Raw genomic sequence first — 56,920 nt, 5'->3', positions numbered from 1 at the left:
CCCAGCTCCAGTCGAGAGCATAAAGGGCATTCTGATACTTCGCAGGAAACTTCGCGCCATATCCAAACGTGACACCAGTGGGAGATCCCGGACCGATATCGAGAATACCGGGCAGATTGTCGGCATAAAATGGCATTCTTTTGCCGGCTCCATTTCGCCAGCCGAACTCGGCTCCACTGGTTACGTGACAAATTCGCGTGGGGCGATACCACGGTGTATTGAAGTCGTACTCCATGTCGGCATCGTAAGTAAACAGTTCCCCATCACGATTGATTGCCGCATCGAAAATGTTTCGAAAGCCGGATGCGTAAGCTTCAAAAATTTTTCCATCTGGTGAAACCCGATAGATAATTCCACCAGGGGCCAAAACTCCCCGGTTGTGACCTCGTCCATCCGGCATGCTTGGCAGCAGATGATCTTCTCCCCAGACCTGCGCGACAGGTGAGGTCTCAGCCAACTCGGGTGGAGTCGTATTGTTGCCAGTGATCAGATAGAGAGCTTGACCGTCAGGAGTCGGCATAAGTGCATGCACGCCATGATCACTTTTCGATTTCACTTCATGCAGGAGTTCGACTTTGTCAAGTTGATCGTCTCCATTGCTATCGGTAATCCGATACAAGCCAGAGGGAATTTTCTGTTCGTAGTCATTCACACCAACATACAGCGCTCCGAATGCCCAGACCATTCCGTTGACCGCTCGAATATCCGCGGGCACTTTTTCCACGGATTCCGGTTCGACGACCTCTCCAACGGGAGGAGGTGTAATCCGATACAGTCCTCCAAATTGATCACTAACGAGAAGACGTCCTTGATCGTCCGTACACAAATTCACCCAGGAACCTTGTTCAAGCCCGGGAACAGAATACAGTAATTCCACCTGAAATCCATCAGCGGCATGAATACGATCGACGGGCGTGGCTGTGTTTCCCCCAATAGCTGGACCGACAGTGGTTTGTCTGCGAGATTTTTTGGGAGGAGCTTTCTTTGTTTCAGTCTTTTGAGTGCCATCTGCTTCCTGAGCGAACATGTCTGAAGTTGAAAACACAAATAGAGTGAGAACCGAGATCGATAAAAACAGTGTTTTAATGGTCATAATTCAAAATTCATTTAGTAATTTGAACGGGATAACACATGGTTCATACCGCGACAGGTGCACTAAGGAACCATAAGCAAGGCTGCATATTTTAGCAGGAAATCCGGCCTCGGGAAATCCACTTATTGAGATTCAGCATCAAGTCAGTGATATTCGTATCATGGCTTTTTTGTTGAATCCGATTAAAGTGATTATTGCATTGAGTCCGGCCAAATCCGATCCGAGACGCTCATTCCAATCTCTTCAATACGAGCATGAGAAAGAACTAATCATGGATAAAATTTCACAGGCCACACGACGTCACTTCCTGGCGGCTTCTGCTGCCAGTTTCGGCAGTCTGCTTCTGTCAGGTAATCAAGCTGTTCAGGCAGATTCAAGTGAGATCGCATCGACAGATCATTTCTGGTACCGCCTCGCGCCAGAAGGGCCGTACATTGATTCGCAACGTGACAATAAAGCCTTTGGGTTCGGCTACGGAAAAGTCTACCTCTCTGAAGACAATGGAAAAACCTGGCCACATGATGCGAACTTTCGCAATGCAGATAACATTACTTTCAGCTGCATCATGAAAAATGGAAACATTCTCTTTGCAACGCGCACAAAACTTTATCTGAGTACCGATGATTTAAAGACTTACAATCAAGTCATCGTCAAGAATCCTGATGGCAGCGATTATCGACCTCATACTCCACTTGATCCGAACAATCCCGGTTGGTACTTCCATCCGCTCGATGGCGTTCATACCTGGGATGTTGATGGTGAGGAGATGCTGGTCTGGGGGAATTATTGCAACGTCATGGGCGGAGCGGTTCCTGTCAACATTTATTATTCGACCGATCAGGGCCAGACTGTAAAAATCGCATATTCATTTGGTCAAAATCCAGTCTTTCAACAGAAGGATGCCCAAGAAGGGGATATGCTCGGCAACCCGGAAAATCCTGTGGTCTGTCGCCATGTTCATTCCGTGGCTTACAACCCGTCGGAGAATGCATTTTATGCTTGCACTGGCGATCACGATCGAACGGCAGCCGATGGGACAAATAAGCAGGAATGTCACTGGCTGCGCGGAACTTATGATAAAACTCAGGATGTATGGGACTGGCAGGTTCTCGTTTCGGTGAATTCCAACTCACGTTTTAAATCCGGTGGGATCAACTTTGTGGATGGCCAACTTTATTGGGCAGCCGATGCCAATGGAAACAACGGCACCATGCCGCACGATCGTGGAATCTTTACCTGTGCACCGGGCGATCTCGTGGATATCAAAAAGCATACCCGACTCTTCAATCCGCTCTATGAATCCGCCAACATGATCATCGAGGACGAAGTAATACTCTCTGCACACTACGCCCCCGCCTCACCCTATTCAACAGGCTTTACGATCTCACCAGATATGGGCAAGACCTGGGCCGAGTACGATCTGAAAGAATTCGGAAAGCGATCCCCAGTTCGCTTTCACAAAAAAAATAGCGAAGGTTGGTTTCGAGTCGATCTGAGAAAAGGATGGATTGAACGAGGCGAAGTTTTATTCATTAAGCCAAAACCGGCATAACACTTAAACTATTCCTCAACCGGATGCCAGTTATGGATCTTCGATTTCAGCTGTTGCACGATTTCCGGATGGGAAGATGACAAATCGTTTTCTTCATGCGGATCGTCTTTGAGATTGTATAACCTGACTGGAGATTGATCCCAAATGTGGAGATTCCGATACTGTGTCGTATCCTTGCCCTCAAAGCGAACAAGAAGTTTCCAGTCTTCATGCACACACCAGAGGTATTGCAATGTTTCATCGGGATGACCCGGCGACATATTATGGACCGAATTACAGACACCGAATACAGTATTTCGATCTGATCGCCTTTTCTCATCCAGCAGATTGATACCAGGAAGACTGGGTGGTGGATTGAGCCCCGTTGCCGCTGCAATGGTGGGGAAAATATCGATCGCATGTGCCAAGTCCTGAACGTGTGCTGGCTTCACATGTCCCGGCCATGAAATCATGATGGGGGTGCGAACACCCAGATCGTATGGAGAGCCTTTTGATCGTTGCGCGTATTGCGACCACAACTTCTGGTTGGGATCGTTCGCATTCGTACTTGCTGCGGCCCAGCCATTATCACAGATATAAATCACAATCGTGTTTTGGGTTTGTCCCGTTTCCTCCAGATGGTTGAGTAATTCTCCGCAGGTTTCATCGAACCATTCGCACATGGCATAATATTTTGAAACATCAGGTTCGTGTCCCGCCTGCATGTACTTCTCTAAAATTCGCCGCGGAGGATTGTGCGGGGTGTGGGGCAGGAAAGGTGCATACCAAATAAGGAATAGTTTCTTTTGCGCAGTTGCCATGTCAATAAAATCTGTGACTGGTTCCATAGACGTGCGTCCGATTTTCAGTCCTTCGTCCCCGTGACGGCCGCCTCGTTTGGGATCGCCATGGGTCATGCCGTGCGTGAACCCGCCATCTTCCCAGGCTCCCTCCCACCATTTTCCAGACTGATGTGCCAGATATCCGTTTTCTGACAACAGTTTGACAAAGCTTGGGAACTGATGAAATGCCTGACGAACCGGTCTGTCCAATTCCGCACGCTTATTCTTTCCATCAACATCATTGCCTGTAATCCCATGCTGAAACGGATAGAGTCCTGTCAACATTGATGCCAGTGAGGGACGACACAGTGGTGCAGCAACGTAGCCTCGCTCGAATACGAGACTTTGTTCAGACAACCTGTCGAGATGAGGCGTTTTGACTTCTGCATTCCCCATGAAACCATAATCTGTCCACGCCTGATCATCACTCAGGATAAATACAATATTGGGGGGTTGCTCAGCGGCGAATGAGTTATCGATGTTTGCATGAAAGAAAAATGCGATTGTTAACAGCGAAGTGAATTTGAGGTAAGCTGAAATTGTCATGAAGATTTTCTTTGAAAATAAGAACATGGATATATTTTGCCGGTTAAAATGCTTCTCAAATCCTATTGAATGAGTTGTACGGTAACATACGAGGCGAAATCAAATCCTGCAAATCGTGTCACATCGATCCGATGGAATCATGATTAATCATTTAGAGGTATGGTATTTGTGGGGATTGGTCCAACAATGTTATACAGTTTGGTTTCCAGTTGCGATCACCACATTCCTCAAAATTTCCCACCTCAACTGCAGATATGAGTAAACGCTATGGAAGGGATTGAGCAATCTACCGAACTCTTCGTTCGACTGGGAATTTTTCTGGTTGTTCTTTTCATTATGGCACTCTGGGAGCTGTTTCTGCCGAGGCGACTGCTTGTGGCTCAGAAGTCGACACGATGGGCCAGCAATTTAATTTTGGTGGCTTTGAATATCTGCCTGGTCCGGCTTTTCATCCCGATGACAGCTGTTGGAGCGGCTATATTTGCCGATTCCCGAGACTGGGGGATTTTGCATTTGGTCGAATGGCCGCTCTGGTTAGTCATCCTGCTTTGCATACTCGCTTTCGATCTGGCGATTTATCTCCAGCACGTTATGTTTCATGCAGTTCCCTTATTTTGGCGACTACACATGGTGCATCATGCAGACCTGGATATTGATGTCACAACGGGTTTGCGTTTTCACACATTTGAAATCCTGCTTTCGGCTCTTATCAAGCTCGCCGTAGTTCTTCTGCTTGGTGCTCCAGCTCTGGCCGTATTGATTTTTGAAGTGTTGCTCAACGCAACCAGTATGTTTAATCATAGCAATGTCAAAATGGCTGGCTGGTTGGATCAACTGATGCGTTGGTTTATTGTCACTCCCGACATGCACCGGGTGCATCACTCAGTCATTCATCGCGAAACGAACAGTAACTTTGGGTTCAATCTACCTTGGTGGGACTACCTGATGGGAACTTATCGAGCTCAACCCGAGTATGGCCACGAAAAGATGCGGATTGGCTTAATGAAGTACTCCGACGAAAAGCAAGTCGATCGCCTTCCCGGAATTCTGTTATTACCATTTTTCTCTCCTGAAAGTTCGTCAATGTTGCAGGATGAGATGACCGAAAATTCAAGTCAGCAAATTTCTGAGACGAATGGTCTGGACTTTGAGTCACCACGTTGAAACATCAAAGTCAATATCGTTAATTACACATTTTCGGGATTTTGATTGTGTCGAATGTGTCCAGGAGAAAGACGTTTCTCATTGAGAGAGAATCAATTTGATTGACTCGCCTCATTGCTGATAACTCTTTCCACTTCCATCACCACTCGAAACCCGTGTGAGTTACCTCGACGATTGGGCAGAATGCTGTCTCGAAACGAAGAGCTGGCAGCTTTGAAGCCATGGCCGCCGCCGCGGAGGACTCGGGCGTCCTCGATCGGTTCTTCCGGTCCGGTTGGGTCCTCAACGGGAGAGTGCTGAAAATAATCGTCGACATGCCAGTCGGAGCACCATTCCAGGACGTTGCCGTGCATGTCGTACAGGCCGAATGGATTGGGGGGATAAGAACCGACAGGCCGGGGATGTCCAATATCTCCTAAATAATTAGCATATCGGGGGTCAGGTTCTTTTCCGAAACTAAATCGTGTCGTTGTGCCGGCCCGGCAGGCGTATTCCCACTCGGCTTCGGTGGGAAGTCGATAACTCCGGCCGGCAGCCTTTTCTGCGGGGAGTTCGGAGATTTTTTTGCAGAAGAGATTGGCTTCATACCAGTTGACGAATTCAACCGGGAATTGATCCGTCTGCAGATTTTTAACGGCATCGGCCTCGCGTCCTCCTTTTGAAAATTCGCTGGGATTATTACCCATCACTTCGGCATATTGAGCCTGGGTTACTTCAAACTGTCCGAGATGGAAGTCTTGAGTAATAACGACCCGGTGCTGCGGTTTTTCGTCCTCTTCGGCTTTCAGGTCCGTCTCAGGAGCCCCCATCAGAAATTCACCAGCCGGGATGGTGACAAATTTCATGCCAATGGTATTGGTTTGGACAGGCACATCCGGGACTGGAGACTGTAGTGCTTGTTCCTGTGTACAACCGCAAATCAGTGCAGAGAGCAGGAGGAGTCGACGCAAGCTTGTCACAGAACTGATTTCCTATGAATTTTGGAGAGACTGGCTGAGGATTCGCATTTTCGTGCGTGAACTTATATTCTATGTTCTCTATTATAGGCGTTTCATCGAATATGTAGCGGGTGATGGATTAAAACTGGGTTTAAGCTATCAAAAACCGCGACAAAAAACTGCAAATTGCAGTGATAATTGTGAACTGGCTGACATCGGACTGTTTGACAGTTCAATAAATATTGGCCAACAGAAAGGAGCCACGGCCATGCCGCCTCGCCCTCTTTACGACATCGAAAATTTAGACTTCGACAATCCACTCTACACGATTGATGACATTCGTAAAATCAATCCGCAGCGACACGAAATGGAGCAGCTGACGGCTGTTGTGTATGTCGATCGCGAAACCAATGGTCTGGTTGGCTATAAAGATGTCACCGATAAAGAATTCTGGTGCACTGGCCATATGCCCGGTTTTCCATTAATGCCTGGTGTCATTCTCTGCGAATGCGCGGCTCAACTGGCGGGGTTTTATGCCCGCAAGTTCGATTTGCTCGGTGGAGAATATCTCGGCTTTGGCGGGATGGAAGATGTCCGCTTTCGTAAATCCGTCTTCCCGAACTCCCGTCTGGTTCTGGCGGTTCAAACAACAAAAATTCGCACCGGTAAACGGGTGGAATTCGATTTTCAGGGCTTCGTCGATGGGGGCATGGTTTTCAATGGCAGCATGATTGGTGTGCCGATTAATCGCGGCACTCCGCTTTAAATAGTGAATTGAGTGGCAAATCCCTCTGAAATACAAGAGTGTCATGAGTTATTCAATGCATTCGGTATCTTCGCTGCGGCCCTGCTTGTCGCAGGCTCATTGGCTGTGGCGTCGAACACCACTTCCGATGACTTGTCAACGACGACTCCGATTCAACTTGTCCTCGTCAAACGCGTTTATCCGCATGCAGACCGAAATACGTTCTGGCTCGATATTCAGTGCGACCGTCCGGGCCTGAGAGACTATGCAACTTGTGATCTGCGAAAAGCAAATCAAGGGATCGGTAGATTTCCGTTGCGACAAATGGAGGGAGAGAGTAAGACTGATGTCGTTCGATTTTCTGTGGGATGCCAGTCAACTGACTTTGTTGACGACTCCGTTATTCACATACAGGTACGCGATGATGCGTCTGGGAAATGTGTCGGAGGGGCTCAGATCCGACTGAAAGATGCCAAGGTCGGCGAACCTGATAGAACAAAGCCGTGAACCGGAGCACTCATTTGCGCGGCAACTAAAAACAAACTCTTCCGTTCGTTCCCGGTTACGGCAGACGTTAGCCATCACAACCCAATCCACCACTATGAACAGTCGAATCCTTTCCTCATGCCTCTGCGTCCTCATCACGGCGCTCGGCCTTACACCCGATCTCTACGCTCAAAGCCGCGACAAAACCGTGCTGGTTCATTACATGCCGTGGTACGCTTCAAAGACGGCCAGCGGTTACTGGGGTTGGCATTGGACGATGAACCACTTCAATCCGGACACCGTCAAATCGAATGGCCAGCGCGAAGTTGCTTCACACGATTATCCGCTGATCGACCTCTACGACTCCAACGATCCTGACGCTTTGGAATGCCACGTGCTGCTGATGAAATTTGCGGGAATCGATGGCGTGATCATCGACTGGTACGGCATCGAAAAGTTCCGCGACTATGCTGAAATACACCGCAACTCCGAGCATTTGGTCAAACACCTCAACAAGGCCGGGCTGCAGTTTGCGGTCTGCTACGAAGATCAAACCATCAAACATATGATCGAAGAAAAGGCCTTGCCGAAGCAACGTGATGTGGCACACGGCCAAATGGTTCTGAAGTGGCTCGCCGAGAATTGGTTTGACGATGACGCGTATGTCAAAATCGATGGGCGCCCGATTTTGCTTGTCTTCGGTCCTCAATACTTCACGAAGGATCAATGGGTCCAACTCTTATCCGGTCTTCAACATCGCCCGCTGCTTTACGCTCTTCCACATCTCTCAAAAGAAATGGGATTGGATGGTGCGTTTGGCTGGCCGCCTGTTACCGGCGGTCACGAAATAACTCCAATGGTTTGGCGTCAATACCTGACTTCCCTGTACGCACGAGAATCGGTTATTTCGGTCGCGTTCCCGGCGTTCCGCGACATCTACAAACAAGCACAACTGCACGACAGCTACGGCTCGATCGATGCTCGCAACGGACAAACATTCGCCGAAACCTTCGCCCTCGCCCAAAAGAGCAACTCACAAATCATCCAAATCGCGACTTGGAATGACTACGGCGAAGGAACGGTCATCGAACCAACAAAGGCGTCTGGATATCGCTATCTGGAACATGTCCAAAGAAACGCCAAATCGCAGTTGCCGTATGGTCCGAAAGACTTGCGGCTCCCTGTAACGCTGTATCAACTCAAAAAACGCTATGCGCGAGATCCCAACCGCATGAAACAACTCCAAATGGCAACCGATTTGTTGTTTGCCGGCAAGTGCACGGAAGCTCAAGCCGCCATGGAGGCCGCCAGCAAAGGTGGCTAATCGAGTATGGGCCAACCTCGCGGATGACGCTTACCCTATCCGACTGACGTATTCTATTTCGATCCGCATCTTAATAAGGAACATTGATGATCGGACGTAAACATGTTGATTTTTCGCCATCACACATTGTCCACCATCAACTGTATAATTCGCATTCAGCAACTCAAACAATTTCGAGTGACTTCCCATTTGGAAGGTGATCAATGAACGTTTACTTCTATTTCGGCCAAACTCCAGAACTCGCCGCCCTACCATCTCAAGAGTATCGTGACAGCGTCCACACGAAGGCGTGGCGACAACTCCGCTCGGAGCGCCCGCGTTTGTGGACTCGCTCATTCTTGATTGTGATCGGCAGTGCCGCGATCGCATGCTTGATTGGATTCCTGTGCTTGGAATTCCTTCCGGAAGGGCCGTGGAAACAATGGCTGCTTGAGTCATCGCCGATTCCATTCATTGGAGGCATCGGTGCAGGGATTGGTGTCTTGATCCACATCCATCTATTAGCAACGGCCTTGCGTCCTTACTACGCTGAAATTATTGCAGAGCGTAGCGAGCGATAACAAAGTGGTGAACTGGAGCCGCCGATGACGCGGGTTGTGAAATCGAGTTTTTTGGTGGCGGCCTCGTTACCGCCAGAGTTATTTGTCTCAGGAGAGACGTGCAAACGAGAATTGAAACAGAGATATCCGACCAGCGTCAACGACTCGACTCCTGGCTGTCGGAGGCTTACTCGCGTGAGCCTGATGCTCCAAAGAACGGCGAACTTGAGGCAGGCTATCTTTACTGGGGTCAAATCGAAACTCTCGTCGGTCGTGTCATCGACGAACAAGTTGTCCGTCACCTCTGTGCGATCGCTGCTGTTCTTCGTATCTCGTAGTGACGAATGTGGCTACATCATTGCTTAGTTGCGTCCCGAAACAGACGTCAGACCGCCATCATTCCAAGGCGGTGGTGGTGACGCATTGACCAAATCAAGCGGCAACAACTTCATGTACGGATTGAAGACATTGTGACCTTTGCTGCGATGGTTGTTCGCAACAGCGCCCGCACCGCACAGACCCAGAGGAATAGTGGCAAGACCACCTGCGAGAAACATCATGCCAGTGCAAATTGCCATGTAGGAATAAAAAACGTACGTTTGCCATTGAGACATCAGCGGAGGCCGATTGAGTGGCATGTTGAAGCTCTTCGGGGCGAAAGTTGCATCGGTGTTCCGATGACTGGTTCGATCCGATAAGGTACAGAGCCACTGGTTCCTTTCAGTTCGAAGTATCCAGGCAATGTGCTCACTCGCCTGGACCTTTCGAAATTCACACGGTCACTCGCATAATCAAGAAGCAAACGACACTCTGGCCGATCTACAAAGAATTCTGATTTTCGAGGTTGACAAGAACAGACAGGTCTGTATACTTTAGGCATGAGCAAGACACGAACCCGAAAATCCGACGCCCGCCAGCGACTGATCGAGACAGCCGAACAGTTGTTATATGCCGAAGGCATTCAAGCGGTCGGCATCGACCGCATTATTGCCGAGGCGGGTGTGGCCAAGATGACGCTCTACAACCACTTCCCTTCGAAAGACGACCTGGTTCTCGCCGTACTTGAGTTTCGTGAGGCGAAGTTTGACGCCATGTTCGAAAAGTGGATGGAGCGACACCGCAAGGCGGGAATGGACGGACTGGAAGCCTTCTTCGCCGCCCTGAAAGACTGGTTCAAAAGCCCCGGCTTTCGGGGCTGCATGTTTATCAATTCGAATGTCGAGTTAGCGGATGCGGAACACGCCGCCTCAAAGTTCTCGGCCCAGCATAAGGAACGATTCTATGAAATGTTGAAACAGAATATCGCCGAATACGCAGGAACTACTAAGGCGGATATGGTGGCTCCAGCAATTGCGTTGATGGTCGAAGGAGCAATTGTCACCGCTGTTATGCAACAGTCCATTGAACCGGCTGATGTCGCTCGGGATGCTGCTCTGATGCTCGTCTCGAAAAGTTCGCGTAAACGCAAGTAAACCCTCTCTTTTTTTTACCACTTACAATACAGACCTGTCTGTATAAATAAGGAGAACTAGCATGTCTGACTCGACAACTGCAAACGCTGACCAACCCAGTGTCGTTTATGGTTCTGGTCGCAGAACTGATGCCGCAATACCTCGACCCGGTTTGGAACTACACAAAAGCAACGTCGCCGTGGTCGTCACTGACCCTCAGAACGATTTCCTGAGCCCGCAGGGCGTTACGTGGGGCGTCGTTGGCCAGAACGTCACAGAAAACAAAACGGTTGAGAACATCGGTCAGTTGTTGGCCGCCTCGAAAGAAAATGACGTTCCGCTGTTTATCAGTCCACATTACTACTACCCCCAAGATCACAAGTGGCATTTCGAGGGGGCGTTGGAGCGTCTGATGCACGACATCAAGATGTTCGACCGCCCCAGCGCTCTTGATCTCACGGATTTCACAGGATCAGGAGCGGATTGGCTGGAGCAGTACAAACCATTCATCAATGATGGCGAGACCGTTATTACCAGCCCGCACAAGATCTATGGTCCTGAGACCAATGACCTCGTTCTCCAACTTCGTAAACGAGGAATCGATCAAGTGATCCTCGCTGGGATGTCGGCCAATCTGTGCGTCGAGTCTCATCTTCGAGAGCTTCTGGAGCAGGGCTTCGAAGTCGCTGTTGTCGGCGATGCCACCGCTGCTGCCCAAGTTCCCGGTTACGACGGCTACGAAGCGGCGATGACGAACTTCCGTTTTCTCGCCAGCGACCTTTGGAGCGCCGAGGAAGCCGTCGAGCAACTCTCAGCACTCTGACTTGAAACCAATAATTCTATTACTGAAACCTTCTTGATTTGGAGACTGAACCATGACTATTTTCAAAACGAAACTTTCCGCACTGGCTCTCGCTGTCCTCTTTTCCATCGGCTCGTTTGCACATGCGGAGAACACTCAACACTCAAACCACCAGGTTCACTACCGCACGGTGAAAATCGACGGCCTCGACATTTTCTACCGGGAGGCGGGTCGCAAGGATGCTCCTACGGTCCTGCTGCTGCACGGATTTCCGACTTCATCGCACATGTTTCGCAATCTGATTCCGGCACTGGCTGACAAATACCACGTAGTTGCTCCCGACTACCCAGGCTTTGGATACAGTTCCATGCCTACCGTCGATGAGTTCGAGTACACGTTCGAGAATTTGGCGAATGTTGTGGATAAGTTCACGGAGAAGGTCGGGCTGACGAAGTATTCCATCTACCTGATGGACTACGGGGCACCAGTCGGTTTCCGGCTCGCTGTAAAGCATCCCGAAAGAGTTGAAACGCTGATCGTTCAAAATGGCAATGCGTATGCGGAAGGCATCGACAACGAATTCTGGAAACCGATCAAGTCGTACTGGAAGAAACGTACAAAAGAACAAGGCGACAAGCTGCGATCTCTGCTGACACTCGATGCGACAAAGTGGCAATACACCTACGGGGTTCGCAATGTTGAGACGATAAGCCCCGACACTTGGGGACATGTTCAACCGCTCTTGGATCGCCCCGGCAACCAGGAGATTCAGTTGGCTCTATTCCATAGCTACGGCAGCAATCCACCGCTGTATTCCAATTGGCAAGCATATCTTCGCAAACATCAACCACCGACACTGATCGTGTGGGGGAAGAATGACGCAATTTTCCCAGCGGCGGGAGCGTATCCCTACAAACGTGATCTCAAGAACCTGGAGTTTCATCTTCTTGATACGGGGCATTTTGCCCTCGAAGAAGATGGAACAAAAATCAGTGTGCTGATTCGCAATTTCCTTGGCAAGCAATTGACCAAGTAAATAGCCAACTCATTTCTTTTGACACAACAAGACAGACCTGTCTGTACTTCATCTTGATCGGGCGTGTTGCCTGGCTAACCAGAAACCTGTTTACAAGCTTAGGAGAAGATCAATTCAACGCCTCAATTCCGTGAACCCAGAATCCGCCCAAGGCCGCACCAAAGAACTGCTCGATACCGTAGAGCAAGCATTCGGTGTGATTCCGAATACTGCCAAGGTGATGGCAAACTCACCGGCTACGACCTGACTGCGAATCAAAGCGATTCAAGTTGTCGAATTGAGTGAACGCTTTCCTGGCCAATTCTCATCAGAAAGGAGAATGAAATGCCTCATCTACTTCATATTGATTCAAGTCCCCGTAACGACCGGTCTCACACACGTCGCCTGACAGCCCACTTTGTTCAAAGATGGCGGGACAGCCACCCAGACGGCACCGTGACCTATCGTGACATTGGACGAAACCCATTGCCGCATGTGACAGAAGAGTGGATTGCAGCAGCGTTTGCCCAACCTGATGAACGCAGTCAAGCAATGCAAGATACCTTGCAATTGAGTGACGTATTGGTAGACGAGATTCTCGAAGCTGATTCCATAGTCGCCGGGATTCCTTTCTACAATTTTGGGATGCCGAGCGGTTTCAAAGCCTATATCGATCAAATTGTGCGTGTAGGTCGGACATTTTTATTCAATCCCGACAACGGAGAATCGACATATACACCGCTCGTTCACGACAAACGAATGATTGCAGTCATCTCACGGGGAGATGGCGGTTACGGTCCCGGTGGTCGAAATGGATCTCTCAATCACCTTGATCCACATTTGCGGACAGTGCTCCGCTTCATCGGCGTGAACGATTTGGAGATCGTTGCTGCCGAGAATGACGAACATGGTGGTGCGGCGTTAGTAGATTCACTTGAGTCTGCTCGTAGACGGCTTATGAGGCTTGCGAATGACGATCCGTCGTAGACGACCATGTGTCCTCTGTTATATCGCCGTACTCATCCGTGACTTCCTTGGCAAGCAACTGGCCCGGTAGGGCTCCCTCAACGTACAGGCCGTTAGTCGAGAACGGCCCAGACAGCAAGATCAAAACCCCATTAGCAAAAGGAAATGAAATGCAATCGACAACTTCAATTCGACCGCCGTTCACGTTCGAAACTGCCGTCGCCAAAGTTCGTGCCGCCGAGGATGCCTGGAACAGCCGTGACCCACATCGTGTTTCGCTGGCTTACTCGGATGACTCCGAATGGAGAAACCGAAGTCAGTTCGTCCGTGGTCGTGAGCAGATTCGAGAGTTTCTTGCCGACAAGTGGGAAAAGGAACTCGAATATCGCCTCACCAAATCCCTCTGGAGTTTCACCGACAACAAGATCGCCGTCCGTTTCCAATACGAGTACCACAATGCTGATGGCCAGTGGTATCGAGCTTACGGAAACGAACTCTGGGAATTCGATGATGAAGGACTGATGCAGCGTCGAGATGCCAGCATCAATGATGTCGCCATCGAGGAAGTGCAACGCAAGTTCCATTGGTCAGCCCCAGGTCCACGACCGGAAGACGACGCTGGCATTCCCAATGTCGCCTGACCTTACATCCAAGTATTGAACCACGCAGGCATATAAGTCTGCTTTCTAACCTTTTTTTCAGGAGAACGACCATGTCACGTATCAACCCTCTACTCGCTGAAACTGCAACTGGCAAAACTCAGGTACTGTTTGAGCAGGTCAAAACCAAACTGGGGCGTGTCCCCAATCTCATGCAAACGCTTGGCCACTCGACGTCTGCCCTCGCTGGCTACCTCAGTCTCAATGAGTCTTTGAGCCAAGGTACACTTTCGGCCAAGGACCGAGAAAGGATCGCCCTGACTGTCGCTGAGCATAATGGCTGCGGATATTGCCTCGCTGCCCACTCAGCCATTGGAAAAATGGTCGGATTGAATCCAAGCCAAATCATCGAAAGCCGCAATGGTCATGCGAGCGACTCGAAGGCTGATGCACTTCTGCAATTCGTGCATCGAGTTCTCGAATCAAACGGTCAAATCGACGATTCGGATCTCGATCAGTTTCTTGCTGAAGGGTACTCCGAAGGAGAAGTTGCAGAAGTCATCGCTCACATCAGCCTCAGTGTGTTGACGAATTTCTTCAATAACGTCGCAAAAACTGAAATTGATTTCCCAAAGGTGGAAGCAGTCTCTGTTTGACGATTCATGTACTGCTAGGGCCGGTGAACAACAAATTCACCGGCCCTCTGCCATGAATGACAATCTATTTCTGTTCGCAACCGGGTTATTTCAGGTAAGGAGTGAATCCGATGACAAGCTATCCAAGCGATGTGGCGTTTACCTCGGCAGTGAAAGCGATCCAATCCGAAAAGGGATCACGTCAAAGTTATGCCAAAGTCGAACAACACGGCTGGAAAACGATTGTGACACCTGATCTGAAATCATTCCTTTCTGAACTCGATATGTTCTATCTGGGAACAGCGAACAGTGCAGGACAGCCTTACATTCAATACCGGGGTGGACCACCGGGATTTCTGAAAGCCATCGATGAAAAGACACTTGGATTCGCTGACTTCGGTGGCAATCAGCAGTACATCAGCGTGGGAAATCTCTCTGAGAATTCCAGGGCTTTCATCTTTCTAATGGACTACGTTCACAGTCGCCGCATTAAGTTGTGGGGCAATGCAAGAGTTGTCGAAGGGGATGATGTCCTTGAAGAGAAACTTCGAGACTCAGATTACCCCGGCAAGATTGAACGTGTCATCCTCTTTGAGATCGAGGCTTGGGACATCAACTGTCCACAGCATATCCACAAGCGTTTTCCGCAGAAGGCCGTCGCTCCGGTGATCGATCAGCTCCAGAAACAAGTGCAGGAGCTTGAGTCAACGATCGCAGACCTGGAGTCCAAATTGGAGACGCTGGGGCAGGAAGATTTACGCCTTCGACGCAAGGATCAAGCTTGAATCACAATATGCTACCAAGCTCTCTTCTACTCCGCAGGCCGGAAACACTCATTCAATTGTTGGCGATATCTTTCGAAATCGTTTTCAACTTGAGGGTTCTTCATCACATCGAAGCAGGCAAACGTTAGCGAAGGCTCCATTCCAATAAAAGCGAAATTCAAGTGCATTGGAAGAAATAGGTCACCCGGTGATTTACCACAAAAGAACTCTTGAGTCGGATCATTGAACGACACTTCCGGTGCATTGAGAGTCTATGAAATTAGGTGCTTTTTACCAGAAAGCGTTCCCCCGGTGCCTTATTGCCTGGTTGGCTTGTTTCGACTACGCCCATCTCCTTTGCAAAGCCTTCCATCCATCCCGAAAGAGTAAACGTGAGGGTGGACGATATCGTCCATTCAACAGCTGCAAATGAAATACTAATTCAGGTTCTCACTTTTTCTTATTTTGTGCGTTCTGCTCATCCATTCTGTCGCACACCTAATCGACTTGAATTCTTACCCTGTCTGCAAGCGTGCGTTTATCCTCTACCGTACGTTGCTCCCATGGGCACACTGGTGACGATCTGCCGACTGGCCTGGTCGGCCCAATTCTCCAATCAGTGCAATTCATTTTTTGCTTCCCGGATGTGTGCAATACCAAAAATCGGTTTGCTTCCAGTGCCACGACGATCCATGAGATTGGCGACGCTTTTCTTGTTACGTTTCATGTGTCTTCCCGTTTAATCACAGAAACTCCTGGCATTTGATTGACCGGCTGATGCCTGTCTCGGATACTCCATATCAGAGATTCCCGGCGTCATTGATCAATTCACACTCTAAGGAGCCAATATGCTTTGGAAACTGACTCTGCCCCGGAATGCTCAATACGAGAATTATCGATATTTACTACACAGAATAACTGCACTCATACTGGCTGCATGGACATTGCATCCAACAATTGGTTCAGCAAATACAGCACTTTCTGCAGAAAAAATAAGTGTACCCAATATTATCCTGATGATGTCTGACGACCTTGGGTATGGCGATCTGACATGCTTCAATGAAGACTCCCCCATTAAGACGCCCCATCTTTCGGAGATGGCGGCTGCCGGATTGAAGTTCACACGCTTTTACGCAGCGGCTCCGGTTTGTAGCCCGACGCGGGGCTCCTGTCTGACAGGGCGGCATCCCTATCGTTATGGGATTTACACCGCGAATGTCGGTCATTTGAAGCAGGAAGAAATCGCATTGCCGGAATTGCTGCACGAAGTCGGTTATGCCACCGGACATTTCGGGAAGTGGCATCTGGGAACGTTGACGACGGAAATCAAAGATGCCAATCGTGGTGGACCCAAAAATAAGCAGCACATCTCGCCACCTCAGCAGCATGGATATGATGTCTGCTTTGTGACCGAATCCAAAGTACCGACTTTCGATCCGCTGATTGCTCCAGTCAAAAATAACGGCAAAGCCTGGGATCCTCTTGTTCCGCGAGCAGACTCGAAGATTTACGGCACTCATTACTGGAACGAACGGGGAGAAATTGTTGCGGATGATTTATCCGGCGACGACTCCCAGCTGATCATGGATCGTGCGATTCCCTTCATCGAAAATGCGACAAAAAATCATCAGCCCTTCTTTGCGGTGATCTGGTTTCATGCACCGCATTTGCCCGTTGTCGCAGATCGCAAGTATCAGCAGATTTATCCTGAAGCGAGTACGTACGAGCGGAATTACTACGGCTGTGTTTCTGCACTTGATGATCAAGTTGGACGTTTGCGCAAATCGTTGCGAGATCTGCAGGTCGATCAGAATACAATGCTCTGGTTCTGTTCAGATAATGGTCCCGAAGGTCAGGCAAACTCAGCTCCGGGGTCGGCTGGAATATTGTCGGGGCGTAAACGTTCTCTTCTGGAAGGCGGCATTCGTGTGCCGGGGTTATTTGAATGGCCTGCAGTTGTTACACCTGGAACTGAGACGGACTTTGCAGTGGTAACAAGCGATTATCTGCCGACAATTCTGGATGCTTTGCAGCTGGAATATCCCGACAATAGGCCACTGGATGGAATTTCACTGCTGCCGTTATTACAAGAAAAGTCCTTAGAACGGAAACAACCGATTGGATTCCAATCGGGCCCACAAGTAGCCTGGATGAGTGGCAATCACAAGATCTACACAAAAGATCGCGGGAAAAAATGGCAGTTATACGATCTGAAAGCCGATCCTGAAGAAAGTCTTGATTTAGCGGCCCAAGAGCCAGAATTACTGAAATCAATGATATTAGCTGCCCGGCAATGGCAAGAGTCCTGTCGTAAAAGTGATGAAGAGCAAGATTACAAGTAGAAAAAATACTTGGATCGGTCCGCTCTCTGACATAAAATGAAATAAGTTGTGTCGAATCAACGATGCACTTCACATAGGAATATATCAGCAGGTAAATGTTATGATTCAAGTTTCACCTAGTACGAACTGCCCTTATAAAAATATTGTTGTCGAAGATCACTACGACATCGTTGTTCTCGGTGGTGGCCCTGCAGGAGCAACATGTGCAGCGTTACTGGCTGAAGCTGGTAAAAAAGTTGTTTTGCTGGAACGCGGTTTGACACCTCGTTTCCATGTCGGTGAATCACTCTTGCCGAAGTGCTATCCAACCTTACAGCGGTTGAACCTACTCGATCGGATGAAAAATTCAGCCTTCCCGAAAAAGTACAGCGTTCAGTTCGTTACAGAGATGGGCAAAGTCACTCGTCCTTTTTACTTTGACGAATACATTCCCCACGAATCCTCCCAGACCTGGCAGGTCGAACGGGGGAACTTCGATTCAATTCTCTTGGAAAAAGCTGTCGAGAATGGGACTGTTGTTCGGACAAACGCTCATGTGATGGACGTGCTGTTCGATGACAAACGCGCTATTGGCGTGAAAGTGAAACTGAAAAACGACGCAGGTGAAGATCAGGTCCTGGAAATCGCTTCCGAAATAGTCATTGATGCATCAGGGCAATCGGCAATGATCGCCAACAGGCTGGGCGTGAAAAAATCAGATCCCTTGCTCAAAAAGGGGACCCTCTGGGGCTACTTCGAGAATGCCATACGGGATGAAGGTCGCGATGAAGGAGCGACTCTCATCATGCAGACAGAAGGCAAGAAGTCCTGGTTCTGGTACATTCCACTCTCAAACAACATTGTCAGTGTCGGCTGCACGGGCAGCATGAACTACATGTTTGGCGATTCCAGTTTGAAACCAGCCGACATCTTTGCCCGGGAACTTTCCAAGTGCCCGGAGATGCAACGTCGACTTGAACCCTCCACTCAATTTGGCGATTTCAAAACGACAAAAGATTTTTCCTATCGAGCCACTCAAACAGTTGGCGAAGGCTGGGTGATGATTGGCGACGCCTTCGGATTTGTCGATCCGGTTTATTCTTCGGGTGTCTTACTGGCAATGGTATCTGGAGAGATGGCCGCCGATGCGATTATCGATGGTTACAAAATGAACGATCTTTCGCCAAAACAACTCGGTCGTTGGAACCAAGAGTATATTAGTGGATTAGAAAACTTCAAGAAGCTGGTTTATGCCTTCTATGCTCCAGACTTCAGCTTTGCAAAGTTCTTCATGGAGTTCCCCGAGTGTCGCAATCACATGACCGATATTCTGATGGGAGATGTCTTCAAACCGGGGCTGGAAGAAATATTCGATAAGATGGGCGTAGTGCTGCCCCCCTCGGACATCGAAGAAATGCAGATGACCTCGTCGTAATACACTGCAATACACTGTGAAAAATCAATGACAATGCTCGGAGGCCCCACACTCCCCTTCGAGCATTTCATAACCTTCGTGTAGCAGAAAGCCTGAGATCACAATAGCAGTAACAGAATCGATCCACCAGATTTCCCAAAGAGCATACGCTCCAAGGCCCAGCAGCATCGCAGCCGAGAGCATAACGCAAGCGAGCGTTTCCTTGGAGTCTGCAATTAGACTTCGGCTCTCGATTTGCTTTCCAAGTTGATATTTCAAGTGAAACAGAATCGGCATCACGATTAAAGAAGCAATTGCCAGAATGATACCCGTCAGGCTGACTTGAGGTGTTTTCTTCCAATAAAGAGCCAGGCTCGCATCTATTAAAATATACGATCCTAACAGAAAAAATGTGTAAGCGATTAAATGAGTCGCCCTCTGTTCAAATTTTTCAAAGACTGCAAGATCATTCACCGAATGATCCTTCCAGAATCGCCAGATCATAATACAACCGCTGCTGGACTCCAGAAGGCTGTCGAGTCCAAATCCAAAGAGCGTCAATGAGTGACTCCAATTTGCACCAGCAATTGCAATCCCGGCTTCGACCAAATTATACACAACTGTAAATAATGAGAGTGCCAATGCGTAACGACGAACTCGATTCCACTTGATCGCTCGATCTTCCATTGTGTTTACCCAAGGCTCGTTTCCAGCGACACCTCACGCGAATAGCCGTAGCGATCAAAATCGTCATTCATCCAGTTTTGGACGGCTGCGATGGCACGTTCGGTCAGATAATTTTCTGCAGAGAGACGTTGTCCGACCGTAGGGTTCAACTGCGGCAGTTCTCGATTGTGAGATTGCACAAAAGGAAGGGCTTCGAAATCAGCTTCGAGGTGTTCCATACGTAAAATCTGATCAAAATTGATCTCCCCGTGTCTGGCCGATTGAGTCATCAGGAGTTGACGCTGGGAATCGCCCATCGATTGCAATTCTGGCTGTACAGCAGCGGCCCATTCGGCGAATTCTTCAAAGGAGTCGGGGTTGCTGCAGAGCTGACGAAACTGATAGCGATCCTTACCACGCATACAAGTGCTCCACCAGATCGAAACGGCCCTTACATACGGGTTTCGGCACGTCGAAAAGATCAGCCAGTTTTTCGGGATTTCATGGACATCATTGCAATGAAAATCGCCGTATCGAACTCCTTCGTAATGTGTGGTGAGCACATCGTACAAGGAATTCGTTCCCCCTTTAACAGTGCTTACAAAGGCATATTGATATTTCGGAGAGATAACCATCCCTGCGTCTCCTTGAGTTTATCGAATCCATAATCTGCAGAATCAGAACGGATTGTAACTCAATAGAGACAATCAAAAAATAGAAATTTTCGAGCTTGAATCAGGCCGTAAAAATCACATTAACGGAAAACTGTGAATTTATGGGTACCTCACTTTGGATCCACGCGGTACATCCAGATGCTTTCCTGGATTTTGCGTTGAGGCAGCAGTTCATTCACTGCGCGAATCACCCCCGGCCAGTCTCTGGAAAAATCGTGACCGCATAGCAGCCCGCCTGGTTTCACCTTTGGTAGCCAGAGTTGGATGTCCTGGTTGACGCTTTCGTAATCGTGAGCGGCATCGATGAAAACGACATCGAACCAGTGATCTCGAAATGTCTGCACGGCTCGATGAGAAGCAGCCCGCAGAGCATGGAGAGCTAAGCTCTCACCTCGAGTGGAAGCGAGTTCTTTGAAGACATCGTGAACACTCACGCTTGCACGACGCTCGCTTCCCCAATTCACATCGACAGAGACAAGTTCCGTATTTTCTGATGCGGCTAGTCCGACACCCATTAAACTGCGACCGCAGAGAGTTCCAATTTCTGCCCAACGGGAACCCGTCGGCAAATCTGCAGCCAGGGATGAGAGAAGAACAAGTTCCGCATGGGACATATGCCCGGGAATTAATTGTGCACGGGCAACTGCTTTTGAAACGTTCATGTCGCTTGACTCTCAAGGCTAAAGTAATTGACATCTTCGAGAATGAAGATGGCTTTTCTGTTATCAATAAGAGTGGATTTGGTGCGCGGAGCCCGGAAAGAAATGAGAAGTCATTGCCGTGCAAAGTTTGAACACTCAGCAACAATGACTAATCAATGAATATTGTCATTGGTATCTGAAATTCCAAGCTGAGTGGCACCACTCAGGCCTATGAGAGTTAATCAGGACGATTCACACTCCGGTATCTCAAGGGCGGCAACCCAGTGATTTTCTTGAATTGTTTGCTGAAGGAGGCCTGGTCGGAGAAGCCGCAGTCGAGGGCGATGTCGACCACTTTTTTGTCAGTATTCCGCAATAACAGAGCTGCCGCTTCGACGCGTTGTCGGGTGAGGTATTGTCGTGGCGTGATTTGAATCATCGAGTGCATGAGGCGTTCGAATTGGCTCATCGAGAGCCCGATTTCATCGGCCAGTTCCTGAATGCGGAGCGGTTCGTTGTAACAGGTTTGAATTTTCCTTAAGGCGACGGCGAGTTTGGCGTAACGGGGATCTTTCGTGGAAACCGCATGCAGATCTCGCGACATGCCGATGATGGCATGGACCTGCTTTTTCTGGTCGATGAGCAGATATTTGTTGGTGAGATACCAGCCGAGTGTACCATCGGGATTCGTGATCATTTCGAGTTGATCGCTCAGGTTTTCTCCCCTGGAGAGCAGCTGCTGGTCCTGATGCTGATAGCCGATTGCGAGGCTTTCGCTGTAAATCTGAAAAGCGGTTTTTCCGAGAACCTCTTCGCGACGAAATCGAGGCACACTGCGAAGGAACGCATGATTGACGTAGAGATAATGCCCATCAACATCTTTGATGCAGAGATTGATATCGTCGAGAGTCGAAAACATCTCCACTATGATTTTAAGAGCTGGAAAGTGTTCATAGAGAATCTGAAGTCGATTCTCGTGGTGATTTTTGTATTTTTTAACCATAGTTATCAAAGAATCAATTATTGAGAGTCTTCTCAAATGCGGTACAATTAAATATTGTCAACTCTGAGAGATTCTGCTCGTTTTCGTCTTCACAATTCAAATATGATGACAGGCACAATCATTGAATGTAACTCTCTGGGATGGCTTGCGGAAAATCAAACCACTTTCTTTTTTAATTCATGTTTTGCCTGCAAGCAAAATAAGGAGTCACCATGGCTGCAGAGTCTCAGGTTTTTCAAGGCTGTATTCCTGCTCTCATGACCCCGTGCAATACCAGCGGAGAACCTGACTACGAGGCCCTCGTCCGCAAAGGGCAGGAGTTGATCGAAGCAGGAATGCGAGCTGTGGTTTATTGCGGTTCGATGGGCGACTGGCCTTTGCTGACGAATCATCAGCGGATCAAGGGGGTTCGTCTGTTGACCGAAGCGGGAGTGCCCGTAGTTGTTGGCACAGGAGCCCAGAATACGAAACTGGCGGCCACTCATGCCAGTCATGCCCGTGATGTCGGGGCGGCTGGTTTGATGGTGATTCCTCGAGTGCTTTCCCGTGGGTCTTCCCCTGCTGCTCAACGGGCCCATTTCGCGGAAGTTCTGGAAGCGGGTGGGGATTTACCAGCGGTAATCTACAACAGCCCGTACTATGGTTTTGAAACCAAGGCGGATCTGTTTTTCGATTTGCGTCGCGATCACAAGAATCTCGTCGGCTTCAAGGAATTTGGGGGTGCCGATTCGCTGACCTATGCCGCTGAACACATTACGAGTGGCGATGTCGATTTGACGCTGATGGTTGGTGTTGACACGCAGGTCTTTCACGGGTTTGTCAATTGCGGAGCTGCAGGTGCGATTACGGGTGTTGGGAATGCCCTGCCGAAAGAAGTTCTTAAACTGGTTGAGTTGTGCGAACTGGCAGCCGCGGGTGATGCCGAGGCGAGAAAGCTGGCCCTCGAACTCGAAGGAGCCTTAAAGGTTCTTTCGAAATTCGACGAAGGGCCTGATCTGGTTCTTTACTACAAATATCTGATGGTGCTGGAAGGAAATCCGGAATACGAATATCATTTCAATACTGATGACGCTCTTTCGAGCAGTCAAAAAGAGTTTATCTCGACACAATGGAATCTCTTCCGAAAATGGTGGTCCGCCTGGTCTGGAAAAACCTGGCAACCTGAAGGGGAACTCTATGCGAATTGTTGATTCCCATACCGCAGGCGAGCCAACGCGTGTCGTCATTGCCGACGGTCCCGATTTGGGGAGTGGTTCCTTAATTGAACGGCGATTGATCTTTCGTGATCGATTCGATCACTATCGTCGACTGGCAATCCATGAGCCGCGAGGATCGGATGCAATTGTTGGGGCACTCCTGTGTCAACCCGATGAGCCTTCGTGTGATGCGGCAGTGATTTTCTTCAATAACTGCGGCGTCCTTAATATGTGTGGTCACGGCATCATGGGTGTTGCGGCTACGCTGGCCTATCTTGAGCGTGTTAAGCCGGGAGTGATTCGCATTCAGACACCCGTCGGCACTGTCGAAGCGAATTTACTGACGAAGAATGAAGTGGCTGTCGAAAATATTCCAAGCTATCGGTATCGCAAGCAGGTCACGCTCCAAATCGAGGAGTTGGGAACGATTACTGGTGATATCGCCTGGGGCGGTAACTGGTTTTTTCTTGTGGAGCAAAGCCCGGTCCCGGTCAAGCCAGAATATATCAAGCAACTTAGCGATGCATCTGCATTGATACGAAAAGAACTGAGGGAACAGCAGATTACCGGAGCCGATGGCGAAGAAATCGATCACATCGAATTGTACGGAACTTCAGAATCTGAGGATGCCCATAGTCGCAACTTTGTTTACTGTCCCGGGGGAGCTTACGATCGTTCTCCCTGCGGCACCGGCACAAGCGCCAAGCTGGCTTGTCTGGCAGCTGATGGAAAGCTAAAACCCGGTGAACAATGGATTCAGGAAAGTATCATCGGCAGTCGGTTTGTGGCGACGTATCGAATCGATCCCGAACTCGGCATCATCCCGACCATTCGAGGCAGTGCCTACATTTGCGGAGAAGGACGTTTGATTCAACAGCCTGGAGATCCCTTCCGCAATGGTATTGATATGATTATGCCTTCGGAGAAATTACCGCTGGTGCGTGAATAATGGGACGATCAGCTCGGGTGCATATCTTTGTATGCACTGTTATTGATTTCCTAACTAATTAACTAGCAATATCTTGGATATTCTTAAACCACTGAGCACACGGAGAACTCATTCTGTGCAGTGTCTTAAAAGATTCGCAGTTTGGGGGCGTCTTTGATTTACTACACAATAAGTCTCTGTGATCTCTGTGTTTAACTCATTTCAAAAGCATGATATGAGCGAATAAAGCTGATCCAGTATTTGGAATTGATTACTGTTCCTGTAAGTGAAAATTATTGATGAAAAAGCTATTCCTCATTCTAATGCTTCTCGCTCCTGCCTTTAACGCACCGGCTGCTGAACCAGTCAAAGAACAAGAGCTGGTGATCGCGGCTCGGAAGATTCTTGATCCCTGGCATGAATCGCAGCCGGAACAGGGGGATCGGTTATTACAAGTGGTGTGCTGGACTCCTTCAGATCGGGAATTTCCCGCCCGATATGAACAGCGTCTCGATCAGATCATGAAGCACATCCAACTGTTTTATGAGACAGAAATGGAACGACATGGTTTCGGAAATCGCACGTTCAATCTCCATTTGAATCGTGAAGGAAACGTTGTGCTGCATATTGTGAAAGGCTTACATCCTACATCACACTATGAAAAGAGTTCGGGCGGGGAAATTCGGGAGGAATGTCTGGTTGAATTGAAAAAGCAGGATATCGATGGCGATAAGGAAACGATGGTCATCTTCTGTAATCTGGCTGACTGGAATGAGAAGACGCTCACGTTTACGCACAATTCTCCTTACTATGCGGGTGGCTCCAACAAGAGTGGAACGGCCTGGCAACTCGATTCTCCGGAACTGGCGATTGAGAATATCAAACTCAAGCAACCGATGATTCAAGATGGAGAGTATGGTCGAATTTCAATCGGGAAACACAATTCGATTTTCATTGGCGGTATCGCACACGAAATGGGGCATGGGTTCGGCTTGCCGCACTGTGCTCCACGGCCCGATGAGCAGGTTCGTGGAACGCCGCTGATGGGCTCGGGAAATCGCACATATGGAGATGAGATTCGGGGTGAAGGTCGAGGCACGATTCTTTCTCTTGCCCATGCAATGCGATTGGCTTCGCATCCGCAGTTCACACGATCAGTCAAAGGATATCTCGATTCTGCTAGTGTCACCGTCAGTAATCTTTCTGTTGAGACGGCAGGGAAGGCGATTCAGGTTTCAGGGACGGTGAAAGGAGAGCCCCCCGTTTACGGCGTGGTCGCTTACTTCGATCCCGAAGGGGGCGGAGACTACAACTCAACAACTGCGACTGCTGTTCCTGACAGCAATGGCCATTTTGAATTTCAGACTTCTGCTCTGGCTCCCGGAAAACGTGGTCAATTGCGAATCGTCCCTCTGCATTGCAACGGAGCCCTGGCAGATTCGGGAAGTCTTTCCAAGTTGAAATATTCGTATGAGGTTTCCGCTCAGGGAATTCCAGATGTTTCAACGATTCAATTGCGTCTCGAATTGACACCTCTGCTGGAAGCGATTGCCAGTGGGAAGTCGAGTGAGATTCATCGTCAGTTGAAATTCATCAAATCTGAAAAAGGACAACGGATTGCCAAACGGCTTGTCGATATGTCGGAGCCGACAGAGATCCTCGGGGATTATTCGGGGCGTCAGTCTGAAATGGGATTGACGAGTTTTAAACCAACCTCCGTTTCGGTCGGCTGGAGAAAGCCGACGCTCAATCGGATTCCCGATCCGGCTATGCTGCTCGAATCGAATGGTGAGATCTTCGAAACTGGTTTGTATGCTCATGCACCTGCCCGGCACGAATATGCCTTGAATAAAGCATGGAAGACGATCAAAGGCAAAGTGGGCATCGCGGCGGGGCACGACTCGGGAACGGTTGCCTTTGAAATCCAGGGAGATGGTCGTACCCTATGGCAATCGAAAACGGTAACCTCGAGTGAATTGATTTCATTCGATGTAAACATCGAGGGGGTCTCCCAGTTGATTCTATTGACACACGCCACCGATGACGGTGCCAGTAATGACTGGGGACTCTGGCTGGAACCGAAGCTGAGCCGATAATATATTACTGGAGTTTTGAAAAACTTCAGTCTGAAACCAAACTTTGAAAATGACTCAACAGATTTTGAGAAATATTATAACCACAGAGGCACAGAGGACACAGAGAAATTTTCGGAGAGTTCTGTCATGCTCAAACAATTGAACTCTTCATAAGCCTTGGATTTCAGGCTTACTCCGTGTCCTCTGTGTCTCTGTGGTGTAAAAAATAAGTTTCAGTTTTGTTAGGAGTTCATATTTCTCCGGTTTTCAAATTGATCTGAGAATAGACTCACTCGTTTGAGCATCGAACTTGTAAGTGAGGTTTTGCAAAACTTCAGAGATAACTGAAAATCTTAAAGAACTATGTCGCAAGCCACTGAACAACCTGTCGTGAATCATCATTATTTTGGTGTTTTCGATTTATTCAAAATCGGGATAGGGCCATCGAGTTCGCATTCGGTGGGGCCGATGCGGGCTGCGGAAGCGTTTCTACAGGAGTTGACCGATCATCAATTGTTCGATTCTGTTACTCGGATCCAGGTCGATTTGTATGGATCTCTCGCGCTAACTGGACATGGTCACGGAACCGATTCGGCTGTGCTGATGGGACTGCTGGGGGAGAAACCAGATGAAATCGATCCCGATTCTGTTGCCGGAAAACTCGAATCCATTCGCGGTGAGAAGCAATTGAGCCTGGCTGGTAAAAAGATAATTTCCTTTAATGAGGAGACCGATCTGGTTTTCAATCGTCGGATCTTTCTGGAAGCTCATCCGAATGGAATCCGTTTTCAGGCGTTTACGGAAGATCAGAAATCAGCCATTTATCTGGCGACGTATTATTCGGTGGGCGGAGGTTTTATTGTTCGCGAAGGTGGCGAAGGAAAACAGGAACCTGAAGAAGTCGTCAAGGTACCGTTTCCATTCAATTCTGCTCGTGAGTTGCTGGCTATTTGTGATGAGCAGGGGTATTCCATCAGTCAGATTGCTCGCGAAAATGAACGAGCCTTTCGGACCGATGCGGAGATCAGTGCCGGTTTGCAGAAGATCTGGCAGACAATGCAGGAGTGTGTGAGTCGAGGCTGTCATATCGAGGGAATTCTTCCTGGCGGATTGGGAGTCGAACGTCGAGCGGCGGAATTGTATCGCGCGTTGAAAGATCGGGCAGAAGCTTCCCTCCGCGATCCGATGTCGATTCTCGACTGGGTCGATTTGTATGCCCTGGCGGTCAATGAGGAAAACGCAGCCGGCGGCAGAGTTGTGACCGCTCCAACCAATGGAGCAGCGGGAATCATTCCAGCGGTGTTGCACTATCTGGATCGCTTCTGTCCGGAAGTTCACACCAAGAAAATCGAAGAGTTCCTACTGACGGCTGCGATGATTGGATCACTCTATAAACGAAACGCATCCATCTCAGGAGCCGAAGTTGGCTGTCAGGGAGAAGTCGGCGTCGCCTGTTCGATGGCAGCCGGAGCATTGACGGAAGTGCTGGGCGGAACGCCACACCAAGTGGAAGAAGCAGCTGAGATCGGCATGGAACACAACCTCGGTTTGACATGTGATCCGATAAAAGGCCTGGTGCAGGTCCCCTGCATCGAACGCAATGCAATGGGAGCAGTGAAAGCCATCAACGCGAGTCGACTGGCGTTACGTGGAGATGGAAAACACTTCGTTTCACTCGATCGTGTCATCCGGGTAATGAAACGAACGGGAGCCGATATGTCGTCTCGATATAAGGAAACATCGGAAGGTGGACTTGCTGTGAATGTGAGTGAGTGTTAACTCAAATAGAAGAGCATGATCACAAATCATGACCATGCTCTAGATTCAGTCTCACTCAAAGATGTAATTCGGTTAGAATTCGCCGATCACTTCTCCCCCTTGTCGCGAACTAAGAGAACGGTAAGTTCCCAGATCAATATTTTCGCTGATGCCACGGACCGAGCCATCGCACAATGCGAATTGTGCCACGCCACGATGCGGCGCGGAGACGCCACGGTCAGGACCGTAGTTATAGGTTCCGGTTGCATCCTGTCGGGCACGGTTAGGACCGAATTCGGTGTCGAACAGGACCATATGTCCGTGATCGTCCCCGGCATCGGTTTCATCGCGGCAAGCCGCTGCCCAGGCATTTTCAAAGATTTCATGTCCACCACCGGCTCCAGTCACAAATTGACCATCGTCTCCGACGATCCTCCCATTGGTTCGCTCACCAACGGCGAGCGTATTAGAGAGGCCATCGGTGATATCTCGAAATTTCGTTCGACTGTTTCGATACAGAATTCCTCCACAGGCAGGAAAGCTGGCACCTGACGGCTGAGAGTTGGGAGCCGGGGTGTCGTCGAGATTCACGTCATCTGTTGCATCGGCTGGCGTGTTGGCGCGACCATTTGCTGGTCCCCAGTTACCGGCATAACTGGAAGCCGCGAAATTCACATCCCGCTCGACAAACTCACCTTCGGAATCGGGATCGGAAGCACAGAGATATACGCTCAAATGAGTTTCTCGTGGCACTCGATTGGCAAGATCAAAACAGGGGAGATCGAAATTGAAGCTGTCGTACAAAGCCGATTGCTCCATGAAGGGGAGAATCATTGTTCCCCAGGAAAGGCCCATGTGATTGTCGATCGCATTGTAATTGACGGGATATCCTGGATTGGCAACCGTTGTGTAACGTGTTCCATCCATCCACAAATAACCCGGCGGCAATGTGGAATGGGTCGCTTCGTAATTGTGCAGACCGAGTGCGATCTGCTTGAGATTATTTTTGCAGCTCGAACGCCGAGCCGCCTCACGTGCCTGCTGGACGGCTGGCAGTAACAATGCCACCAGGATGGCAATGATTGCGATCACGACCAGCAGTTCGATTAACGTAAATGCCTTACGGACGGGCATAGTATCCTCCTCGAACCGGATAAACCGGAAAAAATTTAAGAAATGAATTCGCCATTGAAGACGGGAAAAGTCATTTCATTCATTTTCGGAGGAGGAGTCGGCGGGGCTTCGTGCATCAGTCGAAGCCATTGAGAATTGTCTGGAATGAGCGAACCATTTCCAATGAGGATAGGAGAACTTAGACGCCCATTTAATGGAAGCAGGTCAAACTTCAACAGGACCGACCAGGAAAGAAATTCTTCAGCTTCCCAGAATGTGACCCCCAGTGCTTTCTGGGCTTCGACAATTTGGGAATCGATCGCTTGAGAAGTCATGGCTGTTTTTGGGGCCTCAGAGCGGGAAGGCAGTGCGATCGTAAACACATATCCGAAGAGAGAAAAGTGAGCATGCTCCTGTACGGCTGCAGCCTTTTCATCAACATGAGAATGTGTATGACCATGACGATGCGAATGAGAGTAGTCATGACTGTGAGAGTGAGTATGTGAATGGCCATGGTCCGGTTCGTTGCCGTGACCATGCTGGTGCGGATGATCGCCAGCTGTATGCGCGTGCCGCCACGTTGGGGAGGAAAAACTGATCCCCAGTATGACGAACAAAAGCAGCGTCGTGACAAAAAGTGAGAATTTCCGTTTCATATCGACAAACGGGTTAAACCTGAAGTTGGAAGGTGTTGTATTTGGTAGGAGAATTATGAGGATTGTTTTCTGGAGCGATTCCCCAAGCTGTACAAAAATTGATTGCGTTCCGGGGAGTCTCCAGATAATTTGGAGTTTCTCTATTATGCGCATCATGAAAACTGATGACCAGTCAGTTACGAAATCCGTCACAAAAAGGAATTAACTCGATGAGTTTATTCAAGCTTCCATCCCTGATGGTCTTATTCAGCCTACTCGTTTTCACTCCATCCATCCATGCACAAGAAGGCGATCCATTTGGGGGGAGTGATCCGTTTGGAGGAAATCAACCAGATCCTGTCACAGATCCCTTTGGTACTCCAATTGAAAAGCCGGACGATTCACTTCTGGAGGAATTGGCGGAGGAGATGAAAGCTGAGGAAGCCAAAAGGAAAAAAGAGATTGAGGAGCGGGCAAAGTCTTTCAAGGAACGAGAGGAAAATATCAAGAAGCGAGTCGAAGAAGACAAAAAGCAGGTTGAGAATCTACTCGATAAGCTTCAACCACTGCTCTCTGAGAAAGAGCTCAATGAGATCGCAAAACAAATGTATCAAGCGGTCGATCGTCGAACTGAGCTAGAGCATGATGTTCTTGATGAGCAGCTTCAGCAAATGCAGAAGAGAGATCATTTCGACGCTCGACTCTCTGACATGCAAGAGGACCGGCAGGAAATCCTGGAGGAGATGGATCGGTTAAAAGACCAATTGGCTTCCGTCGAGAGGTTCGCTTATGAATCCGACCAATCCCTCATCGAAATTCAGAAGTGGTTTGCCCATGCGATCCAATCGATTGATGAACCGGAGTTGCAGAATTGGGTCTTGTCTCGATTAAAAGCCAATCCAAGAGTGACTCAGGCCATGACCGATCTCCCCGAACCACGTGATGACGTCGAATTATTGACCCAGTCGAGACATTTGGAAAATGCGTTGAAGGAAATGGCCAAGAATAGCGGCACTCCTCTAAGCAAAACTGCACGGGAAATTGTGCATCTGATCGATCCCGCTTACTATCGCTACGAAAGCCGACCCGCAATCTCGACATCCCGCTGGCCAATCGTTTCTGAAAAAGATCGCAATCGCGAGCAGCAGATTCTTAATCTGCTCGATGAACGCTCCGAGTTTGCTTTTTATGAGATTCCATTGGATGAGTTTTGTGAGTTTCTTCAGGATCTTTATGAAATTCCGATTGTCTTCGACAACGCTGCGACTGAGAACCTGGCGAAGCACGGAGACGCGATTGTCGATATTCTGGATGAGGAACTTTCTCTACGAGCCGCGATAGAAAAGGTCTTGCCGACTTTTCAACTGACATATCAAGTCCGGGATGAAGCGCTCGTAATCACCACACTTGAACAGGCTAAGAGCAATCCCATTCGGCGGCTCTACAATGTTACCGAAATTACTGATAAGGAGAATTTAGAGAATCTTGTCCAGACATTACAGGACGCGTTAGGCTCAAAAGATCTCAAAATTATTCCTACAGGCAATAAGCTAATCGTCGTCGGCAGTGAACAGGACCACTTTGAGCTTTCTAAACTGTTGACCTTGCTTTACCTTTCCGAATGAAACATGTTCAAACGATTGCGAAAGTCATAAACAAGGGTGGCGGGGGCGCTCTCGAAGAGTAGCCCCCGAATCGTTGAACTTCCTTGGGCTTCTGCTAATGCGGAGCACCCCCGCCACCCAAATTGATTCTGTTATCATCAATTTGGTCAGGAGTTTTTGCTCGGCTTTTGATTGTGGTGAATTCCTGAATTTTCGCTATAACGTGTTATTGAGAATTCAGGACACGGAAACAGAACTGCAATCATATGGTCCATTTGGATAACATTACGACAAAAACCGGCGACGCAGGAACAACTCGACTTGGTGATGGCACGGAAGTGACCAAGTTCGATCCTCGCATCGAATGCCTCGGCTCACTCGATGAGTTGAATGCCCATCTCGGACTGGCATTAGCCGGTCCTGTGCCTGCCACTTATTACGACTGGATTCGACAGATCCAGAATGATCTGTTCGATCTGGGAGCAGAATTGTGCGTTCCTGCGGATTCCGAAATCCAGATTCCGCCGCGAATCACCAATCATCAGGTCAAACGACTCGAAAACTGGCTCGGCAAACTTCATAAGAAACTGCCTGCTCTTTCGAGTTTCATCCTCCCAGGCGGGGCTCCCTTACCAGCTTCGCTGCATCTGGCACGCACAGTTTGCAGGCGGGCAGAACGCGATCTCTGGAAACTGGCCGATCAAGAAAAAGTTTCCGATCAGGGAATGATCTATCTGAATCGTCTCTCCGATCTCCTCTTTCAACTGGCCCGCATCACAGAAGATCCCGAGAACCCTGCTCCACTGTGGATGCCAGCCAAGAAGGCGGAATGAATCGGGTTTCGATTGAAATCTTGTTAATATCTGCGATCAATTTTTTTCCACTGGCCACTCAGCACTGGCCACTCTAACCACTCACCTCTAACCCCTAATCTCTCCCTATGTCCTGGTACAAAGATGGTTTGAAATTCGAATGCACACAGTGTGGGAATTGCTGCACGGGTGGGCCGGGTGCGGTTTGGGTTTCAGAGGAAGAAATTCAGGCGATCGCCGAGTACCTGGAGAAACCGATCGGCGAAATACGCCTCATGCACACCCGGCCTTTGCGAGGGCAGAAGTCGTTGACGGAGTTTGCGAACGGCGATTGCACCTTTTTCGATAGCCGGGCTCGCAAGTGTACGATTTATCCGGTTCGTCCCATCCAGTGTCGAACCTGGCCTTTCTGGCGCTCTCATTTGACCGATGAAAAAACCTGGAACGATCTGCAGCAAGATTGCCCCGGTATCAATAAAGGAGATCTCGTTCAACTGGAAGTGATTGAAGCCCGGGCAGCCGAGCGTGAGTTGTAGGTCAAATCCAACGCTAGTGGATTGTCATTTCTCGCAATTTTCAAAGAGAAATCGTATAATAAAAATCAGTTTTTATAACGAACAGAAACAGGTACTTAATTTATGAACGCACCATTCTCCCGACGCTCATTCCTGGCAACGTCCGCAACAGCAGCTGGATTGTTCCTGACAAATCCTGCGCTGGCGATAGAACCATTTGCACGTAAAGAGCCGGGGCCGATGAAGTTGTCGCTGGCGGCGTATTCCTTTCGCAAAGAACTGACGGCTCAGAAAGGCAAACCTGCAGAAATGACTCTTTTCGATCTCGTCGATTACTGCCGAGATCAGGATGTGCCCGGCGTTGAGCTGACGTCTTATTACTTCCCCACAGATTTTGATGATGCCTATCTGCTCGATTTAAAACAACATTGCCATACTGCTGGCATCAGCATTTCTGGCGGTGCGATTCGCAACGACTTTTGTGTCGAGCCTGCAAAATTGCAGTCACAACTCGATGAAGTGGAAAAGTGGATCAAAGCCTATGCCACATTAGGAGCACCCGCCATTCGGATATTCGCGGGGAAAGTGCAGAAGGGTTCGACGACTGAAGAAGCGATCCAGCGATGTGCTACCGCCTGCAATACCGCTTGTGAAATCGCTGCACAACACGGTATTTTTCTGGCACTCGAAAATCATGGAGGAATCACGGCTTCCCCCGAAGATATGCTGAAGATCGTCAAGCAGGTCGAGTCTCCCTGGTTTGGTGTCAATTTCGACTCCGGCAACTTCAGAAACTTCGGCAATGTGTATGCAGAACTGGCTAAAATTGCTCCCTATGCGGTGAACGCTCAAGTGAAAGTTGAAATTTGGCAGAATGATCGTAAAGTCCCCGCCGATTTGAGCAAGATCGTTAATGTCCTCAAAGAAGCCAATTACGGCGGATGGGTCGCTTTGGAATACGAAGCCGCAGAACCTCCAAAAGAAGCGATTCCCGTTTGGCTGATTCAGCTGAAAACGTTGCTGTAATCAGCCTGACATAGAGACTGAAAATATTAAATGTGTGCCACTGCTGGCTTGCCCAGCAGTTTTTTTATAACCAACGCGACATTCACATAAGCAAACTTGTCAGCCACTCGAAATTCTGCACGGCTACCGGATCAACGGCACGTGTATCCCAGACATGCTCGCCCCACCCGAGTTGAGCCAGGACATAACGCCCATAGGCAACTTGTCCGATTGCCATGTGACCAATGACAATCTGTCCCAATCCGAAAAATGCAGATATTCCCAGTTGTCCAACCGCAACCAGACCGGTTGTCGCCTGACCGACTCCGAAGAGAACGCCCAGCGACAATTGCCCGAACGTAATCAATCCACACGCCATCTGACCGCAGGCAATTACGCCGTAGGCGCGGCGGCCGACTGCAATTACCCCTTTTGCTGGAACGAGCTTCCCAGTCACTGGGTTTCTTCCGGAAGTCCGATGATAAAAAGGCATCCCCAGCCAGGACGCATGTGACTTATATTCCTCGAACGATGTTCCATTCTCGTAGACGAAGCGTTTCATGGTTCCGTTTGGAAACTCAATGATTTCAAATTCAATCTCATCCAGAGACTTGCTGCGCGTTTGAAGTGCTGACATTGAACTTTCTCCTGCCTGCCTTGAATCAAAAAATACTCCGCAGGTCCGGCAGCGTCGGACCTGCGGGCTCACAATTTGACCTTTCAGAGTATTCTCAAGTTTTTAACGCAGGCATCTTTGAAGTGGATCAATTATTCCAGATCGTATTTCGTTTTCAATAATTCTTTCGCTTGAATAGTCGCATCATCCATGACTGCTTTCAGAGAAATCGTTTTTCCATGTTGTTGACGACTTTCATCAGCAGCTTCCATGAAGGCGTAGATTTCCAATGTCTCCTGCGAATCCATTGGGGCGACGCCCGACTTGAAGAACTTAATGATTTCCGAAAGAAGAGGCTCGTATCCACTGAAACTGCCGATCGGCCGAGTGCCCTTCGTACCAAATGCGGTCCCGCCGTATCCTCCCATGTATTTGCCATCTTTTCCGCGACGACCGCGGAATGTCCCAATCCGTCCATCAGCCCAGGTTCCGACAACCACGTCGCAGCTCTCGGTGTGGACTCGAGTCACCGTTTCACAGTCTGGACCCATCAAGGTGAAGAGCGGTTCAACGCCATGAATTCCGTACCAGAATAAATCGGGATGCGTTGGTTCAATTGGGCAAGGGCTGAAGGTGTCGCAGCCAAGAATATCGCCAATTGCTCCCGCTTTAATTTCCTGTGCTCCGGTCGTGAATCTCAATGAGGACGATGTAAAGAGTGGAACATCCAGGATTTTTGCAGCCTGATAAATTGCGATCGCATCGACCAGAGACGCCGCGACAGGTTTGTCGACAAAGACGGGCTTGCCCGCTTTGAGAACCGGAATCACCTGTTCAAGATGAGGACGGCCGTCGTTCGTTTCGAGTAAAACCGCATCGACTTTTTCGAGCAGTGCAGGGATCGAGTCGACAATCTCGACGCCGTATTTCTGAACTTCTTCTGTATAACCTGGTATCCGGCTTACGCTCGATTCAATATCCGCACTCCCCTGAGGATACGCGGCGACAATCCTGCATCCGGAAAATTCCGGCAAAGGTGTCTTACTGTTAATCGTTTTTGTGAAATGAACCGCGTGTGATGTATCCAGACCAATAATTCCGATGCGTAGCACTGGCTTATCTCCCTTCTTCAAATCGTCTGCAGAAGTTGCGGTTGAAATCAGAAATGCTACACAGCAAGACATTAGGAATGTTCTCATAGGACTCTCCAGAATTAAAATCGTAATCGAATTGGCGGGAAGATGATCACAAGCACGAATCATCTGGACGGAGGAAGGTATTGCTCAATCATACGTTGAGCGTGTTTCACTATCATATTACGTAATTCGAGCGGTTGCACAACATAAGCCTGATTTCCGTAGCCGAGAATCCACCAGCAAATCTCATTGAGTCCTTCGACTTCAACTCGAAAATCGATCGTGCCATCGGCATATTTTTCAATCTGCTGGGTTTTATGCCAGTGGACTTCGGCCACATTCCCGGCCACTTTTCTCCCGAAGCGGACAATCACCTCATGCTTTTGAGAGGTCTCCCGGATCATCTGCCAGGCATTTCCAAAATAATTTTCCAGCGAAAATCGAGCCGGGATTTTATAGTTTTGCCTGGTCAGAAGTTCGGCTTTGTGAAAGCGTTTCAGATGAAATGTACGGACTTGCCGAAACAAAGAAGCGTGTCCAATCACGTACCAGCTGCGATTTCCAAAATAGAGGGCATAGGGATTGAGCCGAGTCCGAATCACATCCTGATCTGCAAAACTGTTGTATTCCACTTGCAAAGGATGCTGTGTTTTCAAGGCCGTTTGAATCTGATCGTAAATCTGATTTGTCTCGTCCTGTTTCGCCAGCGGAGGCAGTTGCAGGTGATGCAGGTCCAACAGTTCTCCAAACGACTGACGAACCTCACTCGGCAATCGACTGGCGAGTTTGAAGGCCGCCATTCGAGCCGGTGCCAGATGAGGAATTCCAGTTTCGGAATCTGCATAATCCTGACAGAGCACCAGTAATGCCAGTATTTCTTCGGCCGTTAAATCGGTTGGAATCAGGAATTGACTGCTCTCAAAATGATAGGTCTGCTTTTTTTCATCATACGAAATGAGTAGCCCGGAATCCCGCAGATTTTCGATATCGCGAAAAATTGTGCGACGGGAGACCTCACATTCCCGAGCCAGATCGGGAGCATTTACTAAACGTCCCGAGTGAAGAATCGCCACAATCCGCAGCAGGCGGCGAATGCGATTCGTTTGTGCCATTCCAGTTGATTCCGACTTTATCCAAAATTCTTTCGAGCTCGAGCTAACTTTTTGAATCATAAGTGACTATTTCGCTCTCCGCAATAAACGCCAGACAATTCAAACGGATCGCACACACAAGTCTGGAAAAGTTTCTATAACCATAAAAAAACGCTCCGCAGTTATGCAGAGCGTTATTAATTATCGGAAGCATAGAATCGATTACGTCGCTGCAGGAGTTTCGGCAGAAACTTCTTCAACGGGAGTGACTACTTCCTCAGATTCGATCACAGGAACCACTTCTTCAGTAGCAGATTCTTCGATTTCAGTGGCTTCATCTGTCACTACCAACTCGGCTGCGATGGGAGCCGACTCAGAATTTTCGGGATTCAAACCTTCCTCGGTAACACCTTCCAGCAAAGCAGCGACCATCGCGTTTTTCTGCATTTCTGCACAACACGAGGCATGCTCGGCGACTTTTTCTTCATGACAACACATGCCTGGTTCGCCACTTTCGGTCAGCTCAGTCGCATGACTGCAGCAGGAGCCTCCAGCCGTACAACCAGGAAAGTTGTTTTCGACTTCCATGCCCAGAGCCGCTTTGAATTCATCCTGTTTGGCGTAACCCCAGCCACCAGCTACCAGAAGCAAGGCGACGGCAATCATCAATTTTCCAAACTGAGACTTAGAGCTATTTTTTTCGGTAATCGATTCGCCGGAAACAATTTCACCTGGAACCATATTGGGAGAATCTTCAAATCCAGTTTCCTGATTATTCAAATCCTGATTATCCGACATCTTTTACCTCCATTAAGTGAGTACTCGACTTGCGTCGGCATTGATTGACTACTGGGTATTTTATCCCCGACACTGATTATGTCACTGTGAAAATTAGCAGTTCGTGAAGTATTTCACAAAATGATGAAATTATGAAAACATATTTCACTATATCATTTAACATCTGTAACGGCTTCCGGTTTCCAATTTCGACAATTAAATTGATCGATATCCTATTCAGGTGCAGGGAGATACAGGAACACCGACTTAGGCAAAGGAGTCAACAGAGGGGCTTTAATACCCGATTCCCGCATCACCCAGCCAACCCAGGAATTGCAGGTGTTCAGGCAATGATAATTGCCAATCGCTTTGTAAAACGTATCGTATTTGCCATAACTTGAGTCAGAAATTGATGCAATATTCTCCTTCTGAAGGAGAAAACAGGCTTGAATGGTCTCGACCATTTTGCGGTATTGTGCCTCTGAAATCTTCACCGCCCGAACATTTTCTCCTGTCTTCGGCTGATTCTGCATCACCACGTGCAGGCAACAGGGTGAGGGAGTGAACAAGGCTCGAAACGCGGTTGAAACTTTCAAGTCCGCCCACGTGGGAGTTTCCACATAAAACCCTTTGTCACCCCAGCCTACCGCGACATGAGTTGCCCAGTCTGTATTTTGAGGAAACGAGACTCCTTCAAATGTCTTTCGCCAGTTGACCACATCCGTCTCAATCGGCATCACGACATCCGCATGAACGCCATTGGAAGTGATAAAGATTTCGATGCCATCGGGTGACTCTTCAAAGTCGGAATTAGCGGGCAGCAGGCCGATCAGAATGATCAGAAAATAACTCCCGATCAAAGCCAGAAAAAACACTAAACTCCGCTTCAACCAACGAAAAATCCACCGACTTTTTTTCGGAGGCTTGTTTTCCGGGACAGATCGAGATTCGGGTGATTTCATCAATCAGCCTTTTCATTCTTAAATTCAACTCTGCTCGATTTTGTTGAACTTGCAACATGTTGCAGACGAGCGGCTGACTCTCTGGCAAATCGTTTCTGATTTCTCCGAGCAAACGGATAACCCAGGCGTGTCAGCAGGTGTCCCGGTTTCGAGAAGGCGAGAATTTCATAGGCCACAATATCCGTTTGCCGATTCCATTCAATCAGGAATCGTTCTTCCCCACATTCGAGATGGCCTGGCAAGGTGCCGTAGGCGAATCCGAATTTGGTGATCGCGTCCTGATCATCAATGCAATACACAATTCGACACGAATTCAACCACCAGCAACCAAATGATTTCGCCATGATGGCGACTTCTTCCCCCGTTTGAATAGGAACCTCTCGGGGCCACGTTTCCACCCAACCGAGTTGAAACTGCTCCCACTGTTCCAATGCCTGCTTCGCCTTCTCAAAAACTGTCAAACCATTCCCTAACTCAATTCGAGTCCGGTCGACCAAATATCCCTGCGGCAACTCTCCCGCTGTCGCACCAAATTCCGGGTAGGTGAATTCCAACTCTTTCTGCCCATTCAGAAAACGGGAAAGAAATTCTGCAGAAGGTTTCTGGAACGACATGATCGCCATAAGAACTCCTGAATGCCTACAACATTGCGACAACAGATAAGCCAAGTTACATTGATTATCGCTGATAACACAATGTCGATCATCTCAATTCAATCAATTGACTGAAACTCCCACGGTAAGGATTCACTATGAAAAGTTGGCTTTCGTTGACACTGCTCGGCTTTTTGACCCTTTGCAGTTCCGCAATTCTCTCTGCCGCAGAAACGGTGGTCGATCACTCTTCCGAACTGGAACTTATTCGAGACGACTTCGGACTGGCTGATGGTCCTTCCTGGAACGATCAGGGGGGGCTTTACGTTCCCGACGTTAAGGGCAGCCAACTCAACCTGTTATCGACAAGAGCCAATCGCTGGTCCAAACCGATTCTGACCGATGTCCGCATCAGCGCAACATTTTATAATCATGGCAAGTTGTACGTTTCCGATAACGGCAACAGTCGCATTGCAGTGTTAGAGGATAACGAACTCAAAACGATCTATCAGCACGACAAAGCCGCCAAGCCAGCTCAAAAACCGAACGACCTTGTCGTCGACATGCAGGGAGGCATCTATTACACACTAACCGGCCCCGGCGAAGTACGCTATATCGATCCTGAAACCCAGGACTCCAAGGTGGTCGCAAATTTATCTGCTCCGAACGGCATCATCCTTTCTCCCGATGAAGCAACGCTGTATGTCTCGGCTTATGCAGACAAGCAGGTCTGGTCGTATCCCGTCAAACAGCCAGGCCAGGTCGGAGAAGGGAAATTGTTTGCCACTATGGATGATGGCCCCGAAAAGGGAGCCGACGGCATGTGTACCGACCGGGCAGGTAATGTCTACTGCTGTGGAGCAAGCGATGTCTGGATCTGGAATCCTGCTGGCGAACTGATCGAAAAGTTTCCTACACCAACGCGTCCCATTAACTGCACCTTCGGCGACAACGAAATGCAGTCGCTGTATATCACAGGCTTTGGAGGTTTGTATCGACAAAAGATGAATGTCTCCGGCCGCTCGCCGGAACCGACTCAAAAACAAACTTCTAATCAGAACCGCCCGAGCACTGAAATCCCCGCAGACATCGAAGCTCATCGCAATGTGGTTTATGCCGAATACGGCTCCCGAAAACTGCTGGCGGATCTGTTTGTCCCTACCACAACCAAGCGGGATCAAAATCCAGCCATTGTTGTGGTCCATGGTGGTGGCTGGGTCAAAGGTGACAAAACGAAATTTCGTGCTCTGGCGATTGCTCTGGCGAAACGAGGTTATACAACCATGGCGATCGAATACCGTCTGGCCGGAGAAGCAAAATTCCCGGCTGGGATTCATGATTGCAATGCAGCCGTCCGCTACTTGCGAGCCCATGCCAAAGAGTTTCATGTCAATCCCCAGCAGATCACTGCCGTCGGCGGCTCAGCTGGAGGACATTTGGTCGGTTTGATGGCGACCGGTTCCGACAACCCGGAACTTCAGGACGCAGGGGGCTGGCAGGATCAATCCTCGAAACTGCAGGCAGCTGTCGTGATGGCTGGTCCACTGCAGATAATGACAGGCTCGGTAGCCGAGAACTCCCGCAAAAATCCAGATTTCTATTCGAATCAGTGGATCGGAAAAAGTGTTGATGAAGGAATGGATCAGTATCGCCTGGCCGATGCCTACGAACAAATCTCAGCAGGAGATTCTCCCATCCTGTTTATTACTGGCGAACTCGATAATCCTCCACGAAATCAACCCGCACGTGAAAAACTGCAAGCTGCCGGTGTGACAACCGACCTCATTATTTACCCCGACGCCAAACATGGCTGCTGGAACCAACTCCCCTGGTTCGATCAAGTTGTTGAAGACGTCGACAAATTTCTCAAAGCTCAATTAAATTGAGTCCAGATCATATAAGCACGAAGCGCAAGCGGGTGTGTTAATCGACAATGGTTGGCTGGGATCGGAGCGCAGCAAAGCTCAGGATCTCTGCTGTCCACTTATTCCGGGTTACTCGTTCCCAAGGTCCTCCTTGGGAACGAGTTGTATTTATCTTCGCTATAACGAAACCCAGGCATTTTGTTCGGCACTTGTGAAAATTGCTTCAATCGTTTTCATGTTGCCGATCGCATCGCTGAGTGGCGTAGGCACTGGTGTGTTTTTCAAAATCGCATTGGCAAAAAGTTCCCCCTGTATTGTGTACTGACTGCACACAGGGAATTCGAGCGTTTCGGTTCCAGTAGCTGTTTGCAGCCAGGCTTTGCAGGGACGATCGATTGGAGCATTGAAGGGGATTTCGATTTCGAAACGACCTTCCGTTCCGAAAATGTTGACTCGCTGATAGGGGACCATTTGTGTTGAGCAGGTGAATGTCGAAGTCCCAGCCGGGAAATCCATGACAACGGAAGCGAGGCGATCGATCTGAAAATCGGGATCGATATCGATACTACCCAGAACTCGATTCGGCTCTGTTCCGAAAATAAATCGGGAAAGGGAAATCGGATAGCAACCGATGTCCATTAATGAGCCGCCACCCAATTCCTTCTGATTGCGGATATTTCCTCCGTCGAGATTGAAATACGAAAACGTACAATCAATCGTACGAAGCTGACCGAGTGCTCCTGAATCAACGACCTCTTTCGCTTTCTGCCATTGCGGGTGATGGCGATACATGAACGCCTCCATCACTTTGAGTTCGGGATGAGAAGCAGCCGCATCGACGAGCCGTTGAGCATCGGCTGCAGTCAACCCGAGTGGTTTTTCACACAGCACATGCTTACCGGCTTTCAGAGCAGCGATCGACCAGTCGACATGCATGTGGTTCGGCAGCGGATTATAAATCGCATCAATCTCAGAATCGGCTAACAACTCATCGTAGGAGCCATACGCCTTGTCGACACCCAACTCATCTGCAGTTGACTGAGCATTTTCCAAACTCCGGGAACAGATCGCCGCAATCTCACAATTGGCAGCTTTCTGCATCGCCGGAATTACTTGTTTGGTTCCAATTTTTGCAGTGCTGAGTATTCCCCAGCGAACTTTGTCTGACATGATGTTGGTAACTCTAAATTAAAAGCGGCAAGACTCGCCTGAAAGGATTATTTGTATTCCTGCTGATAGATCGCACTGAGTACATCTTCAACAGATTTGTACTTCTTCCCGGAGGATTCCACGCTGTCGATTTTGTTGCGTGCGTCATCATGAGTATGACCTAATGCGATCAAGGCTTCAAAGGTTTCAGACATCATATCCCGATATGGAGCATCAGCTGTATCGGATGTTCGATCGACCATCAGGGCAAAGCGGGTCATCTTCCGTCGCAACTTGGCCACAATCCGCTCGGCGACAGCTGGCCCAATGCCCGGCAAAGTACTGAGTGTTTTTGTATCTTGCTGCTCAATCGCGTAGGCGACTTCACGGACAGGCCGAACAATTGCTGCCAAGGCTTTTTTGATTCCCAGTCCATCGACAGAACAGATCAGTTCAAAAAATGTCCGCTCGGCTTCCGTCATAAAGCCGATGACACGCGGCGTCATCCGGCCTCCCTTTTGGGGATTGCCATCCAGATAGGCCATCGTGAGCAGTTCGACTTCCTGTCCGATTTTTCCCTGTAGTTGACGCCGGACAAAATCGGGGATGTAAACTTCCAGTAGAAACGGACCAGCCTGTATGTAAGCCGACGTTCCCTCAAGGGACTTGAGCGGACCTCGTATCGATGCAATCAAAAATAAACTCCTGAGTATTCTATGTTTTCTGGAGCCACTATGGGCTCAGACAGTTTTGATTTGTATTAGTGTGTGTCCATGATTCAAGAAATCGAATCACGCGGCATATTGATCAGGGATGGAAGTATGTAGATGACACAAAGCTATCGCCAGAGCATCCGCGACATCATGAGGTCGAGGGACTTCCGACAGGCCGAGTTCTGTTTTTACAACGTGCTGCATCTGCTCTTTGGAAGCTCGCCCATGGCCCGTCAGTAATTTTTTGATTTGTGTAGGTTTGTAATGATAGATTTTCAAGCCAGATTCAAACGCATTGGCCAGAACTGCTCCCCGAACATGAGCCAGCAGGATGGCGCTTTTAGGATTCTTGCCGAGGGAAAACACCTGCTCAATTGCCAGAGCGGTTGGCTTCCATTGATCAATCACTTCACGGATTTCGCAGGCGATTTCACAGATTCGTTCTGCGAGAGGCTGAGACGGATTTGTAGCGACGACGCCCCCTTCATCCAGAATGACGCGATTTTGCTCCCGATGAATCACACCATATCCGGTGCGATTCAAACCAGGATCAATCCCAAGAATCCGTTCCACTGTTGTTCCTTAATTCCTCAGGTAGTCCCTGACGATGTCCACAAGTTTCATTTACAAGCACGAAGCGCAAGCGAGTGTGTTTATATAACTCGATCTGACACACTCGCTTGCGCTTCGTGCTTATATTCGTATGTTCCTCAATCCCGCATCAATAAAACGCTGGCGGATGCGCCGATTGCTTCTTTTCGGCCAATCGGCCCCACCTGTTCCCCGGTTTTGGCTTTCACGTTCACAACGTCGATGGAAATGCCCAGCAGTTCCGCCAGTCGTTTACGAATCATTTGCTTGTATGGGGAGAGTTTAGGGGACTGAGCAAAGATGGTGCAATCGAGATTTGAAACGTGATAGCCTCGTTCCAAAACCAGTTTCAAAGCCGCGGTCAGGAAAACTGCTGAATTGACGTCTTTATTCTGATCGTCGGTATCGGGAAAGAGTTCGCCAATATCTCCGGCTGCGATTGCGCCTAACAGGGCATCAGTCACGGCATGCAGCAGCACATCGGCATCGCTGTGACCGACAGCTCCGACCGTGTGCGGAATTTCAATGCCTCCCACGATTAGCTTGCGACCTTCAGCAAGACGGTGTACATCGTGCCCTTCGCCGATTCGCCATTGTGGGACAGAATATGAATCCATAGTGTGTCTCAAACTCAATAAAATGAAATCCGTGCGTATTAATTTGGGTACTCTTCAACAAGAGGTCCTCAGCTCGATTATGAGTTCTCGTTAGACGAGACCAAAAACTCCGCCTACAATTTGTTCAGTGGTAGGCCTGTTCCGACTGGTCAGCGGCTTTCACTGAATTGAATGTACAGGCCAGTATTGTATTCAACAACCGGTGCTGACAGGAAATCACGATTCGGTCTCAATTGGCGAATGTGGGACCAATTGTGTGCTGTTTCACGGACGGGGCGAGATGAACGGTCGATAATAGAGTGTGATTGATCTCGAATAACTGTTCGGGGCAATTGAGCAGTTCGGCTTTCCACGATTTTGGAAAGCCTGTAATCTATTTGGACAGGACTGCTTACGGAAATTCCAGAAGTCAGGCCAGGCGGCCGCTTCTTTAGTGAATCAGAATGTTTTCTGCAGGTGAACTCAATGATCGAATTCGGTCGAAAAATAACTGTTATCGCACTCAATGCTGCTCTCATCGCATTTTTAATGACTGCGACGGCCAGCTACGCACAGCTCGAATCCCCCTTGGGAGACGGTGGAAATCTCAGTTTGCCGGGGTTTGATTCTGCAAAACCTTCAGTACCGAAAGTGTCCATGACATTTTCCCCGGCGACTGCCGTTGTTGGCGAAGAAATTACGGCAACGATTGAAGTCAAAACCGATCGAGCCGCTTACGTCTACTCGCAGAATCCGAATATCGGAGCAGAGACGAAAATCAGTCTGGAAGAAATTGTCGGTCTCGAACCGATTGATGACAAATTCAAGCCGAGTAAGGACCCGAAAGTGGTCGTGGAGCCGTTATTTGATGATGCGAAGCTCGAAAAGTTTTATGGCGGTGTCAGCTGGACACGGAAATACCGCGTGACTGGCTCGGCTGCTCCGAAAATTACCGGCGAATTGAAATTTCAGGTCTGCGACGATTCGACCTGTAATCAGTTTACCAAACCGATTTTGCTGCAGGCCAAATTAGGCCCGGCAGCCAGTGAGCCAACTCTCGAAGAAATGCTGCAGGCTAAGCCCCAAATTCCGGATATGCCCGAAGATATTTTCGAGCCGAAAAAGACGGAAACTCTCGCGTTGATTTCTGGAACCGTACTCGCAGAAACCACAATCGACCCCAAACGGGAATTCGGTGGACCCGATCCGATTCACCTCAATATCAAACTGCTCAACACCTCTAGTGGTGATGAAGCCGTGAAAACTGTTGTGCTGGCGATCACTGCGAAAGTGGATGGCGACTGGCATCTGTATGCACAGACACAGGATCCGGAAATGTTTGGTATCCCGACTGCCATCAACGTTCCGAAAATTGATGGTCTCAAGGCGATTGATGCCCGATTCCTGCCGACACAAAAACCAGAAATCGTCAAGCCGGATGTCGACATCGTTCAGCAGGTGTTCCATCACGAAATCACCTGGCAGAAACGCTATCAACTCGATGAAGACAGTTTTAAAGGCCCCATTACCGGTTCGTTGATGTACCAACTCTGCGAAGAAAGTGGCAGCTGCCTGCCGCCCAATACGGTCAATTTTGAACTGCTGGGCAATACCAGCACGGCTCAGGCATCCTTGGAGATTACCGACGAAAAAGCTCCAGCCGAGACCGCAACTGGTCCTGTTGAAGAAGAAATAGCGATTCAGGATCAGGGTTTGATTCCGTTTTTGTTAACGGGAATTATCTTTGGCTATATGGCACTGCTGACACCGTGCGTTTTCCCCATGATTCCAATCACCGTCAGTTTCTTCCTGAAACAGGCAGAAGCGAAGCATCATAAACCATTCGGAATGGCCTTCCTGTATTGCCTGGGCATCATTTCCACATTCACGATAATCGGGATTTTTGTCTCAGCGGTCTTTGGAGCTGCCGGGATGAACATGGTGGCCAACAATCCGTGGTTCAATCTGTTTCTTGCCGCAGTCCTGGTCTTCTTTGGTATGAGCATGCTGGGGCTATTTGAAATTCGGGTTCCCTCCTGGCTGTTGACCTGGTCCTCGTCGAAAGAGGGGCAGGGGGGTGTGCTGGGCGTGTTGTTTATGTCCTTCACATTTACGCTGGTCTCATTCACCTGCACATTTGCATTCGTTGGCTTGTTATTGCCAATGGCTGCTCAGGGGAACTACTACTGGCCGGCACTGGGAATGATCGCCTTCTCAGCCGCATTTTCCTCTCCGTTCTTTCTGCTGGCATTGTTCCCGAGTTATCTGAAGAAACTTCCTAAGAGCGGCGGCTGGATGAACAATGTGAAAGTAATTTTCGGGTTGATGGAAATCGGGGCAGCTTTCAAATTTTTAAGTGTTGCAGATATCGTCATCTTCACAACACCTTACATTTTCGATTATGCCCTCGTGATGACCTCCTGGATGGTGCTGTGCATTGTCGCGGGATTCTATCTGTTGGGAATGTTTAAACTCCCTTCAGACAGCGCGACCGATTCCATCGGAGCGTTGCGGCTCGCCTTCGCAATTTCATTTCTGGGATTTGCGGCTTATCTCTCCAGTGGAATTTATGGTGCTCAGAAACCAGAAGGAATTCTCTGGGAGCAGATCGCCGCGTTCGCTCCTCCTTCCTACAAATCTCTGGATGATGTCGAACTGGGGCCAGCGCTCGAGCATGATGAGTTGCTGTATGCTCTTGATGTCGATCAGGCGATTGAGTATGCAAAAGCGACCAACACACCTCTCTTCTTCGATTTCACCGGGACCAACTGTGTGAATTGCCGGTTTATGGAAGTGAACGTCTTCCCGAAAGAGGAAAACCACAAGTTGCTGAAAAATTTTGTCCGCGTGCAACTCTATACGGACAGCATTCCCGACATGAACAAGGAACTCGCTCAGGAATTGCTGGTTAAAAATCGTCGATTGCAATCAGACTGGTTTAACGATGCGACGATGCCAGCCTATGCAGTTGTTACTCCCGATGGAGAAACCATTTTGAGCAGTTATAAAGGAGCCGAGCGGGAACAAGGGCAGTTCACTCGATTCTTGAAGGCTGGCCTCGATGAATGGCAGCGTAAAGCCGCGATGGCTGGAACTCCTGTGCGTCGGTGATGTGCACAAGTTTCGTGGGGGAATTCTTGTCAGATTCCTAAAATCCGCTGCAAAGCGTAAACATAGCAGTATTCCCCTGCGATTTCGAATCTCATGATTGCCTGCTTGACTCTGTCAGCAATGCCGTTCACACTGAGAGTGTAACTATCCGGGCTTTTTTAATTGATGCTTTGTTTATGCAAGCCAAACTGATACCTCTTGTTCAGGGTCGCGAAATCGTGATCTCCAAAGATGTGACCATTGTCGGTCGCAAGCAGGGGATCTGCGATGTCGTCATCGAACACCCGAGCATCTCGAAAATCCACTGCGTGGTCGCCCGCACCGATGGCCTGCTTTTTATCCGCGACCTTGGCAGCACAAACGGCACCAAAGTGAATGGTCAACGTGTGCTGCGAGGAGCAATTCTCCCCGGCGATGAACTCGCATTCGCCAAAGTGAAGTTCAAAGTCTTCATGGGCCCAGATGATGCCGAGAGCCTGAACGCGAAAGAACGGACCGAAGTCATCGAACCCGATCCAATGACAATCGACTCATCCGAATTCGAGCTCCTCGACGAAGACGACATGGTCTCGCTCATTGATGACGAGGATTGATTGCCACGGCAATCGTCATAGCATTACAAGCACGAAGCGCAAGTGAGTGTGTTTAACAAAAGGTGTATCAATCGCACACTCGCTTGCGCTTCGTGCTTGTATGATTTCGTATCTCGCACCGGCTTACCGCAGTTCCTGGAAGCACTGGCGGATCATATAGATGATGAGCAGGGAGCTGAGCAGGAACATGACGTCCATCATCGTGCTGAAGCCGGCGAAGGGAACTCCGACGATCATATCGGTAATTGACATGAGCGCTACTAAACCTGCGGCGATGGCCGATGCGAATAGTAAGCGGCGAATTCCAGTGGACATAACGATTCCTTGATGTCGTTCTCGGTGTTTTGCTGATTCTTGCAAGTTGCGGTGTTCAACTCAGACTTGCGAACTCTCGGTCGTTTGAAGATAGATTTTCGAGAAGTGTCCCGAAAGTATAGCCCGCAGGGCTCATGGAATACCAGCGGTTTTCGAGGATTGTTCAGTCAGGAGAGTGCGAAATTGCCGATTGCACCGCTTCGGACGAATACGATCCCTGAAATCCCGGTCGTCCTGAGCAGATTCCATCGAAATGTCAGCATCCTGCAGGGAACTCATTCTTTGATCATCTTTAGATAAGCATTGGCGTAGCGTCTGCCGAATTCCCGGTAGGATTCAGCGTTGAAGTGAACCTGATCGCCTTTGTGTGTCAGTCCGTTGGAAGGGACGAAAGCCGTGTGTGGAACCTTTTCCGGAAGTGTTTCATGAGCTTGATTGACGAGCTTTTTATCAGCTGACCAGGGGCGCTCTGGGAATTGACCGAGCTGCCCTGCAATGAAAGGCACTTCGGGAGCGTCAAGATCTTTCCGCAACCGGTCAATCAATTCGTGGAGCTTCTGTTCATGCACAACGCTCTGTTTTGGATTCGAATCCGACTCCCCCTGATGCCATAAGATTCCCTTCAACTTCCCTGACTTCATAGCCACACGACAGCGTTTGAGCATGTCGTCATAAGGGTGTGACTTCGTCTGTGCGTGATAGCCACCTGGCTCCCAGGAGGAGATCGGCGAACCGCCCACGGCACAGGGAATCAAGCCGACAACAATCTCTGGATTCTTTTCCGCAATGATCGTTCCAAATGTTTTTCCAATCCCGACCCCGACTATCGACGGTTTATCAAAATGGAGTGGATCGACTGCGGGCTGCCATTTTTGTTCCTGGGTGAAGCAGAGGACACGGGGTTGTGGAGTCAGGTCTACTTCACTCACCTTCCCTCGCCCAGCCATATTGGACTGACCAATGAGCAGAAACAGATGAAACTGATCACGCTCCGGCAACTTGGTTTCATCCTGAGCAAATAGGGGAGTCGTTAAGCAGCTCGACAAAACGCAGGAAGACAATACAGAGAGAAACAAACGTCGCTTGAACATAGAACCACTTTCTGTCAGCAGGGAGATCGATCATTCAATAGAAACTCTAACAGATACAATATCAAACTCCGATACAACAGACACCTGGAGCGAATGCTAATGTTGTATGGCTGGGAATGTTTCTCTTGAGAGAATATCCTTGAGGCATGACAGATATCGCCACTGCTTTTTATACTCCTCTGCTTTGGACAGGGGAATCGGATGAAGTTTTACGGGATGTGACGCTCATCTGCGAGCAGGGCATGCTTGTGGAGATCACAGCCGGACGTTCGCCAAACGCGACCGACTTGGGCAATGCAGCCATTATCCCGCCACTGGTGAATGCGCATTGCCATCTCGAGTTCAGTCAGTTGAAACAACCGTTTGTTACGAATCGACCTTTCCCAAAATGGATTGGCGAAACGATGCGAACGAGGCGAGAGAATCAAGATGTCTCCGCTGCCATTCGAGCAGGAATTGAAGAGTCTGCACGAGTAAGCGTTGGTTTTCTGGCTGATGTGAAAACGCAGCCAGTGGGCTGTTATCCTCAGACGGGAGACAATCAACCGGAAGTGATTCTGTTTCAGGAAGTGATTGGCCTGACGGATGAAGCGGTCACAAATCAAAAGGAGCAGATTTCAGCGTTTGTGCAGGAATCTGGAAGTTCCCGATTTGGCTTGAGTCCACATGCCCCGTTTACGGTCCGCCCCGATTTACTGGAGCATTGTGTGCAGTTGTCTCAAGACATGGGGATCCCCTTAATGATGCATCTGGCAGAGACGAAAGCCGAGCTGGAATTGCTGACAGAGGGAACTGGCGAACTGGTTGACATGCTCAGTCAATTCGGAATGTGGTCGGCAGACATGTATCCATCTGGAACCAGACCACTCGATTTATTAAAGGTGCTTTCGCATGCTCCCCGAGTGCTGCTCGCTCATGGGAATTATCTGGACGAACAGGAGATACAATTCCTGGCAGAGCATCCGCAAATGCATATCGTTTACTGTCCTAGGACACATCATTATTTTGGACACACACAACATCCCTGGCAATCGATGCTGGAGGCTGGTGTGAATGTTGCGATCGGGACGGATGGTCGAGGTTCGAATCCGGATTTATCGATCTGGAATGAAGTTCGCTTTCTAAAACAGCAGTTTCCCGATGTGGAACCGAGGAGACTTTTGGAAATGGCGACGATCAATGGAGCAAAAAGCTTAGGGATGGAAACCACCATTCAGATTGGACGACCTGCGAACTGGACATTACTCGTGCTGCGGAATTCAGAAGCGAAACTGATGACTTCATTGCAGGATTTGTGTCAGGCTGAAGTTTTGACGACTGGACCTTGGATTTAAATTTAGGAACTTATCCGCAGATAAACGCAGATGCAAAATATCTGCGTCTATCTGTGTTCATCTGCGGTTCTTAATTTGTAAAGTAGAATGATAAGAGTAACATGTACTGCTCTTATTGGAGCAAGTTCAAGTCGTCCATTCGGACATCACTCTATTCGGGATTTCAGCGATGACAGCGAACGCCATTCACGAGGTTTATCCGTATTTACGGGTTCGTAATGCGGCTGCGGCGATTGAGTTTTATCAGCAGGCGTTTGGAGCGGTGGAAGAGTTTCGGATGGCGGAGCCGGGTGGGCGGATTGGTCATGCGGAACTGAAATTTGGATCGCAGACGGTTATGCTTTCCGATGAGTATCCCGAATATGGCATTCAGGGGCCTGAAGCGTTTGAGGGGACGGGATCGTCGGTGCACCTGCATGTGGAGGATGTCGATGCGATGACAAAACAGGCGGTGGCAGCGGGGGCGAAACTGGTGATGGAGCCGAAGGATCAGTTTTATGGGGAGCGCTCATCGAAAGTGCTCGATCCGTTTGGTCACGAATGGTTGCTCGGCTCCCATATTGAAGATGTTTCGCATGAAGAAATGCAGCGGCGTTTCAGTGCGATGTTTGAGTAGTACTTTTGATTTTTCATTGAAGTTAAGCGATGTCCGACCAGCCGAATATTATCTTTATTATTACTGATCAGCAGCGGTTTGATACGATCAATGCGTTGGGGTTTCCCTACATGGAAACTCCGAATCTGGATCGGCTGGTGAATGAGGGAACGACGTTTACGAACTGTTTCATCACTGCTGCTTCTTGTGCGCCGGCGCGGGCGAGTCTGTTTACCGGATACTATCCGCATACGACGGGTGTGCTCAAGAATGCGGATTTGTGGCGGCGGTCGTGGATCGAAAAGCTGGCTCAGGTTGGTTATCGGTGTGTGAATGTCGGGAAGATGCACAGTTATCCTTATGATACGCCGCTCGGTTTTCATGAGCGGTTTGTCGTTGAGAATAAAGATCGATATCTCGAAGAGCGATTCTATTTTGACGAGTGGGACAAGGCTCTACAGATTCGCGGGCATGTGAAGCAGCAGCGGGAACTATATCGGAAGCGGGACGATTATCGCGATGCTCTCGGCGCGTTCGACTGGGAACTGCCTGAAGATTTGCACAGCGATATGTTTGTCGGAGATATGGCCTGCTGGTGGCTGGAATCGAAACCGCTGACGCAGCCATTGTTTCTGGAGATTGGATTTCCGGGGCCGCACCCGCCTTACGATCCGATCCCCCGCTATGCGGAATCGTATCTGAAAAAAGATCTGCCATTACTTGAGGTGACGCAGGAAGAACTTGCCGGGCAGCCGGAGCCTTTCAAGGAATTGCGGACACATAATCAGGAAGTCGATCACGATTCCGTGGTGCTGGAGTTGAATCCAACTGAGGAGCAACGGCATCGTCAGCGGGCTTACTACCTGGCCAATGTCACAATGATCGATGAGAAGGTTGGTAAGATTCTCAATACACTCGACAAGAAGGGGTATCTGGAAAATTCGATTGTGATTTTCACTTCCGATCACGGCGATTGCCTGACTGATCATGGTCACAGTCAGAAATGGACGATGTACGATACGATCACAAAAATGCCGCTGGTGGTGTGGTCGCCGGGTCGGATTCCTGCGGGTCAGAAGATTGAGGGATTGTGTCAGCAGATGGATATTGGTCCGGCAATTCTGGAACTGGCGGGAGCGGAAGTGCCTGCAGGTCTGGAAGCCCGCTCGATTCGACCAGCGATGTTTCAGGAAGAGTGGCAGGAGCGCGAGTATGTGTTTGCCGAGCAGGCTCAGGATGGCATTCTGACTGGAACGCAATTCATGACCATGGTCCGCAGTAAGGACTGGAAGCTCGTTCACTTTCTCGATGAGCCCTGGGGGCAGCTGTTTGACCTCAAGAATGATCCGACCGAAGTCCGAAACTTATGGGATGACGAGAATTTCATCGATCAGAAACGCGAACTGCTCGGCGTGCTGAGAGAATGGAGAATCCGCAGTGGATACGAGACCTCCGACTGGTCGGCTCAGTGGCGGTAAAATTGAGAAATCCGTCAGAATTCCCCCAAATGTCATTTTTGCATTTTTGAAACCCGATTCAATTACATGTTGAATCAAGATTCAAAAAGGACGATAATGCTAGTTAATGGCATATGGCTGTTTACCCCACTCATTCTTTAAATCGAATCCCGAAACCAACCATGGTAGGACGACCGAAAAAATTTGATGAGCAGCAGGCGTTAGCCTCTGCCTTGGATGTCTTCTGGAAACGAGGCTATGAAGCGGCTTCCTGTGATGAGTTGCTCGAAGCGATGGGCATCAATTCCGGCAGCATGTACTCGACATTTGGAGATAAGAAAGCCCTCTACGAGCAAGCTTTTGAGCTGTACGCCAACGATGTGTTTTTCCGAACTCAGGAGATCCTGAACGGACCGTACACTCCGCTGGAGAATGTTCGGACCTGGGTGCGCGGCTGGCAGGAGTTTCAGGAAGAACATGACTGCAAAGGGTGTCTGGTCAGTCATACGATTATTGAATTTGGAGCCAGCGAGAACGCCGTTGGTCTGCGAGCCAGAAAGTTGATTACTGATATGCGATCGATGCTGCAGGAGAAACTGCAGGAAGCTCAAGATCAAGGCGAACTTCCCGAGGGACATCGACCGGAGGATCTGGCGACGTTCTTTGTGAACACCGCTCATGGAATGACAGTCGTTGCTCGATCAGGATCGGGAGAACAGGATATCCCCGGCATCATCCGCACGATGCTCGTCCTGCTAGGGGAAAAGCCTGGCAATAAAATCGACACTGAGCAACAGACCACAGCCGAGTTTATCAGCTCAAACTAACGACGTTTTCATGTCGATGATTAACGATTATTTCGCGGTGATGGTTCAAGGAGGAACCAATGCGAAACCCTTCAAAATTTTCTGCCATAACATTCGATGCTGCAGCCGTTTTGCAACAGTATTTTGTGGGGCACAACCACACACTGATTAAAACAGGCCTGCTGTTTGTGATAATCCTCACTCTCTGCGGCGGCTTTCCGGTGAATGCACAGGAGTTGATCACTAGCGAAGCTCCGCCGTTTCGCCCTGATTATCCGGAAACTCAAACCGCCCAATACTGTTCCCCTTATGTAGAAATCTGGGAACGGCAATTCCTGCCGGAAGGTTTCATTTATGGAACTTATTGGGCCAGTGCTGCGGAACCGAGACTGTCGACTCAGATCGACAACGTGAGTGGAGATCAGACCTATGTCGATTCAACGATGGGGGGGCGTCTCGGCCTGTTTCGTTTTGGTCCGCACGATACTCCAGAAGGATTTCAGTTCGACCTGCTCGGCGGTGCCAAGTTGCGACAGAACTGGGGTGATCTGGATGTGATCGCAACCGACTATCGCTACGACTTGCTCGGAACTTATGGAGATGGGCCGCATCGCTATAAGTTCGGGTTTTATCATGTCAGTTCGCATCTTGGGGATGAGTTTCTGCTGAACAATGTTGGCTTCAATCGGTTGAATTATTACCGAGATGCGTTCGTCTTCGGCTACTCCTATTACGCATTTCCCGAGTTACGATTATACGCCGAGACGAGCTGGTCGTTTCATAATGAAATTTCCGAACCCTGGGAATTCCAGTTCGGATTCGATTACGGTCCGACATGCCCAACTGGGCCTCAGGGAAAACCTTTCATCGCCTTCAATACTCATCTTCGCGAGGAAGTCAACTTTGGTGGAAACGTTGCTTTGCAGGCCGGTTGGGCCTGGAAGGGTGACAACCTCACAGCGGGAACGCTCCGTACGGGTCTCTATTATTACAACGGGGAAAGCCCGCAGTTTTCATTCTACGATGAACATGAAATGCAGATTGGCGTTGGGTTGTGGTACGACTATTAATCGAATTGAGTCGAATGCAAATGGTCGTCTGAAAGAGTATTTTTCTGTTGCTGAGTCAAATTGATAATCAGTGCAAAGGCAAGCATTGTTGCGAGCAGATTACTGCCGCCGTAACTGAGCAGGGGATGCGAAATCCCCTTGGGAGGAACGAGCGAAGTCACAACACAGACATTGATCGCCGCCTGAATGACAATGCCCGCAAGCAGAGTTCCGGCTAAGGCAAAACGTTCGCGATCCTGCTGTACACTTTGTACAAGCTTGACTCCACACAAGAAGAGCAACAACCACAGAGAAATTGTCGCCAGCGTGCCAACCAGTCCAAGTTCTTCTCCGATCACGGCAAACACAAAGTCGGTGTGCGATTCCGGCAGAAAACTCAGTTTCTGCAACCCTCGCCCCGGGCCAATCCCCCACATTCCTCCCGAACCGATAGAGAGCAGAGACTGCTTCACCTGATATTGAGCATTCTCCCAGTTACCGAGAGCGGTGACGTAATCCATGACACGTTTTAACTGGTAGGGACGATAGAGCATCAATCCGCCCAGCACCGGGACCATACAGCTGAATCCCGCAACGAATAGCTTGAGCGGAAACCCCGCTAAGAATAAATAGCAGGCTCCCATGCAAAAGACAATAGCTGCGGTCCCGAGATCAGGCTCTATCGCAATGAGCACAGGAGTGATGAGAATCGCGATAAAAGCAATGCCGTTAGCTAGGGTATAAGTGCGCTGTCGTGACCAGCGGGACATCGTGGCCAAAAACAAAGGCAGAAAGATTTTCATAAATTCAGACGGCTGTAACGAGACTGGTCCGAGATGAAACCAGCGGCGGGCTCCATTGATCTTTACTCCCAGTCCGGGAATCAGAACCAGAGCCAGTAACCCAAGTCCAGCCAGATACATCCAGGGAGCCAGCTTCAGAATCAACCGTGTCGGCAGATTGATGACCGTGAGAAACATCACGCCCACCAGACTCAAAAATGTCAGGTGTTTGACCAGGTAATCAGTCCGCAATTCCAGGACGCGGGTTGCGCCTGTTGAGGAGAAAACCATCATGGTGCCCAGTCCCAGCAGCGCAATCATCGCCATTATAAACCCATCACGGGCCAACGGCTTTTCAGAGGTTGCGGGGAGTGTTGTCATGGGTTTCATTCGAGCCCGTAGCCCGTAGGTTGGGTTAGCGAAGCGTAACCCAACAGGAATTTTGATTGGGAGATAATCTGTTGAACTGCGTCCAATCATGCTTGCCCTGCTGCGTGATGCAAGCATGGCACCCGGCCACGCCCATCACTTCGTTCTGGGACGTGCCACCCACTTAGTATCGAACCGTATGTTCAATGAACATCAGGATTGAACATTGATGCGTACAAGCGTCAATTTTGAGAGGATCGGCAGAATCGATTTAAGCGGGGGAATCGTTACGCTTTGGAGTCAAGTTGCAGATTCATTCGAGAAGTGATTAACTCCCGAAGTTCATTTTGAATCTCTTCAGGCGAGCGGGCTTCTCCCGAGGGAGTGAGGCAGGAAACGGCTTGCCAGGCTTCATTCTGTTCACACAATTCGAGATAGACTTCCCGAACTCCGACCAGATAATCGCAGTCAGATTCGTGTAGGTCGGTCACCTGTTCGGTGTAATGACGAGCATTTTTCATCGCGACCCGTTCCGCTGAGATTTCAGCAGGTAAGTCGAGAACGACCACCAGATTTGGTCGCGGAACTCCAAAGACCTCATACTCAAGTTTCTGAATCCACTCCAGGAATTCCGCTCGTTCGGTTCCCTGAAGGCGGGCTCCCTGATGCGCGAAGTTGGATCCGACGTAGCGATCGGAAATTAGCAATTCGGATCCATTCAGCTTTTCGAAAATCAATTCCCGGGATTCAAATCGCTCTGCGGCATACATCATGGAGATGGGAATCGGGTGCAGGTGTTGCAGTTCGCCAAATTGTCCATCCAGAAATCGACCAATCTGCCGACCGATGAGTGTTTCACCATAACGAGGAAATGTAATGGAAGAGGTTCCGAGACCCGACTGCTGAAAGTATTCATGCAGGGCGGCAGTCTGGGTTCCTTTACCGGACCCATCGATTCCTTCGATCGCGACAAAATATGACAAATTTAATCTTTCAAATGGTGCCGATGACATCCCGGCAAAAATCACATCCGCAAGACAGGCTTCCAGCCTGTCCGTTTATCACAAATACATTGCACCGAGCATCATAACCCGAAGCGTCAGCGAGTGGACGGCTTTCGATCATGAATTCGATTAAACTCTAATATCAATTCGTGCCAGTTATCTCATGTAAAAAACAGATCTGCGAGTATTAACATCGCTTGTTTTGCCATCCATTCAACAGGGTTGAAATGGACAAAATATCACCGATTATGAATTCCACGCAGGCCCCTCGCTTACGCTTCGGGTAAAGATGCCTGCTCACTTCTCAGTCTCAAACTGAGAAATGGATTCCTCTACCCCAGGCATAATGCAGAAATAGGTGTCCAAACGGCTGGTCTCCATAACATCAACAACACCGGGAGCCAGTTCGCAAAGGGCGAGTTCCCCATTAATCCGTTGGAGATGACGATGCAGATGAATCAACTTGCCGATGATGGAAGAGGTGATCCATTCGACACCTTTCATCGAGAGGACAATCTGATTGTA

57 protein-coding genes (2 of these 57 only partly in view) are annotated in these 56,920 nt (G+C 49.2%); 32 read left to right on the top strand and 25 right to left on the bottom strand.

All coding sequences use genetic code 11. From position 1 onward, the window contains the following. A protein-coding gene (locus Pan54_RS16765; RefSeq protein ID WP_242631353.1) for a c-type cytochrome crosses the window boundary here: on the bottom strand, positions 1-1,093 show its start. The gene continues 1,550 nt to the left of window position 1, outside the view; the window shows 1,093 of its 2,643 coding nt (coding positions 1-1,093); the start codon lies at positions 1,091-1,093; the stop codon falls past the left edge of the window. Positions 1,094-1,364: 271 nt separating this feature from the next. Here Pan54_RS16765 and Pan54_RS16760 point away from each other — a divergent pair, with 271 nt between their 5' ends. Further along, positions 1,365-2,645 (top strand): hypothetical protein, encoded by a 1,281-nt coding sequence (locus Pan54_RS16760; protein ID WP_146504577.1) that lies wholly within the window; start codon positions 1,365-1,367, stop codon positions 2,643-2,645. A gap of 8 nt (positions 2,646-2,653) precedes the next feature. Here the strand turns inward: Pan54_RS16760 and Pan54_RS16755 are convergent, their stop codons facing one another. Beyond that, on the bottom strand, positions 2,654-4,012 hold the full coding sequence (locus Pan54_RS16755) for a sulfatase-like hydrolase/transferase (protein WP_146504576.1): 1,359 nt from the start codon (positions 4,010-4,012) through the stop codon (positions 2,654-2,656). Positions 4,013-4,279: 267 nt separating this feature from the next. On the opposite strand from Pan54_RS16755, the gene Pan54_RS16750 reads away from it, so the two are divergent. Continuing rightward, a complete protein-coding gene (locus Pan54_RS16750) occupies positions 4,280-5,176 on the top strand; it encodes a sterol desaturase family protein (protein ID WP_146504575.1) in 897 nt (298 codons plus the stop codon). Between the two features lie 92 nt (positions 5,177-5,268). On the opposite strand, the gene Pan54_RS16745 is transcribed toward Pan54_RS16750, so the two are convergent. Next, positions 5,269-6,135: a formylglycine-generating enzyme family protein gene (locus tag Pan54_RS16745; protein ID WP_207310161.1), complete on the bottom strand. Its 867-nt coding sequence runs from the start codon at positions 6,133-6,135 to the stop codon at positions 5,269-5,271. A gap of 247 nt (positions 6,136-6,382) precedes the next feature. On the opposite strand from Pan54_RS16745, the gene Pan54_RS16740 reads away from it, so the two are divergent. The 5 genes from Pan54_RS16740 (at position 6,383) to Pan54_RS16720 (ending at position 9,546) form a co-directional block, all read left to right on the top strand. Further along, a complete protein-coding gene (locus Pan54_RS16740; protein WP_146504574.1) occupies positions 6,383-6,880 on the top strand; it encodes a 3-hydroxyacyl-ACP dehydratase FabZ family protein in 498 nt (165 codons plus the stop codon). Positions 6,881-6,892: 12 nt separating this feature from the next. Next, positions 6,893-7,366: a hypothetical protein gene (locus tag Pan54_RS16735; protein WP_146504573.1), complete on the top strand. Its 474-nt coding sequence runs from the start codon at positions 6,893-6,895 to the stop codon at positions 7,364-7,366. A gap of 94 nt (positions 7,367-7,460) precedes the next feature. After that, entirely contained in the window at positions 7,461-8,669 is a 1,209-nt protein-coding gene (locus Pan54_RS16730; protein ID WP_165441816.1) for a glycoside hydrolase family 71/99-like protein, read from the top strand. A gap of 203 nt (positions 8,670-8,872) precedes the next feature. Next, complete coding sequence (locus Pan54_RS16725) at positions 8,873-9,229, top strand: hypothetical protein (RefSeq protein ID WP_146504571.1); 357 nt, start codon at positions 8,873-8,875, stop codon at positions 9,227-9,229. A 98-nt stretch (positions 9,230-9,327) separates the two neighbouring features. After that, entirely contained in the window at positions 9,328-9,546 is a 219-nt protein-coding gene (locus tag Pan54_RS16720; protein WP_146504570.1) for a hypothetical protein, read from the top strand. Between the two features lie 24 nt (positions 9,547-9,570). On the opposite strand, the gene Pan54_RS16715 is transcribed toward Pan54_RS16720, so the two are convergent. Further along, positions 9,571-9,846, bottom strand: a complete 276-nt coding sequence (locus tag Pan54_RS16715) for a hypothetical protein (protein WP_146504569.1) — start codon at positions 9,844-9,846, stop codon at positions 9,571-9,573. A 240-nt stretch (positions 9,847-10,086) separates the two neighbouring features. On the opposite strand from Pan54_RS16715, the gene Pan54_RS16710 reads away from it, so the two are divergent. The 9 genes from Pan54_RS16710 to Pan54_RS16670 all read left to right on the top strand — a co-directional run bounded on the left by Pan54_RS16710 (position 10,087) and on the right by Pan54_RS16670 (position 19,196). Continuing rightward, positions 10,087-10,680 (top strand): TetR/AcrR family transcriptional regulator, encoded by a 594-nt coding sequence (locus tag Pan54_RS16710; protein ID WP_146504568.1) that lies wholly within the window; start codon positions 10,087-10,089, stop codon positions 10,678-10,680. A gap of 61 nt (positions 10,681-10,741) precedes the next feature. Then, a complete protein-coding gene (locus tag Pan54_RS16705) occupies positions 10,742-11,482 on the top strand; it encodes a cysteine hydrolase (protein WP_146504567.1) in 741 nt (246 codons plus the stop codon). Positions 11,483-11,534: 52 nt separating this feature from the next. Further along, a complete protein-coding gene (locus Pan54_RS16700) occupies positions 11,535-12,497 on the top strand; it encodes an alpha/beta fold hydrolase (protein WP_146504566.1) in 963 nt (320 codons plus the stop codon). Between the two features lie 324 nt (positions 12,498-12,821). Then, positions 12,822-13,463 (top strand): FMN-dependent NADH-azoreductase, encoded by a 642-nt coding sequence (locus Pan54_RS16695; RefSeq protein ID WP_146504565.1) that lies wholly within the window; start codon positions 12,822-12,824, stop codon positions 13,461-13,463. 149 nt (positions 13,464-13,612) lie between these two features. Next, on the top strand, positions 13,613-14,083 hold the full coding sequence (locus Pan54_RS16690) for a nuclear transport factor 2 family protein (protein WP_146504564.1): 471 nt from the start codon (positions 13,613-13,615) through the stop codon (positions 14,081-14,083). A 71-nt stretch (positions 14,084-14,154) separates the two neighbouring features. Then, positions 14,155-14,697 carry a carboxymuconolactone decarboxylase family protein gene (locus Pan54_RS16685; protein ID WP_146504563.1) on the top strand — a complete coding sequence of 181 codons (543 nt, stop codon included), beginning with the start codon at positions 14,155-14,157 and terminating at the stop codon, positions 14,695-14,697. Positions 14,698-14,807: 110 nt separating this feature from the next. After that, a complete protein-coding gene (locus Pan54_RS16680; protein ID WP_146504562.1) occupies positions 14,808-15,461 on the top strand; it encodes a pyridoxamine 5'-phosphate oxidase family protein in 654 nt (217 codons plus the stop codon). Positions 15,462-16,288: 827 nt separating this feature from the next. Beyond that, positions 16,289-17,782, top strand: a complete 1,494-nt coding sequence (locus Pan54_RS16675; RefSeq protein WP_146504561.1) for a sulfatase-like hydrolase/transferase — start codon at positions 16,289-16,291, stop codon at positions 17,780-17,782. A gap of 100 nt (positions 17,783-17,882) precedes the next feature. Next, positions 17,883-19,196 (top strand): NAD(P)/FAD-dependent oxidoreductase, encoded by a 1,314-nt coding sequence (locus Pan54_RS16670; RefSeq protein ID WP_146504560.1) that lies wholly within the window; start codon positions 17,883-17,885, stop codon positions 19,194-19,196. A 24-nt stretch (positions 19,197-19,220) separates the two neighbouring features. On the opposite strand, the gene Pan54_RS16665 is transcribed toward Pan54_RS16670, so the two are convergent. The 4 genes from Pan54_RS16665 to Pan54_RS16650 form a co-directional block, all read right to left on the bottom strand. Beyond that, positions 19,221-19,862, bottom strand: coding sequence for a cation transporter (locus Pan54_RS16665; protein WP_146504559.1), 642 nt, complete (start codon positions 19,860-19,862; stop codon positions 19,221-19,223). A 5-nt stretch (positions 19,863-19,867) separates the two neighbouring features. After that, positions 19,868-20,476, bottom strand: coding sequence for a sulfotransferase family 2 domain-containing protein (locus tag Pan54_RS16660; protein ID WP_146504558.1), 609 nt, complete (start codon positions 20,474-20,476; stop codon positions 19,868-19,870). Between the two features lie 149 nt (positions 20,477-20,625). After that, positions 20,626-21,177: a class I SAM-dependent methyltransferase gene (locus tag Pan54_RS16655; RefSeq protein WP_146504557.1), complete on the bottom strand. Its 552-nt coding sequence runs from the start codon at positions 21,175-21,177 to the stop codon at positions 20,626-20,628. Between the two features lie 217 nt (positions 21,178-21,394). Continuing rightward, positions 21,395-22,075, bottom strand: coding sequence for an AraC family transcriptional regulator (locus Pan54_RS16650; RefSeq protein ID WP_165441815.1), 681 nt, complete (start codon positions 22,073-22,075; stop codon positions 21,395-21,397). 296 nt (positions 22,076-22,371) lie between these two features. Between Pan54_RS16650 and Pan54_RS16645 the strand changes: the two genes are divergently transcribed. The 4 genes from Pan54_RS16645 (at position 22,372) to Pan54_RS16630 (ending at position 28,137) form a co-directional block, all read left to right on the top strand. Then, positions 22,372-23,349: a dihydrodipicolinate synthase family protein gene (locus tag Pan54_RS16645; protein WP_146504555.1), complete on the top strand. Its 978-nt coding sequence runs from the start codon at positions 22,372-22,374 to the stop codon at positions 23,347-23,349. After that, positions 23,336-24,304, top strand: coding sequence for a proline racemase family protein (locus Pan54_RS16640; RefSeq protein ID WP_146504554.1), 969 nt, complete (start codon positions 23,336-23,338; stop codon positions 24,302-24,304). The genes Pan54_RS16645 and Pan54_RS16640 overlap by 14 nt, the downstream gene beginning before the upstream one ends. 278 nt (positions 24,305-24,582) lie before the next feature. Next, positions 24,583-26,379: an NPCBM/NEW2 domain-containing protein gene (locus tag Pan54_RS16635; RefSeq protein WP_146504553.1), complete on the top strand. Its 1,797-nt coding sequence runs from the start codon at positions 24,583-24,585 to the stop codon at positions 26,377-26,379. Positions 26,380-26,721: 342 nt separating this feature from the next. Further along, positions 26,722-28,137: an L-serine ammonia-lyase gene (locus Pan54_RS16630; protein ID WP_146504552.1), complete on the top strand. Its 1,416-nt coding sequence runs from the start codon at positions 26,722-26,724 to the stop codon at positions 28,135-28,137. A 72-nt stretch (positions 28,138-28,209) separates the two neighbouring features. Here Pan54_RS16630 and Pan54_RS16625 read toward each other — a convergent pair whose 3' ends face one another. Both Pan54_RS16625 and Pan54_RS16620 read right to left on the bottom strand, forming a co-directional pair. After that, positions 28,210-29,250, bottom strand: coding sequence for a DUF1559 domain-containing protein (locus Pan54_RS16625; protein ID WP_146504551.1), 1,041 nt, complete (start codon positions 29,248-29,250; stop codon positions 28,210-28,212). Between the two features lie 35 nt (positions 29,251-29,285). Then, entirely contained in the window at positions 29,286-29,885 is a 600-nt protein-coding gene (locus tag Pan54_RS16620; protein ID WP_146504550.1) for a hypothetical protein, read from the bottom strand. Between the two features lie 209 nt (positions 29,886-30,094). Here Pan54_RS16620 and Pan54_RS16615 point away from each other — a divergent pair, with 209 nt between their 5' ends. From Pan54_RS16615 to Pan54_RS16600, 4 genes are all read left to right on the top strand, one after another. After that, positions 30,095-31,489 (top strand): hypothetical protein, encoded by a 1,395-nt coding sequence (locus Pan54_RS16615; RefSeq protein WP_146504549.1) that lies wholly within the window; start codon positions 30,095-30,097, stop codon positions 31,487-31,489. A 245-nt stretch (positions 31,490-31,734) separates the two neighbouring features. After that, positions 31,735-32,301 (top strand): cob(I)yrinic acid a,c-diamide adenosyltransferase, encoded by a 567-nt coding sequence (locus Pan54_RS16610; protein ID WP_146504548.1) that lies wholly within the window; start codon positions 31,735-31,737, stop codon positions 32,299-32,301. A 107-nt stretch (positions 32,302-32,408) separates the two neighbouring features. Further along, positions 32,409-32,816, top strand: a complete 408-nt coding sequence (locus tag Pan54_RS16605; RefSeq protein WP_146504547.1) for a YkgJ family cysteine cluster protein — start codon at positions 32,409-32,411, stop codon at positions 32,814-32,816. Positions 32,817-32,918: 102 nt separating this feature from the next. After that, entirely contained in the window at positions 32,919-33,821 is a 903-nt protein-coding gene (locus Pan54_RS16600) for a sugar phosphate isomerase/epimerase family protein (RefSeq protein WP_146504546.1), read from the top strand. Positions 33,822-33,903: 82 nt separating this feature from the next. Here Pan54_RS16600 and Pan54_RS16595 read toward each other — a convergent pair whose 3' ends face one another. The 6 genes from Pan54_RS16595 to Pan54_RS16570 form a co-directional block, all read right to left on the bottom strand. Further along, positions 33,904-34,437, bottom strand: coding sequence for a hypothetical protein (locus Pan54_RS16595; RefSeq protein ID WP_146504545.1), 534 nt, complete (start codon positions 34,435-34,437; stop codon positions 33,904-33,906). 131 nt (positions 34,438-34,568) lie between these two features. Then, positions 34,569-35,615 carry a Gfo/Idh/MocA family protein gene (locus Pan54_RS16590; protein ID WP_146504544.1) on the bottom strand — a complete coding sequence of 349 codons (1,047 nt, stop codon included), beginning with the start codon at positions 35,613-35,615 and terminating at the stop codon, positions 34,569-34,571. A 59-nt stretch (positions 35,616-35,674) separates the two neighbouring features. After that, positions 35,675-36,664, bottom strand: coding sequence for a helix-turn-helix transcriptional regulator (locus Pan54_RS16585; RefSeq protein ID WP_165441814.1), 990 nt, complete (start codon positions 36,662-36,664; stop codon positions 35,675-35,677). Between the two features lie 201 nt (positions 36,665-36,865). After that, the gene (locus tag Pan54_RS16580; RefSeq protein WP_146504542.1) at positions 36,866-37,441 is read right to left on the bottom strand and encodes a hypothetical protein; all 576 of its coding nucleotides are present in this window, start codon (positions 37,439-37,441) and stop codon (positions 36,866-36,868) included. 212 nt (positions 37,442-37,653) lie between these two features. Next, on the bottom strand, positions 37,654-38,382 hold the full coding sequence (locus Pan54_RS16575) for a TIGR02117 family protein (protein WP_146504541.1): 729 nt from the start codon (positions 38,380-38,382) through the stop codon (positions 37,654-37,656). Beyond that, positions 38,382-39,005: a DUF1990 domain-containing protein gene (locus tag Pan54_RS16570; protein ID WP_146504540.1), complete on the bottom strand. Its 624-nt coding sequence runs from the start codon at positions 39,003-39,005 to the stop codon at positions 38,382-38,384. The genes Pan54_RS16575 and Pan54_RS16570 overlap by 1 nt, the downstream gene beginning before the upstream one ends. A gap of 128 nt (positions 39,006-39,133) precedes the next feature. Between Pan54_RS16570 and Pan54_RS16565 the strand changes: the two genes are divergently transcribed. Beyond that, positions 39,134-40,861 (top strand): SMP-30/gluconolactonase/LRE family protein, encoded by a 1,728-nt coding sequence (locus tag Pan54_RS16565; protein WP_146504539.1) that lies wholly within the window; start codon positions 39,134-39,136, stop codon positions 40,859-40,861. Between the two features lie 156 nt (positions 40,862-41,017). Here Pan54_RS16565 and Pan54_RS16560 read toward each other — a convergent pair whose 3' ends face one another. From Pan54_RS16560 to ispF, 4 genes are all read right to left on the bottom strand, one after another. After that, the gene (locus Pan54_RS16560) at positions 41,018-42,010 is read right to left on the bottom strand and encodes a Gfo/Idh/MocA family protein (protein WP_146504538.1); all 993 of its coding nucleotides are present in this window, start codon (positions 42,008-42,010) and stop codon (positions 41,018-41,020) included. Positions 42,011-42,057: 47 nt separating this feature from the next. Next, the gene (gene ruvA, locus Pan54_RS16555; RefSeq protein WP_146504537.1) at positions 42,058-42,684 is read right to left on the bottom strand and encodes a Holliday junction branch migration protein RuvA; all 627 of its coding nucleotides are present in this window, start codon (positions 42,682-42,684) and stop codon (positions 42,058-42,060) included. A gap of 96 nt (positions 42,685-42,780) precedes the next feature. Next, complete coding sequence (ruvC, locus tag Pan54_RS16550; RefSeq protein ID WP_146504536.1) at positions 42,781-43,275, bottom strand: crossover junction endodeoxyribonuclease RuvC; 495 nt, start codon at positions 43,273-43,275, stop codon at positions 42,781-42,783. A 137-nt stretch (positions 43,276-43,412) separates the two neighbouring features. Then, positions 43,413-43,910 (bottom strand): 2-C-methyl-D-erythritol 2,4-cyclodiphosphate synthase, encoded by a 498-nt coding sequence (ispF, locus tag Pan54_RS16545; RefSeq protein WP_146504535.1) that lies wholly within the window; start codon positions 43,908-43,910, stop codon positions 43,413-43,415. A gap of 465 nt (positions 43,911-44,375) precedes the next feature. On the opposite strand from ispF, the gene Pan54_RS16540 reads away from it, so the two are divergent. Together Pan54_RS16540 and Pan54_RS16535 are read left to right on the top strand one after the other, a co-directional pair. Continuing rightward, entirely contained in the window at positions 44,376-47,000 is a 2,625-nt protein-coding gene (locus tag Pan54_RS16540; RefSeq protein WP_146504534.1) for a protein-disulfide reductase DsbD family protein, read from the top strand. 176 nt (positions 47,001-47,176) lie between these two features. Further along, positions 47,177-47,593: an FHA domain-containing protein gene (locus tag Pan54_RS16535; RefSeq protein ID WP_146504533.1), complete on the top strand. Its 417-nt coding sequence runs from the start codon at positions 47,177-47,179 to the stop codon at positions 47,591-47,593. Positions 47,594-47,716: 123 nt separating this feature from the next. Here Pan54_RS16535 and Pan54_RS16530 read toward each other — a convergent pair whose 3' ends face one another. Both Pan54_RS16530 and Pan54_RS16525 read right to left on the bottom strand, forming a co-directional pair. Continuing rightward, a complete protein-coding gene (locus Pan54_RS16530; protein WP_146504532.1) occupies positions 47,717-47,908 on the bottom strand; it encodes a hypothetical protein in 192 nt (63 codons plus the stop codon). 275 nt (positions 47,909-48,183) lie between these two features. Then, complete coding sequence (locus tag Pan54_RS16525; RefSeq protein ID WP_146504531.1) at positions 48,184-48,999, bottom strand: sialate O-acetylesterase; 816 nt, start codon at positions 48,997-48,999, stop codon at positions 48,184-48,186. Between the two features lie 146 nt (positions 49,000-49,145). Here Pan54_RS16525 and Pan54_RS16520 point away from each other — a divergent pair, with 146 nt between their 5' ends. From Pan54_RS16520 to Pan54_RS16500, 5 genes are all read left to right on the top strand, one after another. Further along, positions 49,146-50,333, top strand: coding sequence for an amidohydrolase family protein (locus Pan54_RS16520; RefSeq protein ID WP_146504530.1), 1,188 nt, complete (start codon positions 49,146-49,148; stop codon positions 50,331-50,333). Between the two features lie 169 nt (positions 50,334-50,502). Continuing rightward, the gene (locus Pan54_RS16515) at positions 50,503-50,949 is read left to right on the top strand and encodes a VOC family protein (protein ID WP_146504529.1); all 447 of its coding nucleotides are present in this window, start codon (positions 50,503-50,505) and stop codon (positions 50,947-50,949) included. A 29-nt stretch (positions 50,950-50,978) separates the two neighbouring features. Beyond that, the gene (locus Pan54_RS16510; protein WP_146504528.1) at positions 50,979-52,406 is read left to right on the top strand and encodes a sulfatase family protein; all 1,428 of its coding nucleotides are present in this window, start codon (positions 50,979-50,981) and stop codon (positions 52,404-52,406) included. Between the two features lie 161 nt (positions 52,407-52,567). Continuing rightward, a complete protein-coding gene (locus Pan54_RS16505; RefSeq protein ID WP_165441813.1) occupies positions 52,568-53,212 on the top strand; it encodes a TetR/AcrR family transcriptional regulator in 645 nt (214 codons plus the stop codon). A gap of 59 nt (positions 53,213-53,271) precedes the next feature. Further along, complete coding sequence (locus Pan54_RS16500; RefSeq protein WP_146504526.1) at positions 53,272-54,261, top strand: DUF1207 domain-containing protein; 990 nt, start codon at positions 53,272-53,274, stop codon at positions 54,259-54,261. On the opposite strand, the gene Pan54_RS16495 is transcribed toward Pan54_RS16500, so the two are convergent. The 3 genes from Pan54_RS16495 to Pan54_RS16485 all read right to left on the bottom strand — a co-directional run. Further along, positions 54,258-55,502, bottom strand: coding sequence for an FtsW/RodA/SpoVE family cell cycle protein (locus Pan54_RS16495; protein ID WP_165441812.1), 1,245 nt, complete (start codon positions 55,500-55,502; stop codon positions 54,258-54,260). The two genes, Pan54_RS16500 and Pan54_RS16495, sit on opposite strands and share 4 nt — an antisense overlap. Positions 55,503-55,678: 176 nt before the next feature. Continuing rightward, a complete protein-coding gene (tmk, locus tag Pan54_RS16490; RefSeq protein WP_146504524.1) occupies positions 55,679-56,374 on the bottom strand; it encodes a dTMP kinase in 696 nt (231 codons plus the stop codon). Positions 56,375-56,692: 318 nt separating this feature from the next. Further along, positions 56,693-56,920 carry the 3' portion of an STAS domain-containing protein gene (locus Pan54_RS16485; RefSeq protein ID WP_146504523.1) on the bottom strand. It continues 156 nt past the right edge of the window, so the window shows 228 of its 384 coding nt (coding positions 157-384); its start codon lies beyond the right edge, outside the window; it ends in the stop codon at positions 56,693-56,695.

It is taken from the genome of Rubinisphaera italica (assembly GCF_007859715.1).
GTDB classification, from domain to species: domain Bacteria; phylum Planctomycetota; class Planctomycetia; order Planctomycetales; family Planctomycetaceae; genus Rubinisphaera; species Rubinisphaera italica.
The sequence above is the reverse complement of the archived record's forward strand: the minus strand, read 5'-3'. Positions and strand labels throughout refer to the sequence as shown.

What these genes read in the sequence shown, in the direction of transcription:
- Pan54_RS16760 (WP_146504577.1), top strand. Translation starts at nt 1,365, where the DNA reads ATGGATAAAATTTCACAGGCCACACGACGTCACTTCCTGGCGGCTTCT.
- Pan54_RS16755 (WP_146504576.1), bottom strand. Translation starts at nt 4,012, where the DNA reads ATGACAATTTCAGCTTACCTCAAATTCACTTCGCTGTTAACAATCGCA.
- Pan54_RS16750 (WP_146504575.1), top strand. Translation starts at nt 4,280, where the DNA reads ATGGAAGGGATTGAGCAATCTACCGAACTCTTCGTTCGACTGGGAATT.
- Pan54_RS16740 (WP_146504574.1), top strand. Translation starts at nt 6,383, where the DNA reads ATGCCGCCTCGCCCTCTTTACGACATCGAAAATTTAGACTTCGACAAT.
- Pan54_RS16730 (WP_165441816.1), top strand. Translation starts at nt 7,461, where the DNA reads ATGAACAGTCGAATCCTTTCCTCATGCCTCTGCGTCCTCATCACGGCG.
- Pan54_RS16725 (WP_146504571.1), top strand. Translation starts at nt 8,873, where the DNA reads ATGAACGTTTACTTCTATTTCGGCCAAACTCCAGAACTCGCCGCCCTA.
- Pan54_RS16715 (WP_146504569.1), bottom strand. Translation starts at nt 9,846, where the DNA reads ATGCCACTCAATCGGCCTCCGCTGATGTCTCAATGGCAAACGTACGTT.
- Pan54_RS16710 (WP_146504568.1), top strand. Translation starts at nt 10,087, where the DNA reads ATGAGCAAGACACGAACCCGAAAATCCGACGCCCGCCAGCGACTGATC.
- Pan54_RS16705 (WP_146504567.1), top strand. Translation starts at nt 10,742, where the DNA reads ATGTCTGACTCGACAACTGCAAACGCTGACCAACCCAGTGTCGTTTAT.
- Pan54_RS16700 (WP_146504566.1), top strand. Translation starts at nt 11,535, where the DNA reads ATGACTATTTTCAAAACGAAACTTTCCGCACTGGCTCTCGCTGTCCTC.
- Pan54_RS16695 (WP_146504565.1), top strand. Translation starts at nt 12,822, where the DNA reads ATGCCTCATCTACTTCATATTGATTCAAGTCCCCGTAACGACCGGTCT.
- Pan54_RS16690 (WP_146504564.1), top strand. Translation starts at nt 13,613, where the DNA reads ATGCAATCGACAACTTCAATTCGACCGCCGTTCACGTTCGAAACTGCC.
- Pan54_RS16685 (WP_146504563.1), top strand. Translation starts at nt 14,155, where the DNA reads ATGTCACGTATCAACCCTCTACTCGCTGAAACTGCAACTGGCAAAACT.
- Pan54_RS16680 (WP_146504562.1), top strand. Translation starts at nt 14,808, where the DNA reads ATGACAAGCTATCCAAGCGATGTGGCGTTTACCTCGGCAGTGAAAGCG.
- Pan54_RS16675 (WP_146504561.1), top strand. Translation starts at nt 16,289, where the DNA reads ATGCTTTGGAAACTGACTCTGCCCCGGAATGCTCAATACGAGAATTAT.
- Pan54_RS16670 (WP_146504560.1), top strand. Translation starts at nt 17,883, where the DNA reads ATGATTCAAGTTTCACCTAGTACGAACTGCCCTTATAAAAATATTGTT.
- Pan54_RS16665 (WP_146504559.1), bottom strand. Translation starts at nt 19,862, where the DNA reads ATGGAAGATCGAGCGATCAAGTGGAATCGAGTTCGTCGTTACGCATTG.
- Pan54_RS16660 (WP_146504558.1), bottom strand. Translation starts at nt 20,476, where the DNA reads ATGGTTATCTCTCCGAAATATCAATATGCCTTTGTAAGCACTGTTAAA.
- Pan54_RS16655 (WP_146504557.1), bottom strand. Translation starts at nt 21,177, where the DNA reads ATGAACGTTTCAAAAGCAGTTGCCCGTGCACAATTAATTCCCGGGCAT.
- Pan54_RS16650 (WP_165441815.1), bottom strand. Translation starts at nt 22,075, where the DNA reads ATGTTTTCGACTCTCGACGATATCAATCTCTGCATCAAAGATGTTGAT.
- Pan54_RS16645 (WP_146504555.1), top strand. Translation starts at nt 22,372, where the DNA reads ATGGCTGCAGAGTCTCAGGTTTTTCAAGGCTGTATTCCTGCTCTCATG.
- Pan54_RS16640 (WP_146504554.1), top strand. Translation starts at nt 23,336, where the DNA reads ATGCGAATTGTTGATTCCCATACCGCAGGCGAGCCAACGCGTGTCGTC.
- Pan54_RS16635 (WP_146504553.1), top strand. Translation starts at nt 24,583, where the DNA reads ATGAAAAAGCTATTCCTCATTCTAATGCTTCTCGCTCCTGCCTTTAAC.
- Pan54_RS16630 (WP_146504552.1), top strand. Translation starts at nt 26,722, where the DNA reads ATGTCGCAAGCCACTGAACAACCTGTCGTGAATCATCATTATTTTGGT.
- Pan54_RS16625 (WP_146504551.1), bottom strand. Translation starts at nt 29,250, where the DNA reads ATGCCCGTCCGTAAGGCATTTACGTTAATCGAACTGCTGGTCGTGATC.
- Pan54_RS16620 (WP_146504550.1), bottom strand. Translation starts at nt 29,885, where the DNA reads ATGAAACGGAAATTCTCACTTTTTGTCACGACGCTGCTTTTGTTCGTC.
- Pan54_RS16615 (WP_146504549.1), top strand. Translation starts at nt 30,095, where the DNA reads ATGAGTTTATTCAAGCTTCCATCCCTGATGGTCTTATTCAGCCTACTC.
- Pan54_RS16610 (WP_146504548.1), top strand. Translation starts at nt 31,735, where the DNA reads ATGGTCCATTTGGATAACATTACGACAAAAACCGGCGACGCAGGAACA.
- Pan54_RS16605 (WP_146504547.1), top strand. Translation starts at nt 32,409, where the DNA reads ATGTCCTGGTACAAAGATGGTTTGAAATTCGAATGCACACAGTGTGGG.
- Pan54_RS16600 (WP_146504546.1), top strand. Translation starts at nt 32,919, where the DNA reads ATGAACGCACCATTCTCCCGACGCTCATTCCTGGCAACGTCCGCAACA.
- Pan54_RS16595 (WP_146504545.1), bottom strand. Translation starts at nt 34,437, where the DNA reads ATGTCAGCACTTCAAACGCGCAGCAAGTCTCTGGATGAGATTGAATTT.
- Pan54_RS16590 (WP_146504544.1), bottom strand. Translation starts at nt 35,615, where the DNA reads ATGAGAACATTCCTAATGTCTTGCTGTGTAGCATTTCTGATTTCAACC.
- Pan54_RS16585 (WP_165441814.1), bottom strand. Translation starts at nt 36,664, where the DNA reads ATGGCACAAACGAATCGCATTCGCCGCCTGCTGCGGATTGTGGCGATT.
- Pan54_RS16580 (WP_146504542.1), bottom strand. Translation starts at nt 37,441, where the DNA reads ATGTCGGATAATCAGGATTTGAATAATCAGGAAACTGGATTTGAAGAT.
- Pan54_RS16575 (WP_146504541.1), bottom strand. Translation starts at nt 38,382, where the DNA reads ATGAAATCACCCGAATCTCGATCTGTCCCGGAAAACAAGCCTCCGAAA.
- Pan54_RS16570 (WP_146504540.1), bottom strand. Translation starts at nt 39,005, where the DNA reads ATGGCGATCATGTCGTTCCAGAAACCTTCTGCAGAATTTCTTTCCCGT.
- Pan54_RS16565 (WP_146504539.1), top strand. Translation starts at nt 39,134, where the DNA reads ATGAAAAGTTGGCTTTCGTTGACACTGCTCGGCTTTTTGACCCTTTGC.
- Pan54_RS16560 (WP_146504538.1), bottom strand. Translation starts at nt 42,010, where the DNA reads ATGTCAGACAAAGTTCGCTGGGGAATACTCAGCACTGCAAAAATTGGA.
- ispF (WP_146504535.1), bottom strand. Translation starts at nt 43,910, where the DNA reads ATGGATTCATATTCTGTCCCACAATGGCGAATCGGCGAAGGGCACGAT.
- Pan54_RS16540 (WP_146504534.1), top strand. Translation starts at nt 44,376, where the DNA reads ATGATCGAATTCGGTCGAAAAATAACTGTTATCGCACTCAATGCTGCT.
- Pan54_RS16535 (WP_146504533.1), top strand. Translation starts at nt 47,177, where the DNA reads ATGCAAGCCAAACTGATACCTCTTGTTCAGGGTCGCGAAATCGTGATC.
- Pan54_RS16530 (WP_146504532.1), bottom strand. Translation starts at nt 47,908, where the DNA reads ATGTCCACTGGAATTCGCCGCTTACTATTCGCATCGGCCATCGCCGCA.
- Pan54_RS16525 (WP_146504531.1), bottom strand. Translation starts at nt 48,999, where the DNA reads ATGTTCAAGCGACGTTTGTTTCTCTCTGTATTGTCTTCCTGCGTTTTG.
- Pan54_RS16520 (WP_146504530.1), top strand. Translation starts at nt 49,146, where the DNA reads ATGACAGATATCGCCACTGCTTTTTATACTCCTCTGCTTTGGACAGGG.
- Pan54_RS16515 (WP_146504529.1), top strand. Translation starts at nt 50,503, where the DNA reads ATGACAGCGAACGCCATTCACGAGGTTTATCCGTATTTACGGGTTCGT.
- Pan54_RS16510 (WP_146504528.1), top strand. Translation starts at nt 50,979, where the DNA reads ATGTCCGACCAGCCGAATATTATCTTTATTATTACTGATCAGCAGCGG.
- Pan54_RS16505 (WP_165441813.1), top strand. Translation starts at nt 52,568, where the DNA reads ATGGTAGGACGACCGAAAAAATTTGATGAGCAGCAGGCGTTAGCCTCT.
- Pan54_RS16500 (WP_146504526.1), top strand. Translation starts at nt 53,272, where the DNA reads ATGCGAAACCCTTCAAAATTTTCTGCCATAACATTCGATGCTGCAGCC.
- Pan54_RS16495 (WP_165441812.1), bottom strand. Translation starts at nt 55,502, where the DNA reads ATGATTGGACGCAGTTCAACAGATTATCTCCCAATCAAAATTCCTGTT.